The 57,671-nt window shown below is 38.8% G+C and carries 53 protein-coding genes, 1 tRNA gene and 1 other RNA gene (2 of these 55 only partly in view); 27 read left to right on the top strand and 28 right to left on the bottom strand.

Annotated features, from left to right (window positions below):
* Nucleotides 1-1,053, top strand: partial view of a DUF3857 domain-containing protein gene (locus FCR2A7T_RS09030; RefSeq protein WP_023570974.1) — the end only. 1,095 nt of this gene lie to the left of the window's left edge; only the last 1,053 of its 2,148 coding nucleotides appear in the window; its start codon lies off the left edge, out of view; it ends in the stop codon at nucleotides 1,051-1,053.
* 39 nt (nucleotides 1,054-1,092) lie between these two features.
* Here FCR2A7T_RS09030 and FCR2A7T_RS09025 read toward each other — a convergent pair whose 3' ends face one another.
* The gene (locus FCR2A7T_RS09025) at nucleotides 1,093-2,052 is read right to left on the bottom strand and encodes an ion channel (protein ID WP_023570973.1); all 960 of its coding nucleotides are present in this window, start codon (nucleotides 2,050-2,052) and stop codon (nucleotides 1,093-1,095) included.
* Nucleotides 2,053-2,138: 86 nt separating this feature from the next.
* Here FCR2A7T_RS09025 and FCR2A7T_RS09020 point away from each other — a divergent pair, with 86 nt between their 5' ends.
* Nucleotides 2,139-2,618 carry a GyrI-like domain-containing protein gene (locus tag FCR2A7T_RS09020; RefSeq protein ID WP_023570972.1) on the top strand — a complete coding sequence of 160 codons (480 nt, stop codon included), beginning with the start codon at nucleotides 2,139-2,141 and terminating at the stop codon, nucleotides 2,616-2,618.
* Between the two features lie 58 nt (nucleotides 2,619-2,676).
* Here the strand turns inward: FCR2A7T_RS09020 and carB are convergent, their stop codons facing one another.
* Together carB and rpmH are read right to left on the bottom strand one after the other, a co-directional pair.
* On the bottom strand, nucleotides 2,677-5,529 hold the full coding sequence (carB, locus tag FCR2A7T_RS09015; RefSeq protein ID WP_023570971.1) for a carbamoyl-phosphate synthase large subunit: 2,853 nt from the start codon (nucleotides 5,527-5,529) through the stop codon (nucleotides 2,677-2,679).
* A gap of 114 nt (nucleotides 5,530-5,643) precedes the next feature.
* A complete protein-coding gene (gene rpmH, locus FCR2A7T_RS15010; RefSeq protein ID WP_008464848.1) occupies nucleotides 5,644-5,805 on the bottom strand; it encodes a 50S ribosomal protein L34 in 162 nt (53 codons plus the stop codon).
* Between the two features lie 253 nt (nucleotides 5,806-6,058).
* On the opposite strand from rpmH, the gene FCR2A7T_RS09010 reads away from it, so the two are divergent.
* The gene (locus FCR2A7T_RS09010) at nucleotides 6,059-6,574 is read left to right on the top strand and encodes a hypothetical protein (protein ID WP_023570970.1); all 516 of its coding nucleotides are present in this window, start codon (nucleotides 6,059-6,061) and stop codon (nucleotides 6,572-6,574) included.
* A 146-nt stretch (nucleotides 6,575-6,720) separates the two neighbouring features.
* A complete protein-coding gene (locus tag FCR2A7T_RS09005) occupies nucleotides 6,721-7,422 on the top strand; it encodes a TlpA family protein disulfide reductase (RefSeq protein ID WP_023570969.1) in 702 nt (233 codons plus the stop codon).
* Here the strand turns inward: FCR2A7T_RS09005 and FCR2A7T_RS09000 are convergent, their stop codons facing one another.
* The 3 genes from FCR2A7T_RS09000 to FCR2A7T_RS08990 are packed head-to-tail and all read right to left on the bottom strand — an operon-like array spanning nucleotide 7,423 to nucleotide 9,365.
* Nucleotides 7,423-7,797 carry a sulfite exporter TauE/SafE family protein gene (locus FCR2A7T_RS09000; RefSeq protein WP_023570968.1) on the bottom strand — a complete coding sequence of 125 codons (375 nt, stop codon included), beginning with the start codon at nucleotides 7,795-7,797 and terminating at the stop codon, nucleotides 7,423-7,425.
* A gap of 2 nt (nucleotides 7,798-7,799) precedes the next feature.
* Nucleotides 7,800-8,696 carry a lytic transglycosylase domain-containing protein gene (locus tag FCR2A7T_RS08995; protein ID WP_023570967.1) on the bottom strand — a complete coding sequence of 299 codons (897 nt, stop codon included), beginning with the start codon at nucleotides 8,694-8,696 and terminating at the stop codon, nucleotides 7,800-7,802.
* 12 nt (nucleotides 8,697-8,708) lie between these two features.
* A complete protein-coding gene (locus tag FCR2A7T_RS08990; RefSeq protein ID WP_023570966.1) occupies nucleotides 8,709-9,365 on the bottom strand; it encodes an alpha/beta hydrolase in 657 nt (218 codons plus the stop codon).
* Nucleotides 9,366-9,568: 203 nt separating this feature from the next.
* Here FCR2A7T_RS08990 and FCR2A7T_RS08985 point away from each other — a divergent pair, with 203 nt between their 5' ends.
* Together FCR2A7T_RS08985 and FCR2A7T_RS08980 are read left to right on the top strand one after the other, a co-directional pair.
* Entirely contained in the window at nucleotides 9,569-9,853 is a 285-nt protein-coding gene (locus FCR2A7T_RS08985; protein WP_023570965.1) for a GNAT family N-acetyltransferase, read from the top strand.
* A gap of 71 nt (nucleotides 9,854-9,924) precedes the next feature.
* Nucleotides 9,925-10,266, top strand: a complete 342-nt coding sequence (locus FCR2A7T_RS08980) for a hypothetical protein (protein WP_023570964.1) — start codon at nucleotides 9,925-9,927, stop codon at nucleotides 10,264-10,266.
* Nucleotides 10,267-10,435: 169 nt separating this feature from the next.
* On the opposite strand, the gene mtaB is transcribed toward FCR2A7T_RS08980, so the two are convergent.
* Nucleotides 10,436-11,764, bottom strand: a complete 1,329-nt coding sequence (gene mtaB, locus FCR2A7T_RS08975) for a tRNA (N(6)-L-threonylcarbamoyladenosine(37)-C(2))-methylthiotransferase MtaB (protein WP_023570963.1) — start codon at nucleotides 11,762-11,764, stop codon at nucleotides 10,436-10,438.
* Between the two features lie 288 nt (nucleotides 11,765-12,052).
* On the opposite strand from mtaB, the gene FCR2A7T_RS08970 reads away from it, so the two are divergent.
* A complete protein-coding gene (locus FCR2A7T_RS08970) occupies nucleotides 12,053-12,478 on the top strand; it encodes a PepSY-like domain-containing protein (protein WP_023570962.1) in 426 nt (141 codons plus the stop codon).
* 45 nt (nucleotides 12,479-12,523) lie between these two features.
* On the opposite strand, the gene aspA is transcribed toward FCR2A7T_RS08970, so the two are convergent.
* The 3 genes from aspA to FCR2A7T_RS08955 all read right to left on the bottom strand — a co-directional run bounded on the left by aspA (nucleotide 12,524) and on the right by FCR2A7T_RS08955 (nucleotide 15,821).
* Nucleotides 12,524-13,918 carry an aspartate ammonia-lyase gene (gene aspA, locus FCR2A7T_RS08965; RefSeq protein ID WP_023570961.1) on the bottom strand — a complete coding sequence of 465 codons (1,395 nt, stop codon included), beginning with the start codon at nucleotides 13,916-13,918 and terminating at the stop codon, nucleotides 12,524-12,526.
* Nucleotides 13,919-14,003: 85 nt separating this feature from the next.
* Nucleotides 14,004-15,179: a GlmU family protein gene (locus tag FCR2A7T_RS08960; protein WP_023570960.1), complete on the bottom strand. Its 1,176-nt coding sequence runs from the start codon at nucleotides 15,177-15,179 to the stop codon at nucleotides 14,004-14,006.
* Between the two features lie 390 nt (nucleotides 15,180-15,569).
* Nucleotides 15,570-15,821 (bottom strand): type B 50S ribosomal protein L31, encoded by a 252-nt coding sequence (locus tag FCR2A7T_RS08955; protein ID WP_023570958.1) that lies wholly within the window; start codon nucleotides 15,819-15,821, stop codon nucleotides 15,570-15,572.
* 230 nt (nucleotides 15,822-16,051) lie between these two features.
* On the opposite strand from FCR2A7T_RS08955, the gene FCR2A7T_RS08950 reads away from it, so the two are divergent.
* From FCR2A7T_RS08950 to FCR2A7T_RS08930, 5 genes are read left to right on the top strand one after another with little or no spacing between them, the layout of a single operon-like run.
* The gene (locus FCR2A7T_RS08950; RefSeq protein WP_023570957.1) at nucleotides 16,052-16,582 is read left to right on the top strand and encodes a DUF4199 domain-containing protein; all 531 of its coding nucleotides are present in this window, start codon (nucleotides 16,052-16,054) and stop codon (nucleotides 16,580-16,582) included.
* Between the two features lie 6 nt (nucleotides 16,583-16,588).
* Nucleotides 16,589-17,545 carry a glycosyltransferase family 2 protein gene (locus tag FCR2A7T_RS08945; RefSeq protein WP_023570956.1) on the top strand — a complete coding sequence of 319 codons (957 nt, stop codon included), beginning with the start codon at nucleotides 16,589-16,591 and terminating at the stop codon, nucleotides 17,543-17,545.
* A 13-nt stretch (nucleotides 17,546-17,558) separates the two neighbouring features.
* Nucleotides 17,559-19,286, top strand: a complete 1,728-nt coding sequence (locus tag FCR2A7T_RS08940) for a phospho-sugar mutase (protein ID WP_023570955.1) — start codon at nucleotides 17,559-17,561, stop codon at nucleotides 19,284-19,286.
* Complete coding sequence (locus FCR2A7T_RS08935; RefSeq protein WP_023570954.1) at nucleotides 19,287-21,116, top strand: ABC transporter ATP-binding protein; 1,830 nt, start codon at nucleotides 19,287-19,289, stop codon at nucleotides 21,114-21,116.
* Nucleotides 21,117-21,145: 29 nt separating this feature from the next.
* Nucleotides 21,146-21,847, top strand: coding sequence for a DUF2971 domain-containing protein (locus FCR2A7T_RS08930; protein WP_023570953.1), 702 nt, complete (start codon nucleotides 21,146-21,148; stop codon nucleotides 21,845-21,847).
* 35 nt (nucleotides 21,848-21,882) lie between these two features.
* Here FCR2A7T_RS08930 and FCR2A7T_RS08925 read toward each other — a convergent pair whose 3' ends face one another.
* From FCR2A7T_RS08925 to FCR2A7T_RS08915, 3 genes are read right to left on the bottom strand one after another with little or no spacing between them, the layout of a single operon-like run.
* On the bottom strand, nucleotides 21,883-22,611 hold the full coding sequence (locus FCR2A7T_RS08925; protein ID WP_023570952.1) for a hypothetical protein: 729 nt from the start codon (nucleotides 22,609-22,611) through the stop codon (nucleotides 21,883-21,885).
* A 45-nt stretch (nucleotides 22,612-22,656) separates the two neighbouring features.
* Entirely contained in the window at nucleotides 22,657-25,125 is a 2,469-nt protein-coding gene (locus FCR2A7T_RS08920) for a TonB-dependent receptor (protein ID WP_051369543.1), read from the bottom strand.
* A complete protein-coding gene (locus FCR2A7T_RS08915) occupies nucleotides 25,109-26,830 on the bottom strand; it encodes a M23 family metallopeptidase (protein ID WP_035117995.1) in 1,722 nt (573 codons plus the stop codon). The genes FCR2A7T_RS08920 and FCR2A7T_RS08915 overlap by 17 nt, the downstream gene beginning before the upstream one ends.
* Before the next feature lie 201 nt (nucleotides 26,831-27,031).
* Here FCR2A7T_RS08915 and FCR2A7T_RS08910 point away from each other — a divergent pair, with 201 nt between their 5' ends.
* The 4 genes from FCR2A7T_RS08910 (at nucleotide 27,032) to rny (ending at nucleotide 29,394) form a co-directional block, all read left to right on the top strand.
* A complete protein-coding gene (locus tag FCR2A7T_RS08910) occupies nucleotides 27,032-27,322 on the top strand; it encodes a hypothetical protein (RefSeq protein ID WP_023570950.1) in 291 nt (96 codons plus the stop codon).
* Nucleotides 27,323-27,328: 6 nt separating this feature from the next.
* Nucleotides 27,329-27,622, top strand: a complete 294-nt coding sequence (locus FCR2A7T_RS08905) for a cell division protein ZapA (protein ID WP_023570949.1) — start codon at nucleotides 27,329-27,331, stop codon at nucleotides 27,620-27,622.
* A 53-nt stretch (nucleotides 27,623-27,675) separates the two neighbouring features.
* Nucleotides 27,676-27,781, top strand: a non-coding RNA gene (gene ssrS, locus FCR2A7T_RS15005) — 6S RNA.
* Nucleotides 27,782-27,831: 50 nt separating this feature from the next.
* The gene (rny, locus tag FCR2A7T_RS08900) at nucleotides 27,832-29,394 is read left to right on the top strand and encodes a ribonuclease Y (protein ID WP_023570948.1); all 1,563 of its coding nucleotides are present in this window, start codon (nucleotides 27,832-27,834) and stop codon (nucleotides 29,392-29,394) included.
* 167 nt (nucleotides 29,395-29,561) lie between these two features.
* On the opposite strand, the gene FCR2A7T_RS08895 is transcribed toward rny, so the two are convergent.
* Nucleotides 29,562-30,461, bottom strand: a complete 900-nt coding sequence (locus tag FCR2A7T_RS08895; RefSeq protein ID WP_023570947.1) for a site-specific tyrosine recombinase — start codon at nucleotides 30,459-30,461, stop codon at nucleotides 29,562-29,564.
* An 87-nt stretch (nucleotides 30,462-30,548) separates the two neighbouring features.
* Between FCR2A7T_RS08895 and FCR2A7T_RS08890 the strand changes: the two genes are divergently transcribed.
* A complete protein-coding gene (locus FCR2A7T_RS08890; RefSeq protein ID WP_023570946.1) occupies nucleotides 30,549-31,133 on the top strand; it encodes a porin family protein in 585 nt (194 codons plus the stop codon).
* Between the two features lie 47 nt (nucleotides 31,134-31,180).
* Here FCR2A7T_RS08890 and FCR2A7T_RS08885 read toward each other — a convergent pair whose 3' ends face one another.
* A complete protein-coding gene (locus tag FCR2A7T_RS08885; RefSeq protein ID WP_023570945.1) occupies nucleotides 31,181-31,861 on the bottom strand; it encodes an outer membrane beta-barrel protein in 681 nt (226 codons plus the stop codon).
* Nucleotides 31,862-32,005: 144 nt separating this feature from the next.
* Complete coding sequence (locus tag FCR2A7T_RS08880) at nucleotides 32,006-32,686, bottom strand: outer membrane beta-barrel protein (RefSeq protein WP_035118057.1); 681 nt, start codon at nucleotides 32,684-32,686, stop codon at nucleotides 32,006-32,008.
* 347 nt (nucleotides 32,687-33,033) lie between these two features.
* On the opposite strand from FCR2A7T_RS08880, the gene aroQ reads away from it, so the two are divergent.
* Both aroQ and FCR2A7T_RS08870 read left to right on the top strand, forming a co-directional pair.
* Nucleotides 33,034-33,447, top strand: a complete 414-nt coding sequence (gene aroQ, locus FCR2A7T_RS08875) for a type II 3-dehydroquinate dehydratase (RefSeq protein ID WP_023570943.1) — start codon at nucleotides 33,034-33,036, stop codon at nucleotides 33,445-33,447.
* 49 nt (nucleotides 33,448-33,496) lie between these two features.
* Entirely contained in the window at nucleotides 33,497-35,980 is a 2,484-nt protein-coding gene (locus tag FCR2A7T_RS08870) for a DUF5686 and carboxypeptidase regulatory-like domain-containing protein (RefSeq protein WP_023570942.1), read from the top strand.
* Nucleotides 35,981-36,030: 50 nt separating this feature from the next.
* Here FCR2A7T_RS08870 and FCR2A7T_RS08865 read toward each other — a convergent pair whose 3' ends face one another.
* From FCR2A7T_RS08865 to FCR2A7T_RS08845, 5 genes are all read right to left on the bottom strand, one after another.
* A complete protein-coding gene (locus tag FCR2A7T_RS08865) occupies nucleotides 36,031-36,474 on the bottom strand; it encodes a hypothetical protein (RefSeq protein ID WP_023570941.1) in 444 nt (147 codons plus the stop codon).
* A gap of 12 nt (nucleotides 36,475-36,486) precedes the next feature.
* On the bottom strand, nucleotides 36,487-37,251 hold the full coding sequence (locus FCR2A7T_RS08860) for a sulfite exporter TauE/SafE family protein (RefSeq protein WP_023570940.1): 765 nt from the start codon (nucleotides 37,249-37,251) through the stop codon (nucleotides 36,487-36,489).
* 68 nt (nucleotides 37,252-37,319) lie between these two features.
* Nucleotides 37,320-38,630 carry a UDP-N-acetylglucosamine 1-carboxyvinyltransferase gene (gene murA / locus FCR2A7T_RS08855; RefSeq protein ID WP_023570939.1) on the bottom strand — a complete coding sequence of 437 codons (1,311 nt, stop codon included), beginning with the start codon at nucleotides 38,628-38,630 and terminating at the stop codon, nucleotides 37,320-37,322.
* 14 nt (nucleotides 38,631-38,644) lie between these two features.
* Complete coding sequence (locus FCR2A7T_RS08850; RefSeq protein WP_023570938.1) at nucleotides 38,645-39,358, bottom strand: DUF4290 domain-containing protein; 714 nt, start codon at nucleotides 39,356-39,358, stop codon at nucleotides 38,645-38,647.
* A 10-nt stretch (nucleotides 39,359-39,368) separates the two neighbouring features.
* Entirely contained in the window at nucleotides 39,369-39,653 is a 285-nt protein-coding gene (locus FCR2A7T_RS08845) for a DUF493 family protein (RefSeq protein ID WP_023570937.1), read from the bottom strand.
* A 301-nt stretch (nucleotides 39,654-39,954) separates the two neighbouring features.
* Here FCR2A7T_RS08845 and FCR2A7T_RS08840 point away from each other — a divergent pair, with 301 nt between their 5' ends.
* The 5 genes from FCR2A7T_RS08840 (at nucleotide 39,955) to FCR2A7T_RS08820 (ending at nucleotide 44,565) form a co-directional block, all read left to right on the top strand.
* Nucleotides 39,955-40,524, top strand: a complete 570-nt coding sequence (locus FCR2A7T_RS08840; protein WP_394330446.1) for an AAA family ATPase — start codon at nucleotides 39,955-39,957, stop codon at nucleotides 40,522-40,524.
* Between the two features lie 33 nt (nucleotides 40,525-40,557).
* Nucleotides 40,558-42,447 (top strand): RecQ family ATP-dependent DNA helicase, encoded by a 1,890-nt coding sequence (locus FCR2A7T_RS08835; RefSeq protein ID WP_023570935.1) that lies wholly within the window; start codon nucleotides 40,558-40,560, stop codon nucleotides 42,445-42,447.
* A complete protein-coding gene (gene fmt / locus FCR2A7T_RS08830; RefSeq protein ID WP_035117992.1) occupies nucleotides 42,447-43,394 on the top strand; it encodes a methionyl-tRNA formyltransferase in 948 nt (315 codons plus the stop codon). The genes FCR2A7T_RS08835 and fmt overlap by 1 nt, the downstream gene beginning before the upstream one ends.
* Before the next feature lie 185 nt (nucleotides 43,395-43,579).
* The gene (locus FCR2A7T_RS08825) at nucleotides 43,580-43,858 is read left to right on the top strand and encodes an HU family DNA-binding protein (protein ID WP_023570933.1); all 279 of its coding nucleotides are present in this window, start codon (nucleotides 43,580-43,582) and stop codon (nucleotides 43,856-43,858) included.
* Between the two features lie 146 nt (nucleotides 43,859-44,004).
* Nucleotides 44,005-44,565, top strand: a complete 561-nt coding sequence (locus FCR2A7T_RS08820) for a YqgE/AlgH family protein (protein WP_023570932.1) — start codon at nucleotides 44,005-44,007, stop codon at nucleotides 44,563-44,565.
* Here the strand turns inward: FCR2A7T_RS08820 and FCR2A7T_RS08815 are convergent.
* Together FCR2A7T_RS08815 and FCR2A7T_RS08810 are read right to left on the bottom strand one after the other, a co-directional pair.
* Nucleotides 44,562-45,401: an aminotransferase class IV gene (locus FCR2A7T_RS08815; protein WP_023570931.1), complete on the bottom strand. Its 840-nt coding sequence runs from the start codon at nucleotides 45,399-45,401 to the stop codon at nucleotides 44,562-44,564. The genes FCR2A7T_RS08820 and FCR2A7T_RS08815 overlap by 4 nt on opposite strands.
* 50 nt (nucleotides 45,402-45,451) lie before the next feature.
* Nucleotides 45,452-45,844, bottom strand: coding sequence for an START-like domain-containing protein (locus FCR2A7T_RS08810; protein ID WP_035117990.1), 393 nt, complete (start codon nucleotides 45,842-45,844; stop codon nucleotides 45,452-45,454).
* Nucleotides 45,845-46,006: 162 nt separating this feature from the next.
* On the opposite strand from FCR2A7T_RS08810, the gene FCR2A7T_RS08805 reads away from it, so the two are divergent.
* Nucleotides 46,007-46,080: transfer RNA gene (locus FCR2A7T_RS08805), tRNA-Met, on the top strand.
* Nucleotides 46,081-46,192: 112 nt separating this feature from the next.
* Here the strand turns inward: FCR2A7T_RS08805 and FCR2A7T_RS08800 are convergent.
* The 5 genes from FCR2A7T_RS08800 to FCR2A7T_RS08785 form a co-directional block, all read right to left on the bottom strand.
* Entirely contained in the window at nucleotides 46,193-47,500 is a 1,308-nt protein-coding gene (locus FCR2A7T_RS08800) for a DASH family cryptochrome (RefSeq protein ID WP_035117988.1), read from the bottom strand.
* On the bottom strand, nucleotides 47,497-49,035 hold the full coding sequence (locus FCR2A7T_RS08795; RefSeq protein WP_035117986.1) for a cryptochrome/photolyase family protein: 1,539 nt from the start codon (nucleotides 49,033-49,035) through the stop codon (nucleotides 47,497-47,499). Before FCR2A7T_RS08795 ends, FCR2A7T_RS08800 begins: the two co-directional genes overlap by 4 nt.
* Nucleotides 49,025-49,174, bottom strand: a complete 150-nt coding sequence (locus FCR2A7T_RS15000; protein ID WP_081709379.1) for a DUF2256 domain-containing protein — start codon at nucleotides 49,172-49,174, stop codon at nucleotides 49,025-49,027. Before FCR2A7T_RS15000 ends, FCR2A7T_RS08795 begins: the two co-directional genes overlap by 11 nt.
* A complete protein-coding gene (locus FCR2A7T_RS08790) occupies nucleotides 49,140-50,654 on the bottom strand; it encodes a cryptochrome/deoxyribodipyrimidine photo-lyase family protein (RefSeq protein ID WP_035117984.1) in 1,515 nt (504 codons plus the stop codon). Before FCR2A7T_RS08790 ends, FCR2A7T_RS15000 begins: the two co-directional genes overlap by 35 nt.
* A 92-nt stretch (nucleotides 50,655-50,746) precedes the next feature.
* Nucleotides 50,747-51,028, bottom strand: coding sequence for a TIGR03643 family protein (locus tag FCR2A7T_RS08785; RefSeq protein WP_023570926.1), 282 nt, complete (start codon nucleotides 51,026-51,028; stop codon nucleotides 50,747-50,749).
* A gap of 341 nt (nucleotides 51,029-51,369) precedes the next feature.
* Between FCR2A7T_RS08785 and FCR2A7T_RS08780 the strand changes: the two genes are divergently transcribed.
* Nucleotides 51,370-52,443, top strand: coding sequence for an AI-2E family transporter (locus FCR2A7T_RS08780; RefSeq protein ID WP_023570925.1), 1,074 nt, complete (start codon nucleotides 51,370-51,372; stop codon nucleotides 52,441-52,443).
* A 340-nt stretch (nucleotides 52,444-52,783) separates the two neighbouring features.
* Nucleotides 52,784-57,671, top strand: the 5' portion of a protein-coding gene (locus FCR2A7T_RS08775) for a T9SS type A sorting domain-containing protein (protein ID WP_035117982.1). The gene runs 1,967 nt beyond the window's last position; only the first 4,888 of its 6,855 coding nucleotides appear in the window; its start codon is at nucleotides 52,784-52,786; the stop codon falls past the right edge of the window.

Below are 57,671 nucleotides of genomic sequence, written 5' to 3'. Positions count from 1 at the left end.
ATGGCGTTCCTGAAAGACAATAAAATCGAATACGACATTATTGTGGGCACCAACCGTCATAACGGACCGATTAAAGACTTACTGATTCAAAAAAATGCTACGGTTCTTTTAAAAGTAAACACCGAAAACCCAATTTATATTGATTATTTCTCTCCTTTCTCTGATTTGGATAAATTTTCAGCACAATTGGAAAATACGGAAGCCTATGCTTTAAAAGTGACAAAACTGAAAAAAGTAGTAGATGTGGATAACGTAAAACTACCATCGTCTACTCATAAAGACAATACTTCTAAACAGGTTACCAGTGTAAAAATCGCCAACGATTTCAACACCTTACAGTTAAATCGTGAAACGGCTTTAAACGGTCATAACAAAGACGAAGAGCAATCTGAAAAACTGTATTTCTTTGATTATGTTAAAGAGGATTATGCCAAATACGGCACTACCCCATTGCTTGACCGCGTTAAAAACAAAAAGAAAAACGAACAATACACCAAAGAATTTGACGCCCTTATTAACAAACTGAAAGACAGAAGAAAAGAAGAATCAAAAGTTTCAACTGGCAAAGAATACGGTTTTGAAATTGACGATCACTCCCTTGAAATTATAAACACAGGACGTTTCGGAAAAACAACTCCTTTTATTTACAAAGAAGATTTCTCCATTAAAAACAAGCTTATCAAGAGAGCCGGAGAAAATTATATTTTTGAAATCGGTAAACTTATCGGATCACAGTTTGAAGTAAGTAAGAAAGAGAAAACCCGAACCAATAACATTTACTTCTCGTTCCCGCGTTCGTTCGATGATGAAATTATTATGGAAATCCCAGAAGGATACACCGTTACCGGATTGGAAAAACTGAATAAAAACATTGTAAACGAAACCGGTGGTTTTACAAGTACAGCAGTAATTGAAGGCAACAAGTTAATTATCAAAACCTTCAAATATTACACGGATTATTTCCAGCCGAATAAAAACTGGAGCAAAATGGTAGACTTCTTAGATGCCGCTTACCAATTCAATCAGGAAAAAATCCTTTTGAAGAAAAACTAAAAACAAAAAGCCTTTCATAACACTGAAAGGCTTTTTTATTTAATTTAATTCGACTGCTTCAAAAGCATTTAATTTGTCAATAAAAAGACGGGTATGGCTGTCGTCTTCACTTCTGGAAAACATCGGAATGAATTTAGCGCCGTACACGAATTCATCAAAAGTATACGAAGTTCGTTTCACTACGGAAGTACTGAACATATCATCAAAAACCTTTACGTAAACTACCAATTCCCCTTGATTTTTTTCAAAATCTTCTTTGGTTAAATTGTAGAGCGGACTCTCCTCTGTAATCGGGTGCACCAATGTCCAACTAAGCGTTAAGGCATTGATTCGTTGCAACTCCAAATCCAGCGAATAGAATTTATTTACCGGTTTTCCGTTTTCCTCAATAGTCATTCCTAAGGTCAGTCGCGCTTCAGCTTCTGTTAAATTGGTGTTTTTATAAGGCGTCATTCGCAGCATTAAAGCCGTAATTTCTTTGTAGGGCGCAATAATGGCATTTTCTGAAAAACGAATAAACGCTTTTGGTTTACTGAATCTTCCGTAGAACAAACCGGTCGCAATCGCAAAGCTTAACAAGCCAAATAATGCCTCCACCGAAGCTACAAAACTGGCCCAAAATCCGGTCGGACTGATATGACCATAACCAACGGTAGTATACGTTTGTGCACTGAAGAAAAACGCCTGTCCGAATTTATCGATTGGATTATCGGCCGAAATCCCGTTAAGATGTTCCACTCCGATAATGCAATACACACTGGCAAAAACCAAATTGACCAACAGGTAAAAAACAAAAATTGTCACCATGAATTTCCATCGGGGAACAACCAGCATCGTATGATACCAACTGATGCTTTCCACAAAACCGATGCCTTCTTTCTTTACGTTCGCATTCCCGTTTTTACTGATAAAACGACCACCATAATTGGTTGAATTGGTTCCGAAACCCGTATTGGCATCTGCTTTTGCTTTCGCATTTATTTTCTTTAAAAAAGCCATGAATAATAAGTTTCAGTAAAGCTATTAAATTAAAAACAGATGATTCCTATGTTATTTTGGTATTTTTGATTTTGAAAACGAAACAGATGAAACCCAGAATCAAACTTCTTTCAGAGAAAAAACTAATCGGAATGCAAACAATTATGTCGTTAACCGATAACAAAACGATGGAATTGTGGCAAAATTTTATGCCGAAACGAAAAGACATTAAGAGAGCTGTTAACTCCAATCTTTATTCCATTCAACACTATGACGATTTGTATTTTAAAGATTTCAATCCGAATGCCAGTTTTGAAAAATGGGCAGCGATTGAAGTAACCGATTTTAAAATCATTCCTAAAGACATGCAAACTTTTACAATCCCAACTGGTTTATACGCCGTCTTCGAATACAAAGGTTTAAGTTCCGACAACAGTATATTCCATTACATTTTCGCAGAGTGGTTACCGAATTCTGAATACCATTTAGACCATCGACCGCATTTTGAAATTTTAGGCGAAAAATACAAAAACAACGATCCTAACTCGGAGGAAGAAATCTGGATTCCGATTAAACCCAGAACATAACTGTCAACAATAAAAAAATCCCTCAACTGAGGGATTTTCTTTTATAAGCATTTGAGTCTTATTTACTCAAGTACATTTTTCTTCTGGAGTACAATTCGTAGAACTGATCGTCTTTCAGGTCATCGATAAACAAGATACTTTCTCCCGTTGATTTCATCTCAGGCCCTAACGCTTTGTTTACATTTTTAAACTTACTGAAAGAGAATACCGGTTGTTTAATCGCGTAGCCATTCAATTGCGGATTGAAGGTAAAATCGGTTACTTTATTGTGCCCCAACATTACTTTTGTAGCATAATTTACATAAGGTTCACCATAGGCTTTTGCGATGAATGGCACAGTACGCGATGCCCTCGGATTTGCTTCGATAATATAAACTGTATCGTCTTTAATCGCAAACTGTATATTAATCAGACCAACCGTTTTCAAAGCCAAGGCAATTTTATGTGTATGATCTTTAATCTGTTGCATCACAAACTCTCCCAAGTTAAACGGTGGCAACGTTGCATTGCTGTCGCCCGAGTGCACACCACAAGGTTCGATATGCTCCATGATTCCAATGATGTATACGTTTTCGCCATCACAAATTGCATCCGCTTCGGCTTCAATCGCGCCGTCTAAATAATGGTCTAACAATAATTTATTACCCGGAATCGATTTTAATAAATCAATTACGTGCTCTTCTAATTCCTGTTTGTTGATTACGATTTTCATTCCCTGACCACCCAACACATACGAAGGACGAACCAATAGCGGGAAATCTAATGAATCGGCTAATTTTGAAGCTTCATCCGCACTTTCCGCAATACCGAATTTCGGGAACGGAATGTGTAAATCCGTTAACAAATCTGAGAAACGGCCTCGGTCTTCGGCCAAATCCAAAGCATCGAAACTTGTCCCTAAGATTTTCACGCCGTATTTCGAAAGCTTCTCAGCCAATTTAAGCGCCGTTTGACCACCTAACTGAACGATTACACCTTCTGGTTTCTCATGACGGATAATGTCGTAAATATGCTCCCAGAAAACCGGCTCGAAGTACAATTTATCTGCCGTATCGAAATCCGTGGAAACCGTTTCCGGATTACAGTTGATCATGATGGTTTCGTAACCGCATTCTGATGCTGCTAAAACCCCGTGAACACAAGAATAATCAAACTCGATTCCCTGTCCGATTCGGTTTGGTCCCGAACCTAAAACGATTACTTTTTTCTTGTCAGACACCACACTTTCGTTATCAACGAAACGAGTACCGTCAGCTTTTTGAATTTCAGCCTCAAATGTCGAGTAATAGTAAGGTGTTTTTGCTTTGAATTCAGCCGCACAAGTGTCAACCAATTTGTATACACGTTGTACTCCCATTTCATCGCGGAGCGTATGTACCTGACTTTCCAAACAGCCCAGCATGTGTGCAATTTGGCGGTCACCGTACCCTTTTTGTTTCGCTTCCAAAAGCAATTCTTTTGGTAACGTATCTATTTTATATTTTGAAATTTCTTTTTCCAACACATACAATTCCTCGTATTGTCTCAGGAACCACATATCGATTTTGGTGATTTCGTGGATTCTGCTTAACGGAATACCCATTGCAATTGCATCGTAAATTACGAAAACACGATCCCAGCTCGCATGAGTTAATTTATCTATAATCTGATCGTAATTGGTATATCCTTTTCCGTCAGCTCCTAACCCATTACGTTTGATTTCCAACGACTGGGTTGCTTTGTGTAGCGCTTCCTGGAACGAACGTCCGATACCCATTACTTCGCCAACCGATTTCATCTGAAGACCTAATGTTCTGTCGGCGCCTTCAAATTTATCGAAATTCCAACGCGGGATTTTCACGATAACGTAATCCAGAGTTGGCTCGAACAACGCGGAAGTTGATTTTGTAATTTGGTTTTGCAATTCGTCAAGCGTATATCCTAAGGCTAATTTTGTTGCAATTTTTGCAATTGGATATCCTGTTGCTTTTGATGCCAAAGCAGACGAACGCGATACACGTGGGTTGATTTCAATCGCCACGATGTCTTCTTTTTCGTCCGGTGAAACGGCAAACTGCACGTTACAACCTCCGGCAAAGTTTCCGATACTACGCATCATCAGAATTGCCATATCACGCATTCTTTGGAACGTTCTGTCGGAAAGCGTCATGGCTGGTGCCACTGTTATACTGTCACCGGTGTGGATTCCCATCGGATCCATATTTTCAATTGTACAGATAATTACAACATTGTCGTTTTTATCGCGTAACAACTCTAATTCATATTCTTTCCAACCCAAAAGTGCTTTATCAATCAATACTTCGTGGATAGGAGACATTTCTAATCCGTAGGTTAGTTTTTCGTCGAAATCTTCTTTCTTGAAAACGAAAGCTGCTCCGGTTCCTCCAAGCGTAAACGAAGGACGAATTACTAAAGGAAAACCGAATTCCTGCGCGATTTCTTTACCTTTAAGGAAAGAGTTTGCTGTTTTTGCAGGCGCGGTCGGAACCTCAATTCGCTCTAATAATTGTTTGAACTGCTCGCGGTCTTCTGTGATGTTGATAGCATTCACATCGACACCAATCATGCGCACGTTAAAATCTTGCCAGATGCCTTTTTCATCCGCTTCCAAACATAAATTTAATGCGGTTTGTCCTCCCATAGTCGGTAAAACGGCATCAATTTGTGGGTGCGCTTTTAAGATTTCGATGATGGATTTTGTCGTTAGCGGTTTTAAATACACATGATCCGCCATGGAAGGATCGGTCATGATGGTAGCAGGATTGGAGTTAATCAAGATAACTTCAATTCCTTCTTCTCTTAACGAACGTGCAGATTGAGATCCTGCGTAGTCAAACTCACAGGCTTGTCCGATTACAATTGGTCCCGAACCAATAATTAAAACCGATTTGATTGAATTGTCTTTTGGCATTGTGTTGTGTTGTTGTAGTTATTGAGACACAAAAAGTTGCGTCTTTATTCTCGATAAGGTATAAAAAAAGCGTTACTGATAAAAAGTAACGCTCTATTTATGATTGTAAAATCATTATTTTTTGTGTCTAGGCTCAGATGAAACCGTTAACTTATGTCTTCCTTTAGCTCTTCTGCGTGCTAATACTTTTCTTCCGTTAGCAGAAGCCATTCTATCCATGAAACCATGTTTGTTTCTTCTTTTTCTTTTCGATGGTTGAAACGTTCTCTTACTCATTGCTTTTATCTTTAAATCGTGTTTTTAAAATAGTTCCAGCTTTGAAATTAACCTCGCTTCAAAACCGAGTGCAAATATACAAAGACTTTTATTTCTGACAAGTGGTTTGATAAAAATTTTTATCGTTATGCCATATAATTACAGTATAAACAGTTAGAACCCTTTTTTCCTCCGAATTGTTACTGTTTAAAAAAACTTTTTTCGGTGGCTCATTACTATTTATTACATTTGCAAACTTAAATATAAAACCATTATGTTTCACAGAAATATTAAACTGATTTTAGCCGGATTGTTAATCGCTTTAGGGATTTGGCAAATCGTAGACAAAGAAATAGGAAACGGAATTTTTCTGATCCTTTTCTCTTCTATTTTTATTTTACTTTATTTTAAAAATGAATTTATATTGTTGGCTTTCCTGCAATTGAGAAAACAAAACATGGAAGGCGCCGGAAAATGGCTTTCACATATTAAAAATCCGGAAACAGCTTTAATCCGCAAACAACAAGGTTATTTCAATTACCTTCACGGAATCTTGGTTTCGCAAACGAATTTATCGGCAGCCGAGAAATATTTTAAAAAGGCAATTGAATTAGGTTTAAGCATGGATCAGGATTTGGCTTTGGCGAAACTACAATTAGCTGGCATTGCCATGACCCGAAGAAGAAAAATCGAAGCAACTAACCTATTGAATGAGGCTAAAAAATTAGACAAACAAAACATGCTGAAAGATCAGATCAAAATGATGAAAGATCAGCTTAAAAAGATATAACAACCTCATTACCAATAAAATAAAAGCGTCATTATGGCGCTTTTGTTGTTTTTATAGGTTTCCTGTCGATTATTCATGCATCTTACCGACATAGAAATTCCGTAGGCGATAAAAGCCGTAATTTTATCGAACCAAAAACGAAGAAGATGCTTAAATTTTACTTCAAAATTATAGCTGTTTGTCTTCTATCTTATACAGTTACTGCACAAGATAGCGCCCATGCTTTGTTTTCTTACAACATCCACAAAAACATCAAACCGTACATCAAAAGTTCAAATGCCGCATTTGAGAAAGGAAATGTGCAATTGGGAAAAACACTGTTCGATTCTCTGGTGCATAATCATCTTATCGGAACAAAATTTGACAACTTCAGTTTCAAACGCGTTCATAAAAAACGACTCCATCTCAATGCCATAAAAAAACCGGTTTACCTCTTAACCTATTCTTCCTGGTGTGTACCGGCAAAAGGCGAAATTCCAGCGCTGAACAAATTGGCAAAAAAATACGAAAAGGACATTCAGATTGTCGTGGTGTTTTGGGACAGAAGAAAGGACATGAAAAAAATAGCCAAAAAATTCAGCTATCAAATTGAAGTTTGCTATGCCGATGAAACCTACAACAAAGACTGTTATCTGGTTTCAACCTTAAAGCACACACTCGGCATTCCGACAACCTTTCTTATCGACGAAGGCATGAATGTGATTGACATTCGCAGAGGTGGCATTAATCCGGGACCGAAAACAACCTATACTGCTTCATTCGAATTGAATTACGATCGTTTTTATGACGCAATCAGCGTACTCATAATTAATGAAAAAACTGCTAAAGACAGAATCGCCAAACAGTAATTATTTACCCAAAATCATTTTACCGGCCACAAGCAACAAAATCACACCAAATATTTTCTTAAGTATTTTTTGGTCGATACTTATTGCCAATTTACTGCCTAAAAAACCTCCGAGAATAAAAACTGCCGAAATGATAATGGCGTATTTCCAGTTGATATAGCCTTCTTTATAATAATTCAGAACCGCCAGCAAAGTAACCGGAGGAAGTAGCGCTGCCAAACTTGTGCCTTGTGCCTGATGTTGGGAAAAACCCAAAAGAAGCAACAACGGAACAATGATTATACCACCGCCAACTCCTATCAGTCCGCTTAAAATACCAGCCAACAACCCGATGACCATCAGCGCCAAAACAAGAGATACTGTCATTTTTTTCATTATTACTTTTTAATATATCCTTCTAACGGAATTTCTATGGTATACACTTTTCCGGGTTGTACTACTAACTTTTTGTCGCGTAACCACGGATTGTGAATTTTTAAAATTTTATAATTAATGCCCTGCTCGATTGCAAAAGCAGCCAAATCATCAATATTGGCCGTAACCGGAATTTTTTTCGTCGGAATTTGAGGATATAAAATCTCATTTGGCAAGGCATAACCGTATTTCTGTTGGTTTTGCATGATTTCCTTCAACGCCAGAATTCTGAAAACGTAACGCGATGTTTCCTCGTTTACAAGTAAATCGTAGTAATCACTCACTTTTTGCGCTTCCATAAAACGATCCATGCCGTTCATACCGCCATTATAAGAAGCGGCTGCCATGGTCCAGTTTCCGAATTTCGCTTTCGCCTTCAAAAGATACTGACAGGCAATCTCGGTTGATTTTTCTACATGATAACGTTCATCGACTACATCATTCACTTCCATCCCCATCTCTTTTGCGGTTTCCGGCATAAACTGCCATACGCCTTTTGCTCCTGAGGGAGAGGTTACATTTACCAGTCCGCTTTCGATAACTGCGAGATATTTAAAATCATCCGGTACCCCATTTTTTTTCAGAATGGGTTCGATAACCGGAAAAACGCGATTGGCTCTTTTAATCACCAATTCGGTCGTCGCATGAAGATTAACGTTTACTGTCAATTCCCGATCAAAGCGCTCGCGGACATCGGCAATCGTTAACGGTGTTTTCTCTCCCGAAAAATCAATATTTAACGGAATTCTGGTAAATTCATAGGTACTTTTCACCGAATTCACACTTGTTGTAGCGTAAATAAATATTCCGCTTATAACCATAACCGCTGCTACTACAGCCAACCTTTTTATCAATTTCATATTCCCGACTTTTTATTCCGTTATTATTCTTGGCAGATTTTCATTCATCCATTTGTATTTAAACAGAATCATGGCGTGTGTTCCGCCTTTTACCACTATACAGTTTTTAATGTTTTTTATTGGAAAAACATCATCGTTATCCCCATGAATATGAACGACTTTTTCATCAATTTCTTTTCTATTCCAAAGCAAAACATTTTCAATAGCCCAATCCAGATACTTTTTATCGTTAACCGAAAGATACATTTTATACAATTCCAAACGTTCTTTTACCCTTTCCCCCATTCCGTATTTCAACAGAAATTCGACATTGGAAAACATACTCGTCGGAATCAGTTTATACGCTTTGGTATTTTTTGCCAATTTCATTCGCATCGGAAATTCATCGGCACACTTTACGCTGGAAATAATGATTGTTTTCCGAACCTGTTTTATTTTAGCAATTTCCTGCACCAAAATCCCACCAAAGGAAACACCAATCAAAACAGCATCATCGTGCTTTATTTCTTCAGCCATACGTTCCGCATACCCTTCTAACGTTTCATTAGGCTTGGGCAAAAACCATTCCAGAAGATGTACTTCGAACTGCTCTTCTGGCAATTGTATTTTTTCAAAAATCTTCGGACTGGCTGCCAAACCCGGCATAAAATAAACGGGAATTTTATTCATTGAGTGGAAATTGAATTCGGATAAAGGTTACATTGAAATTTCCATAAAAATAGTACTTTTAAGCATTTAAACACGATTAAAAAATTTAAATTTAACTAAAACACAAACACAGCCAACCATTTTAATACCTTAGAAAACAGTTTGATATTGATTCTCAAATGAGTACCTTTGTACCTTATTTACATTCGACAAAAACTCCTCTAATGATTATCAAAAACAATGAATTTTCAAGACAGTTTGAAACAACTGTTGACGGTCAGTTACTCACGGTTGAATATTCATTTCAGGAAAAAAAGATTTTCCTTTCCAAAGTGAATATCCCGGAGCAGTTTGAAGGTTCGGAAACCATGTCTGATTTTTTAAAACAGATTTTATTGGTTGCAGAAGAAAAAAAATGGAAAGTAGTTCCGATTCATCCGAAAGTAGCTGCTTTTTTCAGAAAAAATCCGGTGTACAGAGAATTGCTTCCACCGGGAATTAAAATCTAAACAAAACCAAAAGTCGTTTCAAAAAAGAAGCGGCTTTTTTTATTTCTGAAAAAATACTGTACATTTAGTGCATGACATCAGAGGAATTCTACACCGATATTATTCATTTTTTTGAAAACATCGAAAAATATTACGGCAGCAAAACGGAAATCACGGAAGGTATTTGCACTTCTGCCGGTGATTTCTCGGCCGATTTCAGCACCTGGAATCTTTTTGAATTCGATTTAATCCGATCGGCTTACCGCAAAACCGGCGACCGCTTTATGATGGAAGGCAAAAAAAATTATTATGAAATTGCGGCCGGATCGATTGTTTCATTTTCACAACCGGGAAGAAATAAATTTGAATTTATAGAACAATTGGGTGAAAACGTATACCGCATAACCAAATTGCGATTCCACTATAAATATTAAAATAGCGGTTAAATAAAAGTAGTTTTTACGATATTTATTACAGTTAAAATTAAACTTTAAAAGAGGATTTGTCATTCCGACAAAGGAGGAATCGCACAATTAAGAATAAAATAATGAGATTCCTCCTTCGTCGGAATGACAAAAACAACATTTTTGCAATTCGTAATTTCTAATTCGTAATTTTTAAAAACTCCATTCTCACACTGCCGTCTTCATCAATTCGGGTCAAGTTAATCTCATGCAAAGTATTCACCAATTCCGGATTCCACGGCGTTTTTACTTTTACGTAATTTTCGGTAAATCCGTGAATGTAGCCTTCTTTATTTTCACCTTCAAACAAAACCGTTCTGTTGGTTCCAAGCTGACTTTCATAAAAAGCTCGTCGTTTTTTCACGGATAAACCACGTAGCATCTTACTTCTTTTTGCACGAACATTACCCGGAACAATTCCGTCCATTTCAGCCGCTTCGGTATTATCACGTTCCGAATAGGTAAAAACGTGCAGATAGGAAATATCCAGTTCATTTAAGAAATGATAGGTTTCCAAGAAATGCTCGTCGGTTTCACCCGGAAATCCTACAATGACATCCACACCAATACAGGCATGCGGCATTACTTCTCGGATTTTCGCCACACGTTCCGTATACACTTCGCGCAGGTAACGACGTTTCATTTTCTTTAAAATATCGTTACTTCCTGATTGCAGCGGAATGTGGAAATGAGGCACAAAAGTTCGGCTTTGCGCTACAAATTCAATAGTTTCATTTTTCAACAGATTCGGCTCAATCGACGAAATTCGCAAACGCTCAATCCCTTCTACTTGATCCAGATTCTGCACCAATTCGAAAAAGGTATGCTCGTGTTTTTTGTTTCCGAATTCTCCTTTACCGTAATCCCCGATGTTTACACCGGTTAACACAATTTCCTTGATTCCCTGTTCGGAAATTTCTTTGGCATTTTTCAGAACGTTTTCCATCGTATCACTACGTGAAATTCCGCGTGCCAATGGAATCGTACAATACGTACATTTATAATCGCAGCCATCCTGCACTTTTAAAAACGCGCGGGTTCTGTCGCCAATGGAATAACTTCCCACATAAAAATCGGCTTCTTCGATTTCGCAGGAATGTACTTCTCCCAAATCGTTTTTGGAAAGATCATTAATATAATCGGTAATCTTAAATTTTTCGGTGGCACCCAAGACCAAATCCACGCCATCAACATCAGCCAGTTCTTCGGGTTTTAACTGGGCATAGCACCCTACTGCCGCAATGAAAGCCTTATCATTCAGCTTCATGGCTTTTTTTACAATCTGTTTGAATTGTTTATCGGCATTTTCGGTAACCGAGCAGGTGTTGATTACGTACATATCCGCAACCTCTTCAAAATCCACGCGTTCAAAACCTTCGTCCTGAAAATTACGTGCAATGGTTGATGTTTCTGAAAAGTTCAGTTTGCAACCCAGCGTGTAGAACGCTACTTTTTTTCTGTTTTCCATAAGATAGCTCAATTAATGAAATCGTTGTCAAAAAATTGAGTCGGCAAATTTACACACAAATATCGGTTTCACATGTGTAAAATTTATTTTTTAACGGTTCTAAACGGTATCGTTTTTTAATTCATCGGTATTTGTTTATGCAAAACTCTTAGGTAATGGCGATTTCATAAAATCTGTAATCAGCCTCATCTCAAAAAACCACAACTGTTTGAAAATTAATCGATTGAATTCCGAATCGTTTTTCGTAAATTTAAGTTGGAAAATTATTCATACTTAAAACCATATGTCATGAATACGAAAATCATCTTCACACTCTTGCTCCTACTCACTTTTACAATAACCAACGCACAACGCAAGAAAATAAGTCTTTCAGAACTTCCTGAAAATTCTAAGGCGTTTTTGGCGGAACATTTTCCAAACACAACCGTAAAGCATGTTAGCAGAGATCCGGAATATGGCGAAAAAGGCTATGAAGTGTGGCTGCATGACGGAACCGAAGTAGAATTTTGGAAGAATGGCGAATGGCGGGAAGTTGACGGACACAAAAAACCGATTCCGACAGCGTATATTGACCCGAAAATTCTCGACTATATCAAAACGAACTACCCCAATGAAAAAATCACCCATGTGGATTTGGGGCACAAATACATCGATGTAGATTTAACCAACAAAATTGATCTCGATTTTTACCAGAATGGCAACATCAGGAAATGAGAAAACATAAAACTTAAAAAGCCACTATTATCCAGTGGCTTTTTATTAACTCTTTTTGGGAGCCAGCATGTTTTCCGGATTGAGAATATCATCGATTTGTTCCTTTGACAAAATATTATGTTCCAAAACCAGATTGTATACACTTTTACCGGTTTCCAATGCCTCTTTTGCAATTTTTGTACTGTTTTTATAGCCTATGTACGGATTCAGAGCCGTTACAATTCCGATACTGTGCAATACCATTTCACGGCAATGTTCTTCGTTAGCCGTAATACCATCGATACATTTTTCGCGCAAGGTATCCATTCCGTTAGACAATAGCTGCATGGACTCCATAATCGCATAGGTCAATACCGGCTCCATAACGTTCAATTGCAATTGTCCGGCTTCGGCGGCCATAGTTACTGTCAGATCATTTCCGATAACACGATAACACACCTGATTCATCACTTCAGGAATCACCGGATTCACTTTCCCGGGCATAATAGACGAACCCGGCTGCATGGGCGGCAAATTGATTTCATTCAGACCACAACGCGGACCCGAAGAAAGCAAACGCAAATCGTTACAGATTTTCGAGATTTTAATCGCCATACGTTTTAAAGCAGACGAATAAATCACGTAAGCCCCTGTATCCGGTGTAGCTTCAATTAGATTGGGCGCGGAAACAATCGCCAAACCGGTAACTTTCGCTAAATTTTCAGCACACAATTCGGCATAACCGGGAGCAGCGTTAATTCCTGTTCCGATAGCAGTGGCGCCCATATTGGTTTCCAGCATTAAATTGCAGTTTTGAGTCAGGCGGTCCACTTCCTCTTCTAAAGTCACCGCAAACGCTTCAAATTCCTGACCTAATGTCATCGGAACCGCATCCTGCAATTGGGTTCTCCCCATTTTCAGAATATGCTTAAACTCCTCTCCTTTTTTTCGGAACGCAGCAATTAAAGCTTTAAGATGTTCAATAAGCTGAATGTTTGAATGCACCGCAGCAATTCGAATGGAAGTCGGATAAGCATCATTAGTCGATTGCGACAAGTTCACATGATCGTTGGGGGAACAATATTGGTATTCTCCTTTTTGATGTCCCATTAATTCCAACGCACGGTTGGCCAAAACTTCATTGATATTCATATTCGTGGACGTTCCTGCGCCACCCTGAATCATATCAATAGGGAATTCCATATCGAATTTTCCGGAGATGACTTCTTTAGCGGCTTCCACAATGACATTTTTGAGTTTTTCATCCAAAAGTCTTAATTGGAAATTGGTTTCGGCTGCTGCCCATTTCACATAGGCCAATCCTTTAATAAATTCGGGAAACTGATACAATTTTACACCGGATATGTGAAAATTATCAATGGCTCTTTGCGTCTGAATTCCGTAATACGCATTGGCCGGCACCTGCATATCGCCTAATAAATCATTCTCTGTTCTGTACATAACGTTCTGATTTTGAAGAATAAATTTACAAAAAAACCACGACTGTTTTCGCAATCGTGGTTGTCTAATTTCTTTGAAATGTAAACTATTCTTTTCGCCATTTTTTCGTTTCCTCGAAAACGTGTTCTAAAATAGCCGCATCCTGTTCGGTAAATTCCACATGACGACGCGACATTACAATTTTAGCCGTCTCGAAAGCTTTTTTGGTGATGTAGGTTGTAAAACCTGACGCACCGCCCCAAGAGAAACTTGGCACAAAATTACGAGGGAAGCCGCTTCCGAAAATATTAGCAGAAACCCCAACAACGGTTCCGGTATTGAACATTGTGTTGATACCACACTTGCTGTGGTCGCCCATCATAAGTCCGCAAAACTGCAAGCCGGTTTTGGCAAAACCTTCCGTTTCGTAGCTCCAGAGTTTCACCTCTTCATAATTGTTTTTCAGATTGGAATTGTTGCTGTCGGCTCCAATGTTACACCATTCGCCTAAAACTGAATTTCCTAAAAATCCGTCGTGGCCTTTATTGGAATACCCAAACAACACTGAATTATTCACTTCGCCACCAATTCTGCAGTGAGGACCAACTGTGGTTGCACCGTATACTTTTGTTGCCAGTTTTACCTGCGCTTCTTCACACAAGGCAAACGGTCCGCGAATAACGGAACCCTCCATGATTTCAGCATTTTTTCCGATGTAAATTGGTCCGGTGGATGCGTTTAAGGTTACGAATTCCAATTTCGCCCCTTCTTCGATAAATATATTTTCGGGAGCAATTACGTTGATACTTTTAGGAATCGGTTGCGAAAAACGACCTTCAGTGATTAACTCGAAATCTTCACGCAACGCAGCATCGTTTTTCTGAAAAATGTCCCAGGTATGCTCAATTCGGATACAGTCTTCGTTATACTCGATAATTTCATAGGTATCAAAATCAACTTCTTCCTGATTTTCTTTGCTGTAAAACGCAATGACTTCATCCTTATAAAAAATCGCCTGATTGGCTTCCAAAGAACGCACCATTTCCGAAAGAATTTCGTTGGGCAAAAACGAAGCGTTAATCATTACGTTTTCTTCCATTTCCACCATCGGAAATTTTTCTATCAGGTATTCTTCTGTTAAGGTGGTCGTAGTATAGCCTAAGTATTTCTCCCATTTTTCACGAATGGTTAAAATTCCGACGCGAATATCGGCTACCGGTCGTGTAAACGTAAACGGAAGTAAGGCATTGCGAACGGTTCCGTCAAAAAGTATGTAGTTCATTTTTAAAAGTTGCTGAGTTACTGAGTTGCTAAGTTACAAAGTTTTCTTTTGAGAGTTCAAAAAGCAGTGATTATCTGTAGCACTTTCTATGAAAAAAAAACACAGACACTACAAAGAAAATAATTGTAATTACAAAACTGGAAAGCATTTGAGAAGTCGGCATAACATAAACCACTTCTCCATAACCATTTATGCGAGTGTTTGGAAAAATATAAACAAACAGTCTTATTAAAAACATGAATAAGAAATATGAAATAATGAATATAAAAACAATCCCAAAAATAAATTTGAAAATTTTCATAAGTCTACATAATTACAAACAATCCCGTAAATATAAAATAAAAAAAGCCTCTCAAAACTGAGAGGCTTCCATATATCATAAAACAGCGATTATTTGCTGAATTTAGCGTATTTGTTTTTGAATTTATCAATACGACCAGCTGTATCGATAAGTTTAGATTTACCTGTATAGAAAGGGTGAGACGTTCTGGAAATCTCCATTTTATATACTGGGTATTCAACACCATCAACAGTGATTGTATCTTTAGTTTCAACAGTAGATTTTGTAATGAACACGTCTTCGTTTGACATATCTTTAAATGCTACTAATCTGTAATTTTCCGGGTGAATTCCTTTTTTCATGGTAAATCTTGTTTTATTAATTTGGTTACAAACTGTTCTGATGCTTTTAAAACGGTAAAAGGTATAAACGCCTGTAACTTTTTGTTTATAATCTTTTTAATTCAGGGTGCAAATGTACAACTAATTTTTAAAAATCAAATACTTGTGTAACTTTTTTTCAGTCCGTACAACTAACCAAAGATACAGCAGAATTCTTATATTTGTAAATTAATTAAACCAAAAACAAAACTATGAACGAAGTAATTAAAAAAAACGGCATTAATTATGGGATAATCCTTGGCGTTATTTCAATCCTTATTACAGCTTCAATTTACGCAATTGACCTGAAATTATTCACCAATATGTGGATAGGAATTTCCAGTCTCGTTATCTTTTTAATAGTTGGAATAGTTTTAGTTTCGAAAACAAAAAAACAACTTAACGGGTTTATCACTTTTAAAGAAGCGTTCACGGTTTATTTCATCGCAGGAGCCATTGGTGCTACCATGTCTGTTTTGTTCAACATTTTACTTTTCAATGTAATTGATCCCGAAGCAAAAGGAGTCGTAAATGAACACGCTATCGAATATGCAGTACAGATGATGAAAAAATTTAACACCCCTACTGAAGCCATAACAAAAGCGGTGGAAGATATGCAGAAAAACGATAATTATTCTGTAATGAACTTATTAAAAGGACTTGTATTCAGCTTTGTGTTTTCAGCAATTTTCGGTGCACTCTTAGCCCTAATTTTCAGAAACAAAACCTCGAATTTAGAATAATCATAGATGAATTTATCCATCATAATTCCTTTACTGAACGAACAGGAATCCCTACCCGAATTGCATTCGTGGATTGCAAAGGTCATGAACGAAAATAATTTCTCATACGAAGTTATTTTCATAGATGACGGCAGTACCGACGATTCCTGGCAAACCATCGAACAGCTTTCTGCCAAAGACAGCAACGTAAAGGGAATTCGTTTTTTACGCAACTACGGAAAATCGCAGGCTTTACACGCCGGTTTTGCCAAAGCTCAAGGTGATGTTATCATTACCATGGATGCTGATTTGCAGGACAGCCCCGACGAAATTCCGGAACTTTTCAACATGATTACCAAAGGAAATTACGATTTGGTTTCGGGTTGGAAAAAGAAACGCTATGATTCGGTTATCGGGAAAAATATGCCTTCGAAATTGTTCAATTGGGCGGCACGAAAAACATCGGGCGTACAACTGAACGATTTTAACTGCGGACTGAAAGCCTACAAAAACATCGTCGTGAAAAACGTAGAAGTTTCCGGCGAAATGCACCGTTACATTCCGGTTCTGGCAAAAAATGCCGGATTCGCAAAAATCGGTGAAAAAGTGGTAATCCATCAGGCCCGAAAATACGGTTCGTCGAAATTTGGCATGAGTCGTTTTATAAACGGTTTTCTGGATCTGATTACGATTTGGTTCATCTCCAAATTCGGAAAACGCCCGATGCATCTTTTTGGGGCTTTGGGCGTGGTGATGTTTCTTATCGGACTATTGTCTGCAGGATACATCGGCATCATGAAATTACACAAAATTTACAGCCATGAAGCGGCTATTTTGGTAACCAACAACCCTTGGTTTTATATTGCTCTGACTACTATGATTATAGGCACACAACTCTTTCTTGCCGGTTTTTTGGGTGAAATCATCCTAAGAACCAAAAACAACGAAGAACGATATAAAATTTCAAAAGAGTTAAATCTGTAAATCAGAATTGAAAATGCACATTGAAAAAGCAATTTTAGACAAAGTAAACGTTTGGCTTACCCCAACCTTTGACAACGAAACACACGAAGCTATTCGTGAAATGATGACAACTGCCCCAAAAGAACTCGAAGACAGTTTTTACAAGAATCTGGAATTCGGAACCGGCGGCATGCGTGGCATTATGGGCGTGGGAACCAACCGCATCAACAAATATACCTTGGGCAAAAACACTCAGGGTTTGTCCGATTATTTAAAAAAATCATTCCCGGGCGAACAACTTAAAGTAGCAATTGCCTACGATTGTCGTCATAACAGTAACACGCTTGCCAAAGTGGTAGCCGATGTTTTTTCGGCCAACGGAATCAAGGTTTTTCTTTTTTCCGATATGCGCCCAACACCGGAATTGTCTTTCGCCGTGAAATATTTAGGGTGTCATTCCGGAATCGTTTTAACCGCATCTCACAATCCGCCGGAATACAACGGTTATAAAGTGTACTGGCAAGACGGTGGTCAATTGGTACCGCCTCAGGACAATGAAATCATTCAGATGATTGAAGCCTTGGATTACAGCGAAATCAAATTCGAAGCCAACAACGATTTAATTGAATATATTGACGTACAATTAGACGAAGCATTCATCAATTCAGCCATTGAAAATGCAACGTTTAACACTTCAGCATCAGCCAAAGAAAACCTAAAAATCGTTTTCACTTCGCTACACGGAACTTCCATTAAATTGGTTCCCGATGTTTTGGCGAAAGCTGGTTATTCCGATGTGGAAATCGTAAAAGAACAAGCCGAACCTAACGGAAATTTCCCAACCGTAAAATCACCAAACCCGGAAGAACCGGAAGCCTTGACCATGGCATTGGATTTGGCAGAAAAAACAAATGCTGATATCGTTATCGGAACCGATCCGGATTCTGACCGATTAGGCGTTGCCGTTCGCGATACGGAAGGCAAAATGATTTTACTGAACGGAAATCAATCCATGGTTGTCATGACCCATTTCTTGCTCCAACAATGGAAAAAACAAGGAAAACTGACCGGAACTGAATTTATCGGCTCCACCATTGTTTCCACTCCGATGATGCTGGAACTCGCTTCCGGCTATGATGTGGAATGCAAAGTGGGATTGACCGGTTTCAAATGGATTGCAAAATTCATCAAAGATTTCCCGAATCAGAAATTCATTGGCGGTGGTGAAGAAAGTTTCGGATTCATGGTAGGCGATGCTGTTCGCGATAAAGACGCGGTAGCTTCCACCCTATTGGTTTGCGAAATGGCCGCTCAGGCAAAAGAAAAAGGAAGTTCGTTGTACCAAGAATTGCTTCAGATGTATGTGAATTTCGGTTTCTATAAAGAACACCTGATTTCGATTACCAAAAAAGGAATTGAAGGCGCCAACGAAATCAAACAGATGATGGTTGACTTGCGCGAAAACCCAATGAAAGAAATCAACGGACAACGTGTGGTGTGCATCGAAGATTATCAGAGTTCGAAAGGACGTGACCTGATCAACAATGAAGAATTCGGCATCACAATTCCGAAATCAAACGTATTGATTTATTATTTGGAAGACGGAAGTAAAATCTGTGCCCGCCCAAGCGGTACGGAACCTAAAATCAAATTCTATTTCAGTGTAAACTGTGCGATAGAAAGCATTAACGATGTTTCGGAAGCGGAAAATTATTTGGATAACAAAATTAAAAATATAATTGCTGAGATGCGATTGAACTAAATGAACAGTACCTTTTTTAAAATATTACGTTACGCTTTACCGTATAAAAAGTACGCCTTTCTGAATATTTTCTTCAATGTTCTTTATGCGCTTTTCAGTACGCTGTCGTTCGTAATGCTGATTCCGATGTTGAACGTAATGTTTGACAAAACAAAAAGAGTTTCCATTGAGCCCGTATACACAGGAATCACATCCTTACCGGCATATTCCAAAGAATACCTTGATTATCTGGTAACGACAACCAGCGACACCAAGGGACCGGAATATTCACTGTTGCTAATGGTTGTATTAGTTATCTCAATGTTTTTACTGAAAAACATTTTTAACTATTTGGCCATGTACAATGTTACATTTCTGAGAAACGGAACCTTGAAAGACTTGCGTATTGCATTGTACGAAAAAGTAATTCATTTGCCGCTTTCTTTTTATTCTGAAAAAAGAAGAGGAGACGTAATGATCCGACTGACAAATGATGTTGGAGAAGTCCAATTTTCGTTTTTATCCATATTGGAAATCATTATCAAGGAGCCACTTACCATTGCTTTCACGATTATTTCAATGTTTTACATCAGTACAAAATTGACATTGTTTGTTTTTATTTTCATTCCGCTTTCCGGTTTACTGATTTCATTAATCGGAAAAAGTTTAAAGCGAAAATCAAGCAGGGTTCAAAAAGAAGCCGGGATCTTTCTTTCCATATTGGATGAGACGCTAGCCGGCCTTAAAATCGTAAAAAGTTACAATGCAGAAAAAAGTTTTCAGGGGAAATTCAACACTTCAGCGCAAAATCTGTATCGCTTTTCGAATAGTTTACTCAACCGAAATAACCTTTCAACGCCTATCAGTGAGTTTTTAGGGATTGTTGTTATTGCAATTCTTTTATGGTTTGGCGGTAATATGGTACTTATTGAAAAAACATTGGAAGGTACAGAATTTATTGCCTATATGGGACTGGCCTATGGAATATTAACCCCGGCAAAAGCCATTTCAAAAGCTTCCTACACACTTAAAGGTGCTATGGCTGCAGCAGACAGGGTTTTAGAAATTTTGGAGCAGGAAAACACCATTACCAACAAACCCGATGCAATTGTAAAAACGGAATTTGAAGACAAAATCTCGATTGAAAACATCAATTTCCGTTATGAAAATGAAAACGTTCTGAAAAACTTCTCTTTAGAGGTTCCTAAAGGAAAAACCGTTGCTTTGGTAGGACAATCCGGTAGCGGAAAAAGTACCATTTCAAATTTGCTTACGCGTTTTTACGATGTACAGGAAGGCAGTGTAAAAGTAGACGGCATCGACATCAAAGACATGGAAATGCATTCGCTTCGTGCTTTAATGGGATTGGTTACCCAAGATAGCATACTTTTTAACGATAGCATCAAAAACAACATTCTTTTAGGTAAAGAAAATGCCACTGATGAAGAAATTATAAATGCACTTAAAATTGCCAATGCTTATGAATTCGTAAAGGATTTACCGGAAGGCATTGAAACCAATATAGGAGACGCCGGAAACAAATTATCCGGAGGACAAAAACAGCGTTTGTCGATTGCACGCGCAGTTTTAAAAAATCCACCGATTATGATTCTGGACGAAGCCACTTCTGCTTTAGATACCGAAAGCGAAAGATTGGTACAGCAGGCATTGGAAAACATGATGCAAAATAGAACTTCTATTGTGATTGCCCACCGTTTATCAACCATTCAAAAGGCAGACACAATTGTCGTTATGCAAAAAGGAGAAATTGTAGAACAAGGCACACACGATGAATTATTAGCTAAAAACGGAACCTATTCCAAACTGGTAATGATGCAGAGTTTCGAATAATCCCGTTTGCTTTTAAACACTTTTAAAAGATGTATGTAAACAATCCAAATATCAAAATCCCAGAAAATCCGGATACCGTTATTTGGAAATACATGGATTTATCGAAATTCCTGGACATATTAATATCGGGAAAAATGTTCATGTCGCGTTCGGATAAATTTGAAGATCAGTTTGAAGGCACGTTCAGCGAACCCACATTTGAAGAGATTAAGAAAATTTCCGAAAACAATCCGAAGTTCCTGGATTACTACAAATCCCATCGCGAAAATGTGGTAATCAGCAGTTGGCATACTAATCAGTATGAAAGTTTTGCCATGTGGCAGATTTTCACCAAAAACAACGAAGGTTTGGCCATCCAGTCAACCATAGGAAGACTGAAGGAAGCTTTACAGAAAGAGAAACACACCCAGCAATATATAGGCGAAGTGAATTACATCGATTACAAAAAGGAACTGATTCCGTTTGACGATGCTTTCTTTCCCTTTCTGTTCAAACGAAAAAGCTTTCAGTACGAAAACGAGATCCGGGTGATTTCCGATGTGACCTCACAAAACCTAATCATTAACGACGGATTGAAAATCAACGTGGATATCGACAAAATGATTGAAAAGATTTACATCCATCCCAAAAGCGAAAACTGGTATAAAAAACTGGTTATTGAAGTCGTTTCAAAAATAGGTTTTGATTTCAGGATCGAAAAATCTGATTTAGAAAGTGACATTCTTATATAAAAAAACGAACGTCTTAGCGTTCGTCTTTTTTATGATTATTTTTTTATCGGTTCGTATTCTTCACCCGACCAGTCTTTCGAAAGCAGGTTCACAAAATGATAATGCACCTTATCGTTTTTATCAAAAGCACCATTTTTATTGATGTCTTCAATAGTTCGGAAATACAAACGATTTTGCACTTCCACCACATTCCAATCGAGCAATTCCTGTAAATCATCTGAAAGCTTTGTAAACTTCGTGCCGTTAAAATTACTGATATAAAGGGTCTTGATATCGTTGGCATCCAACTTCCCGTCACGGTTCGTATCCGAATCTACTAAGGAATATACTAAAATCTGTTTTTTGGTTTTATCCGAAATTGTATTCAGGTAAGTAGCTGTTTGAATCTGAACATTTTTATCCGTTAACGGACGCAACGCGGTAGAATCAATATGCTGAAACTTCAGGTTTTCAAAATATCCCGTCACTTCAAAACGGTTGTAATTTGAAATGGCATAACTCATCGAATTGGTTTTGCTCGAACCGTAACTACCTCCGTTTCCATCATAAACACGAACGTCTCCAATGGCATGAATAAGGTATTTTGTCCCTTCCATATGAATCGGTAAATCGGCAATTTTAATTTGCGACGAGTCTTTCTTCACGTTAGTTGCGGAAGTATTTTTTTCCTCTTCGTAAATCACTTTCGGCTTTTCGATTTCCTGTTTGCAGCTTGACAAAAAAGCGAACAATACGAATAGCGTATATTTTGAGAAGTTTTTCATTTCAGAACAATTTGGTCTATCAAATATAAAACAATTAAACAGGAACTACAATCTTACATTCAATTTTACATTAAACGTTCTGGTAGTCATATAATTTGGGATGGCATACTGACTTTTGGTATACACGTCGCGCACCCAAGTATTCGTAATCGCATTCTGATTATTAAACATGTTGAAGATTTCAAGCCCCAGACTCAATTCCTTGAATCGCTTCAACCAACTTTTTGTAGATTGTATCGAAGGATCTTTAAATACATACGAAAATCCAGCATCAGCACGACGGTAATCATTCAGACGCAACTGGTATTGGTAAGGATCGGCATAGGATGGTGAACCTCCCGGTAATCCGGTATTATAAACCAGATTCAGATAAATTTTAACATTGGGAAGTGCAGGCATATAATCCTGAAACAACAAGCCGAATTTCAATCGCTGATCGGTTGGGCGGGCAATATTCCCTCGTCCGTTCTGATTTTCTTCGGTTTTAAGATAGCCGACACTAAACCAGGATTCGGTTCCCGGTACAAATTCCCCATTCAAACGTATGTCGGCTCCATAAACATAAGCCGTCGCATCATTATTGGCACGGTATCGGATGCGCACATTATCAATCGTATAGGTATTGACATCACTCAGGCTCTTATAATAGGCTTCAGAAACCAATTTGAATGGTCGGTTAAAAAGTTTAAAACTGTAATCGTTACTCAATACAAAATGATAGGATTTCTGGGCTTTCACATCCGGATTGACCTTTCCATCCGTATCGCGGAGTTCACGGTAAAAAGGCGGTTGCTGGTACAATCCTCCGGACAAACGGAAAATCATGTCTTTTTCCCAAGACGGCTTTATCACAAATTGTGCTCTCGGACTGAAAACAACCTGACTGCTGCCATTCAAATTATCCCCCTGAACGATCCATTGGTGCGCACGGGCTCCCGCATTGATCCAAAGCTGACTAGAACCTAAATTAGTTCTGTAATTCCATTGCGCATAGCCCGAAAAACGATTTATCTGAACAAAATTAGTGGCCCGAACATATTGATATGGCGCCAAAGGACCGGTATACGGAGTATAAGGTTGCTCCTGAGGAATATCTAAAATGGGTGACGGCAATGAAAAACCGGCAGAATCAATTACTTCCCATTCCACAATACGGTCACGGATGTCTTCACGAGTGTATTTAAAACCCCATTCTACCTGACTTTTCTTCTTTTGAATGTCGTGAAAACCTTTCACTTCAGCATTTACGATTAAGGCATCCAGATTATTACGGGCATGGGTAAGTTGCGAACCTACCCCTCTTGAGTACACCACATCACCAAAAGTATCCGAACCGATATTCGTATCGATTTCACCCAAGCGATATTGCGCCATAATATCAAAATGCTCCTGCTCCTGCGTATGATAAGCTGACCCGATAAATTTCAATTTGAAATTTTCATTGGCCTGATAAGTCGATTTAATTGCTCCGAAAAACGTCAGGTATTCATCTTTTTCCTGACCGTCGTAGGCTACCTGCAACGCTATCGGTTCGTCAATAGTTCCGAAATTGGTCTGACGCGTTAAAGGCTGATAATGATATTTGTTCTGAGAAATATTTCCCAAAAAACTCCACTGCCATTTAGTGGAAGCATCGAAATTAATTTGTGTTTGTATATCGGCAAAAGTAGGCGTATAATTGGTTTGTGTTTCCTGACTCTTAACCAGCAAACTGTTATTACGGTAACGGATTCCGGTAATGTTACTCCATTTCTGATTCTTGGACACCAAATCCACCGTAGCACTTCCGCCCAACAAACTTGCATCGAAAGCGGTTTGAAATTTAGTAGGTCTTCTGTAGGTAATATCCAAAACAGACGATAATTTATCGCCGTATTTTGCCTGAAATCCACCCGCGGAAAAATCAACATTGGAAACCATTTCCGTATTGGTAAAACTCAACCCTTCCTGTTGGCCTGAGCGAATTAAGAATGGTCGATATACTTCAATTTCGTTTACATATACTAAGTTTTCATCATAATTTCCGCCACGGACGGCATATTGGGTACTCAATTCGTTGTTGGAATAAACGCCGGGTAACGTTTTTAAAATATTTTCCACTCCGGCATTGGCTCCTGGAATAAGTCGGATTAGCTGTGGTTCTATGGTTGTAACTCCTTCAATTCGTTTTCTTCCTCCGGCGGAAATAATCACTTCTCCTAATTGTTCTGCTTTTTGACTCAGCACTACATTCAGTTCGTAATCCTCATTGATTTTCAACTCAAGGGTTACCGAAGATTTTTTATAGGAAACATGCGATATTTCAACCGTTACTTTTGTATTTGCGGGAATTTTGATCTGAAAAAAACCGTTTTCATTGGATTTTGCAGTAAGATTACCTGCCTTAATCGTAGCATTTTCAATAGGTTTATTGGATTCGTCCAACAAAATTCCTTTAACTCTTGCTGTTTGTGCAACTACAGAACAACCTGCAATAAAAATATAAAGAATCAGGAGTTTAATTAGTTTTTTCAACTGATGATTGTTTTTTGGTTTTAAAAAAATGAGTTTCAAAGATAGTGGAATTTCCCATTTTATCCGAAACAACCACTTTTAATTCGTTCTTACCTTCTTCATAGACTGCCTCACTGAAAAAATGCGTTAACGATTTCGTCTTATAATCGTAATCGGCCAAAACCCATTTCCCGTTTAGATAGGCATTATATTCTTTGATACCGGACAATTCATCACTGATATGAATGCTTAACGAATCGGCTTGATCAAGATTGGCGCCTTCCGCAAAATTTGGTCGGTAGATTTTTGGTGCAACGGTATCGGTCATCAGCACAAATTTCCCCAAATCTTTGGTTCGGATGGAAAACAGATTTCCTTTCTTATACGTTGTAAAATATTCGGGTTTATTGCCATCCATTCTGGAAATAAACGTTTTGTCCCGATTCAAATTCGGAATACCGGAAACATCGAAAGTCACCGTAAGATTATTGTGTACCGGAACCGTCTGGTCATGAAGAAAAAGCACATTGTCCTTCACTTCGAAATTCATGTAGAAATCTTCATAGAAAGCGTTTTCCGGAATAAAAACCGAAATATTGTCTTTGGTATAATTGTTATCGTTTCGGGATTTTACAAAATAAGGCGTTTTCTTTTCCACTCTTGGAATAGTTGCCGCAGCATCAGAATATTGAACCGGAACGTTAACCGTTCGCTTATTCCCGTGAAAATCGGAAATTTCAATACGATAGTTGTACGTCGTATTCGGTAATACCAAAATTTGTCCGTTTTTTTTGTTACCGCTAACGAGTGAAAACGGGTAATTTCGTTTAAAAAAGAGTTTCTGAACCGACTGTTTTATGGTTTTATACCTGTAATAATCGATAAAATTATTGATGTAGCGGGTCTCATCGAAAGCAAATTTATCAAACTCATATTTAAAAATTCTGCTGCCGTTTAAAAAGGTTTCCGCCTTATAAATGCCGTTCCAGTTAAAATTATTATCCGAAAGATCGTAAGTATTCACGCCGAATCCGACATTTCCTTTAGCCAACACCTTATTGGCCAAATAACTGCCGTCACTTTGCAGGGAAAGATTTATAGGGATCGTTCTTTGGGAACTGTTTACCACCGAGCTGTCGCCGATAGCATAGGCAACCAAATCATTAATTACCGGAGCTTTAGTATCGGGCATTTTTATATCAAAACCGAACAGCATCGGATTAATGGTTTGTTCCGTTTTAGAATCGCGGATTTCAAAATGAAGATGGGGACCGCCAGAACTTCCTGTATTACCGGAAAAAGCAATCACTTCACCTTTCTTTACCGACAATTCACCGGACAAAGGAAAAATCTCTACTTCATACGACTTTTGCGCATATTGTCTTTTACGGACAAAATCAGCAATGGCACCATTGAATTTTTTCAAATGACCGTAAACGGAGGTGTATCCGTTGGAATGGGTAATGTAGATTGCTTTTCCGTAACCGCCTTCTGAAATTTTGATACGGGAAACATAACCGTCTGCAACAGCAAAAACAGATAATCCTTCTTTTTGCTGGGTTTTAAAATCCAAACCGGAATGAAAGTGATTTCCCCGTAATTCTCCGAAAGAACCAGAGGCGAACAAAGGAATGTTAAGGGGAGACTGAAAATAATCCTTAGGATATTCTTGGCTTTGTACAAAGCTAAAGGCAGACAGAAAAATGAGCAGGAATGGCAATTTCATAAAAATTTATTTTGGCTAATATGATGCTAATATACAAAAAACCTTCAATTCCGTAATCACCTTAGATCATTTTATATAACTGACTATATAACAAATTATTATGAAAAGACTTTAAACATTTTTGAAAATTTAAACAAAAGTATTGTTATATTTCAAATGGAATACTAACTTTGTAAAATCGTGTAATGAAACAGGTCTGTAATGAATGGATTAACTGAAATCATTGATTCTCTTGAAATTAAATTTTCTAAACTCTCCCAAAAACTGGAAAGTTTAGAGAAAACAAACCAGGAGCTGCGCAATGAACTATCAAAGTCTTCCGGCATTATAACCCAACAGTCAGAGGAAATCAACACATTGAAAAATCAATACGAAACCCTCAAAATGGCAAATTCATTACTGGGCAGTGACGAAAACAAACGAGAAACAAAACTCAAAATAAATTCATTAATTCGCGAAATCGATTATTGTATAGCACAACTTTCTGATTAATAAAGAATGAGTGAAAAGCTTAAAATAAAAATATCAATTGCAGACCGGGTATATCCGCTAACCGTGGATTATTCGCAGGAAGAAGGCCTAAGAACCGCTTCAAAAAAAATTGATGCAATGATTAAGCAATTCGAAGAAAACTATGCAGTAAGAGATAAACAGGATGTATTGGCCATGTGCGCCTTACAGTTTGCCTCGCAAGTGGAACAAAAACAGATCGACAAATCAACCGATTTTGAAACTGCTTTTGAGCGCTTAAAAGCAATGGATGAAAAATTGAGTACAATTCTCTCAAAATAAATACGTTCTTTACATAAACTAAGATACTGCCTACATTAGTACCTATTTGATAAACTCAACACTAACAAATTCAAATGAGTGAATCTTCGTTTCTAAAGCAAACTGCCTTGAGCAGGTCCTTGAACAGCGAGTTAACTCAAAACTTGTCCTTACGAGTTTATGCAATACCCCTAATGTAGGCTTTTTTTATATAAATTTTCAAATACACTATGAACACATTAATTATAATTATTGGCTGTCTGGCCGGAATTGGAATCGGTTTCGGGATTGCAAAATACCTAGAGAAAGCGAATGTTTCCAACTTGATTAAAAACGCCAAGAAAGAAGCTGCTTCCATCTTAAAAGATGCAAAAGTTGAGGCAGAATCCATTAAGAAAGACAAATTACTTCAGGCAAAAGAAAAATTTCTGGAACTGAAGTCGGAGCATGAAAAAGAAATTTTAGCCAAAGACAAAAAAATTGCGGAAGCAGAAAAAAGAACCCGCGACAAAGAATCTCAGATTTCTAACGAATTGGCTAAAACCAAAAAATTAAACGACGAAGCAGAAGCTAAAATCAACGACTACACCAATCGTTTGGAGCATGTTGAGAAAAAGCAAGCTGAAGTGGAAAGACTTCACAAAAGTCAGGTAGAACAATTGGAAACCATTTCAGGGCTTTCGGCTGATGAAGCGAAAAACCAATTGGTGGAAAGCTTGAAAGCGGAGGCTAAAACCAACGCAATGGCGCACATTCAGGAAACCATTGAAGAGGCTAAACTTACCGCTCAACAAGAAGCGAAGAAAATCATCATCAACACGATTCAGCGTGTGGGAACGGAAGAAGCGGTGGAAAACTGTGTTTCTGTTTTCAACATTGAATCAGACGATGTAAAAGGTAGAATTATCGGTCGTGAAGGTCGTAATATCCGTGCTTTGGAAGCTGCAACCGGTGTGGAAATCATCGTAGACGACACTCCTGAAGCGATTATCCTTTCTTGTTTTGACCCGGTACGTCGTGAAATAGCCCGTTTATCATTACATAAATTGGTTACCGACGGTCGTATTCACCCGGCACGTATCGAGGAAGTGGTCGCTAAAACCGCAAAACAAATTGACGAAGAAATTATCGAAGTTGGTAAACGTACCGTTATCGATTTAGGAATTCACGGCTTACACCCTGAATTGATTAAAATCGTGGGTAGAATGAAATACCGTTCTTCTTACGGACAAAACTTATTGCAACACTCCAGAGAAGTTTCCAAACTTTGTGGAATCATGGCGGCCGAATTGGGCTTGAACGTAAAACTGGCTAAAAGAGCCGGTTTACTACACGATATCGGAAAAGTGCCGGATACGGAAAGTGAATTACCACACGCTATCTTAGGTATGCAGTGGGCCGAAAAATACGGTGAAAAAGAAGAAGTATGCAACGCGATTGGAGCCCACCACGACGAAATCGAAATGAAATCATTGATTTCTCCGATTATTCAGGTTTGTGATGCGATTTCAGGAGCGCGTCCAGGCGCAAGACGTCAGGTGTTGGATTCGTACATCCAACGTTTGAAAGATCTTGAAGAGATTGCTTACGGATTCAACGGCGTTAAAAATGCTTATGCGATTCAGGCAGGACGCGAACTTCGTGTAATTGTGGAAAGCGAAAAAGTAAGTGATGAAATGGCCGGTAACTTGTCTTTCGACATTTCTCAGAAAATCCAAACCGAAATGACATATCCGGGACAGGTAAAAATTACCGTAATCCGTGAAACCAGAGCGGTAAATATTGCGAAATAATAATCAGGCGGTTTAGCATTTACAGAATCGCTAACACCAAACTTATACCAAAAAGACTTGTTGAAAAACAGGTCTTTTTTTTTTAGTTAATCGACTGCAAAACTCTTAACACTACAAACTGATCACTGACCACTAATTACTGAACACTGAAAACTGATTACTGAACACTACTTCCTCGGATGATACGAACTCAATACTTCCGATAAAAATTTGCGATCCAAATGCATATAGACTTCTGTAGTGGTAATCGATTCATGCCCCAACATCATTTGAATGGAACGCAAATCGGCACCGTTTTCCAGTAAATGGGTTGCAAAAGAATGACGGAACGTATGCGGACTAATCGCCTTATTTAAACCGATTTTAAGCGCCAAATCCTTAATAATGGTAAATACCATGGCCCGCGTTAATTGTCGCCCTCTCCTATTAAGAAACAACGTATCTTCATGTCCTCTTTGAACATTTTGATGCGACCGAACCAAGTCTTTATACATTGTAATGTATTTCTTTGTCGATTCGCCAATCGGAACAAAACGCTGTTTGTTTCCTTTACCGGTAATTTTTACGAAACCGTCTTCGAAAAACAAGTCGGATATCTTTAATCCAACCAATTCCGAAACCCGTAATCCACAACTGTAAAGCGTTTCCAGCATCGCCCGGTTGCGTTCACCCTCGTCCTTAGACAAATCGACAGCTGCAATGAGCAAGTCGATTTCCTCAACCGACAACGTATCCGGTAATTTACGACCTGTTTTAGGAACTTCAATCAATTCCAAAGGCGTGGTATTGCGGTAGCCTTCAAATATCAGATAATTAAAGAAACTTTTTAATCCCGAAAGAATTCGCGATTGCGAACGGGCGTTCACCACTCCTGAAATCGAATAAACAAACTGCTGGACAATTTCTTCCGAAATTTGAACCGGAGTTACCGCTATGCCTTTTTCAGAAAGAAAACCCATTAGTTTTTCTACATCAAAAATATAATTCTGAATCGTATTTTCAGACAAGCCTCTTTCCAGACGGAGATAATTTTTATACTCTTTTATGTAGTTCTTCCAGGATTGCATGGCTGTTAAATAAATTTTAAAATTACTATGCACGAATACTAATCGGCAGGATTTTCGGTTTAAATATAGAAACTAAAATTTATATTTATGAAGACAGTAAAATTTTTATTGGCAGCACTAGTTTTATCGGCAGTTTCAGAAACCGCCACAGCCCAGCAAAGCAGCATCGGAATTAAAGGAGGCTTAAATTACAGCACTGTGACCAAAGGCGATTTTGAAGAAGGTCCGGATGCCAGAACCAGTTTTCATCTTGGTTTGGTGGGCGAAATCCCACTGATTCCAAAAGTATTCGCCATACAGCCAGAAGCGGTATATTCCCGTCAGGGTTTTGAGTACAACAATCTGTTAGGCGACCGGATGCAGTACAAACTGGATTACATAAACTTTCCGGTATTGGCCAAACTGTATTTAATTAAAGGACTGAGCATTGAAGCCGGACCGCAATTTGGGTTTAAAGTCAGTGAAAAAGTTGATTACAAAGGCGAAAACAATGCACCACCACAAGAGAACAACTACAACAGTTTCGATACGGCCTTAGCAGGAGGTGTTACCTTTAATTTCCCGGGCGGATTGTTCCTGACCGGAAGATACACGCAGAGTTTAAATGAAGTCATCAAAGACAGTGATGCAAAAAATAAAGTATTTCAGGCCGGATTAGGATTTAAGTTTTAACAAAAAAGCCCCGCATTGCGGGGCTTTTCTTTGTAAATTCTGATGTATTAGAATTTGTAAGTCAACCCGAAAGTTGGAGTATCAAAGAAGTTATTGAAAACATTGAAGTTTCCGTTAACCGAAGATGATTTAGTTTCTCCACCACCTGGGAATTCAGATTTACCAGAATTGAATCCTAATACGTTAGCTAAACCGAAGTTGATAGCCATTTTCTCAGTTACGAAGTAGTTCATACCTAAATCGATTCCTAAACCGAAGTTAGAATCTTTTCTAGTTTCAGTTCCGTTAGTTTCCCATTTTTGAGAACCGAATCCTAAACCTGCTTCAGCGTAAGTTTTGAATCTTTGTCCTAAATCTAAGAAATAGTAACGAGCGAAAACACCAGCTCCGAAAGAATTAGTTTTTCCTTCATTTGTAACGTTTGGAGTAACAGTCATATCAGTTACTTCAGTTTTACCAGAAGCTAAATTTAATTCAACACCAACAGCAATTTTGTCAGTTAAGAAATAACCAGCTTTAGGATTGAAGTTAAAAGAACTAGATTTAGTTTCCTCAGTATCAGTTCCTCCGAATGAATCAGTACTTTTTCCAGTTGAAAAACCTAAGTTACCTTCAACCATAATGTTACCTTTAGAGAAACCAAAACCTTTAGCTTCCTTAACTTCTTCTTGAGCATTAGCAAAACCGAACGCGAATACGGCCGCTAGAGATAAAATAATTTTTTTCATATTTACTATTTTAAAATTAGTACTATAAATTTATCCATAATACAAAAGCGAATTCAAAGACCTAAACCAATAGATATCAACAATTTAATTAACAAAAAAAAAGCCCCGCAATGCGGGGCTTTTCATATGATAACTTAATTCTAATTAGAATTTGTAAGTTAAACCGAAAGTTGGAGTATCAAAGAAGTTATTGAAAACATTGAAGTTTCCGTTAACTGAAGATGATTTAGTTTCTCCACCACCTGGGAATTCAGATTTACCAGAATTGAATCCTAATACGTTAGCTAAACCGAAGTTGATAGCCATTTTCTCAGTTACGAAGTAGTTCATACCTAAATCAATTCCTAAACCGAAGTTAGAATCTTTTCTAGTTTCAGTTCCGTTAGTTTCCCATTTTTGAGAACCGAATCCTAAACCTGCTTCAGCGTAAGTTTTGAATCTTTGTCCTAAATCTAAGAAATAGTAACGAGCGAAAACACCAGCTCCGAAAGAGTTAGTTTTTCCTTCATTTGTAACGTTTGGAGTAACAGTCATATCAGTTACTTCAGTTTTACCAGAAGCTAAATTTAATTCAACACCAACAGCAATTTTGTCAGTTAAGAAATAACCAGCTTTAGGATTGAAGTTGAAAGAACTAGTTTTAGTCTCTTCCATATCAGTTCCACCGAATGAATCAGTACTTTTTCCAGTTGAAAAACCTAAGTTACCTTCAACCATAATGTTACCTTTAGAGAAACCGAAACCTTTAGCTTCTTTCACTTCTTCTTGAGCGTTAGCAAATCCGAATGCGAATACTGCTGCTACAGATAAAATAATTTTTTTCATGTTTAGTTTAAATTTTAAAAATTTACTCAGCAAATGTATAAAAATTCCATTCCAAAAAAATTTCAACACAAAAAAGTTATCCAAGACCCCCCATTTTCTCAGCAAACAAAAACTTATTTAATTGATTTATAAAAGATTATAAAAAATAAAAAAAACATAAAATTTCGTTAAACCGCTACAAAAAGCCTATTTTTAAATACTATTTTTCTTACATTTAGTCGTTTTTTTTTCGTAAATATGTCAGCAATCACAAAAGAACTTTCAAAACAGAGCTTACAAACAATCATTTTTATCGGCCGAAAAACCTAGTAAAGTTCTTTTTTACTACATTTACAAAAAGAAATTGTATGAAAATTATCATAATTAACGGACCCAATTTAAATCTTCTGGGCAAACGTGAACCTGAAGTATACGGCGACGAAACCTTTGAGGACTTCTATTTTTTGATGAAAAACAAATACAATACGGTAGACCTACACTATTTTCAAAGCAATATCGAAGGGGAAATCATCAATAAAATTCAGGAAATCGGTTTCAGTTACGACGGCATCATACTTAATGCAGCTGCTTACACCCATACTTCCGTTGCAATTGCAGACGCGGTAAAAGCCATTACTACTCCGGTAATAGAAGTACACATCTCCAATACTTTTTCAAGGGAAAGCTTCAGACACCAATCTTACATCTCTCCAAACGCAAAAGGAATCATTATAGGTTTCGGACTCAAAAGTTACGAGCTCGCCATAAAAGCATTTTTATAATCCATACAACCATCGATACCTTTTTATCGTCATTATCAAAAACCATTTCATGAAGAAATTACTTTTAGTAACCGTTTTATTAATATCCGCCACGCTATTTGCACAAATCAGAGGAAAAGTAACCGATAAAACCGGTCAACCTATTCCCTACACCACCGTAATTATCGAAAACACCTATAACGGTACCTCTGCCAACGATAACGGCTTATACGAATTAATCGTAAAAGACAAAGGTCAATACACCCTTATTTTCCAGTCGTTGGGTTACAAAACAAAGAAAATCACTGCCGACGTTCAGCAGTTTCCCCACACGGTAAATGTTTCATTAGAGGACGAAAACTACACTCTAGCGGAAATGGTCATCAAACCGAATAAAGAAGATCCGGCGTATGCCATTATAAGAAACGCCATAAAAAACCGAAAAATAAACTCTTACAAAACGGATAAATTCGAAGCCGATTTTTACTCCCGAGGCATCTTCCGCGCAAAAAACATCCCGAAAAAATTCATGGGGGTTGAAATTGGTGACTTTGACGGCGCACTCGATTCAACCGGAACCGGAATATTGTATTTATCGGAAACCGTTTCAAAAATCGCTTTTGAAAAACCCAACAAAATAAAAGAAGAAATCGTTGCCTCCAAAGTCAGCGGAAACGACAACGGTTTCAGTTTCAACACCGCTCAGGGTACCAATTATGATTTCTATGCCAATTATGTCGACTTAGGCATCAACATGGTTTCTCCAATTGCCGACAACGCTCTTTCCTACTACAAATACAAACTGGAAGGTGTTTCGTATGACGATCACAATCAGTTAATCAATAAAATTAGGGTAACGCCGAGACGAGACAAAGAGCCGGTTTTTGAAGGCTACATCTATATAGTAGAAGATTCCTGGGCCATTTATGCAGTTGACCTGAACAGTAAAGGTTACCGAATGCAACAGCCTATTTTGGAAGACATCAGCTATACGCAGAGTTTTAATTACAATCCAAGCACCAAAATATGGGCAAAAAACCAACAAACAATCGATTTTAAAGCTTCCATTTTCGGAATGGGCTTTACCGGTAAGTTCACGCACGTTTTCAGCAATTATGTCTTTAAAGACAAATTCGAGAAAAAGACCTTTACGAATGAAATTGCTAAAATCGTAAAGGATGCCAATAAAAAAGACACCTTATATTGGAACGAAAGTCGGCCTGTACCGTTAACCGAGGAAGAAATTGGCGATTACAAACGAAAAGACAGTATTCAGACCATTCGTAAATCGCAAGTATACCTGGATTCGCTGGACGCCAAAGGAAATAAATTCAAAATCCAGAAACTGATTACGGGCTATACCTATAAAGACACTTATCATAAATGGTCCTTCACTTATAAAGGAGTATTAGATTTAACTTCGTTAGGTTTCAATACGGTTCAGGGGTGGAATCTAGACTCGGGTTTTTCATTTATCAAACGCAATGAAGAAAACGGAAAATTTACCTCGATAAATTCGACTTTCAATTATGGTTTTGCCGAAGACCGTTTACGAATTAATGCTACAGCCTACCACCGTTTTAACACAACGAACTACAACGCCATTTCGATATCCGGAGGAAGCAGCATCAATCAGTTCAATGCTTCCAACCCGATTACCAATCTGGTGAATTCGGTGAGCACCTTATTCTTCAAAGACAATTACGCGAAATACTATAATAAGGAGTATGCTAAAATCGGCTACAGCCAAAACATTCTGAACGGAATTTTCATCAACGGAAGTTTGGAGTATTCGGCAAGAAAACCGCTTTTCAACAACACGGATTATGTTCTGATTAAAAACGACAAGGACTATACATCGAACAATCCGCAATTACCATACAACAATTCGGTTCCGGCTTTTGAAAAACACAATTTGATGAAGGCCAACATCGGAACGCGAATCCGTTTCGGGAACAAATACATTACCCGTCCGGACGGAAAAATCAACCTGCCGAACAACGATTATCCGACACTGTCATTTGCCTATGAAAAAGGATTTGCCGGCAGCAAAGACAATTACAATTACGATTTGATTTCGGGAATGGTGGATTACGACAAAACACTAGGCAACAAAGGGGATTTTGCCATTAGATTAAAAGCCGGAAAGTTTTTTAACGCCGACAATATTTCATTCGTAGATTACAAGCATTTTAACGGAAACCAAACGCATATTGGTACAACCGACAAATACCTGAATGTTTTCAATATGCTGCCGTATTACTCCAACAGTACGAACGATGCTTATATCGAAACCCATATGGAACACAACGATAAAGGTTTTATCATGAACAAAATTCCGCTTTTAAACAAATTGCAATGGAATTTGGTTTTAGGATTCCACCAATTGAATGTTTCGAATCTGAAACCGTATCAGGAATTCACCGCCGGATTTGACAATGTTGGTTTCGGGAAATTCCGATTGTTCCGAATCGACTATGTCCGTTCGTACCAAAACGGGTTCCAGACCGACGGAATTGTTTTCGGGATGAAGTTTTTGAATATCATCAATTAAACTATAATCATATATAAAAAAGCGTTGAAAAATTATTCAACGCTTTTTTATTACTTCATATTCGCATCCAATCGCTTAAAAACGGCTTCATCTATCGGAAGAAACTGAAAATCGTCTTCCTTAAACTGTATGCTTTTAGGAATGTAATATGGAATTTTTAAATAGGTATAAACACTACCGCTTCCTAATTTTAAAGTATCCCCTCTTTTTAAAAGTAAAAAAGGTTTTACTGCCTGAGAACCTCCATAGGATATATATGTAAAACGACCTTTAAGCGTATCACCAATTACAACACCTCTGACTTCACCAGAATCTATGATATCATCTGCATATTGTACTTTATAAGTACCGTAAAACTGGTTGTTTTCTACCGAGAGCATCAGTAAAGAGGTCCTTGTACGATCTGTTGCAGAAAAAAACTTTCGTTGTTTTGACGGATCAGACTTACAACCTGTCAGCAAAAACAAAACCGCTATTATGAATAAATATTTCATCTTCGTTCTTCTTTAAGCAAAAACATCGTATGCAAAACGAATTAACGTCCCGATAACCACAACCAGGAAGAAACCGCGAATGAACCCGTTTCCCTTACTGATTGCCAATTTAGCACCTAAAAAACCACCCAGCGCATTGCAAACCGCCATTGGAAGCGCCATTGCCCAAAGAATTTTTCCTTTCAGTACAAACAGGCAAATCGAACCGAAATTTGTGGCCAAGTTGACCATTTTTGCGTTTGCCGATGCGTGAAGAAAATCAAAACCCAATATCGAAACGAAAGCCACTACGAAGAAACTTCCCGTTCCCGGACCGATAAAACCATCATAAAACCCAACGGTTATACTGATGATAATAGCGTAAAGCAATTGTCGCTTGAAACTCAGTATTTTCTCCTGATGTTGTCCGAAGTTTTTCTTCATAAACGTATAGATTGCCAATAAAGTCAGCACCACCAACAACAAAGGTTTCATAAAATCGTTGCTTACTTGTGTCAATAAAGTAGAACCCCCAAATGCCGAAGCAAAAGCCACAACCGACATGATTGCCAGCAACTTCCAATTCATTTTTACTTTCTTAAGGTATTGAAATGCGGCAAAACTCGTTCCGCTGAAGGCCGGTATCTTTAACGATCCGATGATGCTGGCCACAGGAACATTCGGCATTAAAATCAAAGCAACTGGCGTTTGGATTAAACCGCCGCCACCCACGATAGCATCTACAAATCCGGCAGCAAAAGAAGCCAGACAAAGAAAAAATAAAATATCGATTTCCATAGTAAAATAGAAAAGAGCCAAATTCGGGTGAATTCGGCTCTTTATGTATTTATCGGTAAAACATACAGTTACGCACGAATAATGTTGGCACCTAAAGCTCTTAAACGTTCGTCAATTCTTTCGTAACCTCTGTCGATTTGCTCAATATTCTGAATCGTACTGGTTCCTTTAGCTGTTAAAGCTGCAATTAACAACGAGATTCCGGCTCTGATATCCGGCGAACTCATCGTTGTTGCTTTTAACTGCGATTGGAAATCGTGTCCCATAACTACCGCGCGGTGGGGATCACACAACAGGATTTTTGCGCCCATATCGATTAATTTATCCACGAAGAACAAACGGCTTTCGAACATTTTTTGATGAATCAGCACATCCCCTTTTGCCTGTGTTGCCACAACCAAAACGATACTTAGCAAATCCGGTGTAAATCCTGGCCACGGTGCATCGGCGATAGTTAAAATAGAACCGTCAATATCCGTTTTTACTTCATAACCGTTTTCATGCGACGGGATGTAAATATCGTCGCCTTTTCGCTCTAAAGTGATGCCCAGCTTTCTAAATACACTTGGAATAACTCCTAAATTATCCCAGCTTACGTTTTTAATGGTAATTTCACTTTTGGTCATGGCTGCCAATCCGATCCATGATCCGATTTCGATCATGTCCGGTAAAATTCTGTGTTCGCATCCGCCAAGACTTTCAACACCTTCAATCGTTAGTAAATTAGACCCAACACCGGTGATTTTTGCACCCATCGAGTTTAACATTTTGCAAAGTTGTTGCAGATATGGTTCGCAGGCCGCATTATAAATAGTAGTCGTTCCTTCAGCCAAAACTGCTGCCATCACGATATTTGCGGTTCCTGTTACCGATGCTTCGTCTAAAAGCATATAAGTTCCTTTTAATCTTCCGTCGATTTCCACACCGTAAAAATGATCAGCTCTTTCGTATCGGAATTTTGCCCCAAGATTGATAAATCCTTCAAAATGCGTATCCAAACGACGACGCCCAATTTTATCACCGCCCGGTTTAGGAATGTATCCTTTTCCGAAACGTGCCAACAATGGCCCCACAATCATAATGGAACCACGAAGTGAGCCTCCTTCTTTCTTAAACGCTTCGGTTTCAAGATATTTGATATTGACTTCATCCGCCTGAAACGTATAATCTCCGGCTCCGTTTTTCTGGATTTTCACACCCAAATTCCCTAATAATGTAATCAGTTTATTAACGTCGATAATATCAGGAATGTTGGTTACTCGTACTTTTTCTGAAGTTAACAAAACTGGGCATAATACTTGTAACGCTTCGTTTTTTGCACCTTGCGGAGTAACATCTCCTTTTAATCTGATTCCTCCTTCTATTTTAAATGTTCCCATCGCGTTATCAAAAATTATTTTCGGTTGTTGTTATTTTTATTATTGTTATTATTTCTGGAATTATTAAAAGTCTTTCCGCTGTTGGATCCTTTTATCTTCGGATTGTTGAACTGCGTTTTGTTCGACATCTTTTTGTTCACGCGCATCAGATCCGTAGTGTTGGAAAGCTCTTCATCTGTAGTTTGCAGGTTGATTTTTCCTCCCGACAATTCATACAAATGTTCGAAAATCACTTCGTCTTTCACAGTATCTTTGTTCCAGCTCAGGTAACATTTTTTCATGTGATTCGCGATCACCTTAATCAGTGTGTTTTTCAAATCACTTTCCTCCCATTTGTTGGCTACGTCAATCATGTATTTGATGTTATTGCCATAGAAACGGTATTTCGGGAAGTTCTGCGGATAATTCAAACGCTCCGGTTTTTGATGCAAAACTTCTTTGTTTGGTATCGGATAAGGGGAATCTACATCCAGTTTAAAGTCGGACATGATAAAAATCTGATCCCAAAGCTTGTGCTGAAAATCGGGCACATCGCGCAAATGCGGATTCAAACTTCCCATTACCGAAATAATATAGCGCGCCGCTTTGTTGCGTTCTTCACGGTCTTCTATAACCGTAGCCTGATCGATCAGTTTTTGTAAATGACGACCGTATTCCGGAATAATCAAATGCGAACGCTCGGCATTGTATTCTAAATGATGTACCGCTTCTTCTGGTGTAAATTGCATTTTCGTTTTTTTATAAAGAAATAATTCCCTCAACCGTAGTCAGTTCAAGGTATTTGTCAATTACGCTTTGTGCGCTTTTCATCGTTACATTGACAGAAACGCTGGTATATTTTCCTGTTTTGGACTGATTCGTTACAATTACCGCTCCCATTCCGTCGAAAGAAGTTTCGATAATCTGGACCTTGTCCACATCCGTAGGCACAATAAATTTAAATAAATATTCTGAAGGCCAAATGGTTGAGTTAATTAACTCTTCTTTCAGCCTGTGGTAAAAATCTTCTGTCTTCTTGTCCATCTTTCAATCAAAAATAAAAGCAAATATACACTTAAAATTAGGAATTAGGAATTAGGATTTTAGAATTTAGAATTTGAAACTAGGAATTTGACTTTTCCCATCACAAAAAATCAATAGATTCCGTCTAATAACCCTGATGGCAGTGGAAATACTCCCGTTTTTTTTTCGGGAGATTACTTCACATCTTTATTATTTTCATCGGAGTTCAGTGAACTTTGTTTGCAACGTACAGCAGGAATTGCCTTTCCTGAAAAAGCCCAAACCATTCGTTCCGAAAAAAATTTTTAAAATACCGATTCATTTGAGTAAATTTGCCCCTTATTTTAAAAAAGTGGCTAAAGAAATTGTATTAATTATCGGCGGACCGGGCTCTGGAAAAACCACTGTTATAGAGGGTTTAACCGAAAAAGGATACGTGTGCTATCCCGAGGTTTCGCGCGAAGTTATTCACGAAGCCCGAAAGCAAGGTATCGAGCAATTGTTCCTTGAAAAACCACTTTTATTCAGCGAATTATTACTGGAAGGCCGAAAAAAACAATTCCACAGTGCTGTAAATGAAGAAAACGAAATCGTTTTTATCGACCGCGGTATTCCGGATGTTTTAGCCTACATGCATTACATTGGCGATGCGTATCCTGCTTTTTTTGACGAAGCGTGTCGCGAACATAAATATTCCCGAATCTTCATTCTTCCGCCTTGGGAGGAGATTTACACGAGTGATGATGCCCGTTACGAAACCTACGAACAGGCGATTTTAATTCACCAACACCTTATCGAAACTTACGAAAATTATGGTTATTCCTTAACGGAAGTTCCGAAAGACACGTTGGAGAACCGTATTAATTTTATTTTAGAAAATCTTTCGAAATAAGCTATATTCGTAACCGATATTTAGGTTTACAATTTGGAAGCGCAACAAATCCTTAAAACATACTGGAATCACGATTCGTTCCGGAGTCCGCAACTGGAAATTATTCAGTCGGTTCTGGAAGGGAAAGACACCTTTGCCCTGATGCCTACCGGCGGCGGAAAATCGATTTGTTTTCAGGTGCCCGCCATGATGCAACCCGGAATTTGCCTGGTAATTTCTCCGCTGATTGCCCTGATGAAAGATCAGATTCAGAATCTCGAAAAACGAAATATCAAAGCGCTGGCTTTAACGGGCGGAATTTCTTCTGATGACACCATAAATTTACTGGACAACTGTCAGTTCGGCAATTACAAATTCCTGTACCTTTCTCCGGAACGCCTGCAATCGGATTGGATTGTAGAACGTATAAAAGGATTACCAATCAACCTGATTGCCATTGACGAGGCGCATTGTGTTTCGCAATGGGGGCATGATTTTCGTCCGGCGTATCTTAAAATTTCAAAACTCAAAGAACATTTTCCTAAAGTTCCGTTTTTGGCGTTAACCGCTTCGGCGACTCAAAGAGTTCAAGAAGACATTTGTACGCAATTGGGATTGGAACATCCGCAACTTTTTAAAAAATCGTTTGCCAGAGAAAACATTGCTTATATGGTTTTTGAAGCCGAAGACAAACTGTTTCGCATTCAGCAAATATTGACTAAAAATCCGGAACCTTCCATTATATATGTCCGCAATAGAAAAGCCTGTCATGATGTTTCCGCACAAGTGGCTGCAATGGGTTTCAAAAGTACGTTTTATCATGGCGGACTGACCCAGAAAGAAAAGTCTAAAAACATGCAGTCGTGGCTGGATGAAGACGTTCAGGTGATGGTGGCTACGAATGCCTTCGGAATGGGAATTGACAAACCTAATGTGCGCACGGTGATTCATATTCAATTGCCGGAAAATCTGGAAAATTATTATCAGGAAGCCGGTCGTGCGGGGCGAAATGGCGCAAAAGCCTTTTCGGTTCTATTGGTGGCGCCTTCTGATATTCAAACTACAGAAAGTCAGTTTTTAGCAGTGTTGCCTGACAAAGCCTTTTTAAAAGAAGTATACATTAAACTCAATAATTATTTCCAGATTGGTTACGGTGAAGGCATAAACGAGAGTTTTTACTTTAACATGAATCACTTCTGTCATCATTATAAATTCCAGGTGCTAAAAACCTTTAACGCGTTGCAGTTTTTGGACAATCAGGGGATTATTTCATTGTCTAAAGAATTTTCAGAGAAAATCAGTCTGCAATTTTTATTGGACAGTCGAGAAATGTTGCGCTACCTGAGTTTAAATCCCTCAGACGAACCCGTTTTAACCGCCATTTTGCGGAATTACACCGGTATTTACGAAATTGAAACTGCGATAAACACAACACTTATCGCCCGAAAAGCGAATACTTCGGAAGAAAATGTAATTGATGTCTTGAAACGAATGCATCAGAAAGAGGTTTGTGTTTTGCATATTCAGTCTAACGACAGTCGGCTTACGTTTAACGAAGTACGCGAAGACGAACTAACAATTAACCGCGTGGCGAAATTTCTGCAACAGCAAAACGAGATCAAAACCAAGCAATTTGAGTCGGTTATCCATTTTATTTCCGATAAAAAGCTGTGTAAAAGTCGTTTGTTATTAGACTATTTTGGAGAAACGGACACGAAAGATTGCGGTATTTGCTCGGTTTGCATTACGAAGAAAAAAACAGATCGAAGTCCGATTGAAATTGCTCAGAGCATTCTCGCTTTACTTAAAAATTCGGCCTTAACCTCAAGAGAAATTGAAAATGCGCTGGATTTAAACTCGGAGGAAACTATCTTTGCACTACAGCTTTTGTTGGAAAACGACAAAGTAAAAATCAATAATCAAAACCAATACATTAGTTTATAATGGAAAAGTTACGCATCGTTTTTATGGGAACTCCCGAGTTTGCCGTAGGAATCCTTGACACTATATACAAGAACAATTACGAAATTGTTGGCGTGATTACCGCTGCGGACAAACCGGCGGGACGCGGACAAAAGATTAAATATTCGGCCGTAAAGGAATATGCTTTGGAACACAACCTTCGCTTACTGCAACCGACCAATCTGAAAGACGAAACTTTCCTGGAAGAATTGCGCAGTTTGAATGCCAACCTTCAGATTGTGGTGGCTTTTCGAATGTTGCCGGAAGTCGTTTGGAAAATGCCGAAGTTCGGAACCTTTAATTTACACGCTTCCTTATTACCGGAATACCGTGGCGCGGCTCCGATTAATTGGGCGATTATTAATGGCGAAACCAAAACCGGCGTGACGACTTTCTTTATTGATGACAAAATCGATACCGGAGCGATGATTTTGAGTGACGAAACCTTAATCGGTGAAAATGAAACTGCGGGTGAGTTGCACGACCGATTGATGGTTTTGGGAAGCGGAACCGTTTTGAAAACATTAGCACAGATTGAACAAGGCAATGTAACCACAACCATTCAGCCTACGAACGACGATATTAAAACCGCCTATAAACTTAACAAAGACAATTGTAAAATCGATTTCAGCAAAAGCGGAAGCGAAATTCATAATCTGGTACGAGGATTGAGTCCGTATCCAGCCGCCTGGTGCTTCATTAAAGACAAGGATCAGGAATGGAATGTGAAGCTTTACGAAACTTCCTTTGAAAAAGAAGTCCACGAATTGGAAACCGGAAGAGTCCTTTCGACTAAAAAAGAATTGAAAATTGCGGTAAAAGACGGCTACCTTATTTTACACAGTTTACAGTTTCCGGGAAAGAAAAGAATGCTTACTCACGAACTTTTAAACGGAATTACATTTACCGAAAATGCAGTAGCGCTGTAACCCCTATAAACACTATGACTCCCGAAATTTCGAAAAATACAAGTAAGTTTATTAACAATACAGACAAGTTATCAACATTTTAAGCGAAAAACTTGTAAAAAACTGAAAAACACTTGTATAATCGGGAAATTCATATAAATTTGTAGGACAATAATTAATTAATCAATCTATTAATAACTATTATTATGAACAAATCAGAATTAATCGATGCAATCGCTGCTGACGCAGGTATTACTAAAGCAGCTGCTAAATTAGCTTTAGAGTCTTTCTTAAACAATGTAGAAGGAACTTTGAAAAAAGGTGGAAGAGTATCATTAGTAGGATTCGGATCTTGGTCAGTATCTCAAAGAGCTGCAAGAGAAGGAAGAAACCCTCAAACTGGAAAAACTATCAAAATTGCTGCTAAAAACGTAGTGAAATTCAAAGCTGGAGCTGAATTAGAAGGTTCTGTAAACAAAAAATAGTTTATCCCGCTTACAATACAGCCCCGCAGTAGCGGGGCTTTTTTTTACTTTTCAACGATTTTATTTTGGGTAAATATATTTTTTTTGTTAAATTTAATTCTAATCTTTTAGGAGATTGTTAAAATATAATTTAAAACCCATACAAGATGATATCAGTTAAACCTAAAAAAGGAAATTTGCTCGTTGCAGAACCTTCAATCATTGGAGATCTTTCTTTTAACAGATCTGTAGTTTTGTTAGCCGATCATAATAACGAAGGATCAGTGGGTTTTATTTTAAACAAACCCCTTCGCTACACCATTCACGATTTGATTCCGGAAATCAATGCCAATTTCAAAATCTATAATGGCGGTCCGGTAGAACAGGACAACCTGTACTTTATTCACAACATTCCGGAGCTGATTCCGGACAGCATTGAGATTTCAAGCGGTATTTATTGGGGAGGCGATTTTGAATACACTAAAAACCTGATTAATCAGGGAAAAATCAAAAGAAACAACATCCGCTTCTTTTTAGGCTATACTGGATGGGAATCCCATCAATTGGAAGACGAGCTGGAAGAAAACTCTTGGATTGTTTCCAAAAACAGCTATCAGAATAAAATCATCGGAAAATCGGCCACACACTTCTGGAAAGAAAAAATCATGGAACAAGGCGGTGATTATCTGATTTGGTCGAACGCACCGGAAAATCCTATTTTAAACTAACCCAAGCGTATCTGAACATTTAATTTCTTAAGCAATTCGGCAGCCAATTCTGATTTGTATTCCTTTTTACGGTATTTTGTGATAGGTTGAATCCCTTTAATTACATTGGTTAAAAACAATTCGTCTGCTTTTTGCAAATCAAATGGAGAAATGGATTCTTCCAAAACTTCCAAGCCTTCTATCTTTCTTGCAATCGCTAAAATTTGTTTACGCATCACACCGTTAAGGCAACCGTCTGAAATCGGTGGTGTAATCAATCGATTTCCGGAAAGCAGGAAAAGATTGCTTTGAAGCGCTTCTACCACATTCTTTTCATCATTCATGAGAAGACAATTTTCGTAACCGTTTTCGTGAGCAAAAATACTTCCGGTAATCTGAACCAATTTATTATTGCTTTTGATGGTGGAAAGAAGTTGTTTGGTCACCATAAAATCTTTGAACAATTCAACCTCGTAAGCGGCAGTATCAAAGGAATACAATACGCTTTCAAGAGGTTCGGCAGTAATGATAAAATCTACGGCATTGGTCTTCGGTAAATAAAATCCGCCCGATTGTCGGAAAACAGAGAAACGAACCCTGAACGAAGCATTTTTTTTCAGTTGATTTACTAAAAGTAAAATTTGCGCTTCAAGATATTCCATTGTGAAATTCATAGGGATTTCCATTCGTACGATACGCATGGAAGCCATCAACCTAAAGTAATGATCTTCAAGAAACAACACTTTATTATCCAGCACTTTTATCGTTTCAAAAACAGCATCTCCATAAAGGAACCCCCTGTTTTGATGCACTGCAATCCCTGAATCCTCTACTAATGAACCGTTATAATTAATCATAAAAAAACCCCGATTTTATCGGGGCAAATATACTCTTTATAAATTTAAAATTAAACAGATCCAATAACATGTTTTAAATCGGATACCTGATTCTCCCACAACATTTTTGCTTCAGACAAATCATCCTCTTCCGCAAAATCAACCACCATTAAAGAAACGTCTTTTGTAATTTCGTCTTCCAAAATGCGAAGTTCGAAATAATAATCTCCATCGCGGTTATCTTCATCAATCCAGCGAAACTTCACTTTTTCTCCCGTTTTCTTGGAAGCAAGTCGTGCTTTTTCTTCTGAATCATTCCAAACAAATGTAAAAAATTCTCCGCGTGAGTTTACATTATCTGCAAACCATTCCTGCAATCCTGAAGGTGTAGATATATATTGATATAGTAGTTGAGGCGATGACATAATGGGGAACTCTAATTCGTATCTTACTTTACCTTCCATATTTATTATAAATTTGCCGAAATATATAGTATTTACTGAAATAAAAAAAGAAAATAGAAAAAAAATGAAAAAAAATATTTTTTCAAAAATATGTTTGGAAGCTATTAATTTAGTTCTATATTTGCACCCGCATTCAACAAGGATGTACAACCGAATAAAAATGGCGAGGTAGCTCAGTCGGTTAGAGCGCAGGATTCATAACCCTGAGGTCACGGGTTCAACTCCCGTCTTCGCTACAAATTTAAACCCTAACTAATCAAATAGTTAGGGTTTTTTGTTGTTAAAAAACACCATATTCTCAAATTGATTTTTACCGACTTTACAATCATAAAGGCTTTTTTTCTGAAATCATGAATCCGCTTGCCATTGATTCAACCATAAATTCCGGAACACCTTGTTTTTATCATAATCCGTTGCCTGTTTTTCTATATTGAAATAACGATTCCCTCTCGGATCATTTCCCACGCCAGCCAAATAAGCCCAATTGCCCCAATTGCTGCAAACATCATAATCGATGAGTTGTTGTTCAAAATAAGCCGCACCATACCGCCAATCAAAATTCAGGTCGTTACACAAATAACTCGCTACGTTCTGGCGGCCCCGATTACTCATAAAACCGGTCAACTTTAATTCCAGCATGTTGGCATCTACAAAATCATTTCCAGTCTGACCGTTTATCCAGCGTTCCAACAGTTTCCAATCAGTTTTTTCTGTTGCCAATTCTTTATTTCGAATACCGGATTTCTGAAATAGCTTACTTTGATGTTTCTTCATCATAAAACGGAAATAATCACGCCATAAAAGTTCAAAGACCAGCCAATATGTGGATTCGTTAGCACCAAATTGCGTTTCATATTTTTTAAGCTCCTGATAAATAAACCGCGGCGAAATACATCCCAACGCTAGCCAAGCAGAAAACTTAGACGAATAATCGGCACCAATCATACCATTTCGGGTTTCTTTATAACGGGAAATCGCTTTGGTCTCAAAAAAATAGTGCTTCAGTCGTTTTATGGCTTCCGACTCGCCGCCTTTAAACTGAAGGACTGCTCTGGAATCAATGGCTGCACTTTTTAAACCTAACGCTGACAACGTTGGCAAATTGAGCAAGGGAATTTCGGGAGAATAAATACGTGTCGGCTTATCAAAAGTATTCCGTATCGGCGCTTCTTTCTCGGTTTTTCGTCTGAAATCGGTAAAAACATCCGGAATATCTTTAATCGAAAAGGGCAAATCTTCCGCATGATATAACGTACTGGTACTAAAAGTTTCTAATTCACAATGGAGTTTCCAGAGTTCGGCTTGCACTAACGATTCGGTTTGTTTTTCTTCGAAAGCTACTTCGCGTTTGGCATAAACCCGATGGGCTTTGTATTTCGTGACGATTTTAGGAAGCTCCTTTTCTGGTTTTCCATTCACAACGTGCAATCCGGAACCTAATTCCCGTAAATTCCTGTCCAAATCAATGAGTGATTCTAATAAAAATTGGGCTCTGAAGCATCCGGTTTTCTTAAATCCGAAGGGAGTTGTTTTAAAATGGGCCTCATCGATACAATACACCGGAATAACCCTATCATTTTGAGAAATGGCTTTCATCAGGGTTTCGTTATCGGTAATGCGCAAATCTGTTTTAAACCAAACTACTGCTGTTTTCATAACGTATTGATGTGTTTTAAATAGTAATCGGCCTGTTCCAACAACGCTGTTTTATCTTCCGGCTTCATTTTACGCCATACGTTGTACATCATGCCGATTCTTGGATTGTTCGCTAACTTATCTTCGTGTTTATCGTAAAAATTCCAATACAAACTATTGAACGGACAGGCTTTCTCCCCCACTTTTTTAGCTTTCTGATAATAACAACCGCCGCAATAATGACTCATCTTATCGATATACGAAGCCGAACTCACATACGGTTTTGTGCCCACAATGCCACCATCGGCAAACTGACTCATGCCGCGGGTATTGGTAATTTCGACCCAATCCAGCGCGTCAATGTAAATCCCGAGATACCAAGCGTCGACTTCATCCGGATGAACGCCTGCCAAAAGCGCAAAATTCCCGGTAACCATCAGGCGCTGAATATGATGCGCGTAAGCAAAATTCAAAGATTGTCCGATAGTGTCTTTCAGGCAGTTCATTTTGGTTTTTCCGGTCCAGAACCAATCCGGCAATTTTTCGTGATGGTCGAAATAATTGAACGAAGCATATTCAGGCATTTTCAGCCAGTAAATCCCGCGCATGTATTCGCGCCAACCGATAATCTGACGTACAAATCCTTCCAATTGATGGTAAGCAATACGCTCCGGATTTTTTTCCCATTCAGCAATAGCGCTACTGATGACTTCCGATGGTGAAATCATTTTGGTATTGAGCGAAAAAGACAATCGCGAATGATACAGCGACCATTCATTTGGCGCCATCGCATCCTGATACGAACCAAAAAAAGGCAGACATTCCGCAACAAAAAAATCAAGCAGTTGTAAAGATTGAGCGCGGTTTATGGGCCAAATAAATTGCTTCGCATCAATCGTTCCGATGGTTTTGAGGTCGTTTTCTAAAAGCTCATCCATAAGTGCAGAAACATCGGTATTGAAAACCAAAGGCGTTGTGGGTTTGTGATTTTTAGGCAATTTCTTCCGGTTCTCGCTGTCGTAATTCCATTGCCCGGTAATCGGATGATCGCCTTCCATGAGAATCTGATGCTTCTTTCGCAGGGCGCTATAATAACTTTCCATCAAAAACGTCTTCTTGCCCTGAAAAAAAACACCTAATTCGGTTCGGGTAGTAAAAAAATGTTCGGAATCGTAAACGCTGACCGGAATCGAAAGTCCGGAAGTAAAATTACGTAGCATTACATCCACCCGATATTCATCCGGCAATTGGTATTCGAATTTTGTATAATCGCTAATTTTCAGCATCTTTTCCAAATTCGCTTCAAAAGAGTGCAAATTATTCGAATCATTTATTTTCAGATAAATCACCTGATGACCGATAGATTGCAACATTTCGGCAAAAGCCCGCATGGCAGCAAAAAAACCAACGATTTTCTGGATATGATGCAGGGCGTAATCGGTCTCGGTCCGCACTTCCATCATCACATACGTTACCGAGTCATCCACCTTGGCAAACCAACTGTGGTTGCTGTTTAACTGATCGCCAAGTAGTAATCGTAAGATTTTATTTTTCATGATTTTTATTCCTTCTGCATTTATCACTGCAATATTTTACTTCCTCCCATACTTTTTCCCATTTCTTTCGCCAGGAAAAGGGTCGATGACACACCAAGCAAACTTTACTGGGCAGGTTTTGTTTTTTTACTTTTTGCATGATTCTTTTTACTTGATTTTGATGCATTTACATGCTTTTTCAGAATTCTTTTGCCTTCTTCTCGGACCGCATCGGTTTTTCTGAAACTCCAGATAATATCACTTGCGTATTTTCGGGTGGCTTCAATATCGACAATCGGAAACGGATAATCCTTCCCTATTTCACAGTGGTACAATTGCTGGTCCATCAAACTTAATTTCCAGGGTTCATGAAGTAAATGTGGCGGAACATCAGCCAATTCCGGAAGCCATTGTTTAATGAAAATCCCTTCCGAATCGTGTTCTTCCGAATTCTTAACCGGATTGTAAATTCGAACCGTATTGATTCCGGTGACACCCGCCTGCATTTGCAGTTGAGGATAATGAATTCCGGGTTCGTAGTCTAAAAACTGTCGGGCTAGAAAATGCAACTCCCGCCAATCCTGCCAAAGATTGAATACAAAAAAAGAAACGACCATAGCCCGCATCCTGAAATTGATGTAACCGGTTTCCGCCAGACAACGCATACAGGCATCGACAATGGGTACCCCAGTTTTTCCTTCCTGCCATGCTTTTATGTACGCTTCATTTTTGGGTTTTACCAACACATCAAAAGCGCGGTTACTGTTTTGGAATTCCATGCTGCATTCGGATTCAAATTTCTGTATGAAATGACAATGCCAATGCAATCTCGAAATGAAATTGGACAGTGCTCTTTTGTTGACAGCGGCTTCATAATGCAGCATCGTGTACTGATAGACCATACGCATGCTGATGTTTCCGTAGGCGAGATAAGGCGACAATCGGCTGCAGCCTTTTCGACTCAGACTGGGTTTGGAAATGTGTTTGCTGTAATTGACGTAGCGTTCTTTGATGAAACTATCGAGATAGCGCCATGCCCAATATTCGCCGCCTTGTTGAAAATTCTTGTTTCTTGTAGTGATTTCCTCCGGTAAGTTTTGTCCTTTTAAACCTTCATAAAACGAGGCTTCCAAATTCAGAAAAGTTCCTGTATTAGAATCGAATAACTTCGGAAGAGCCGACATCGTTTGCTTCCACTTTTCCTCCCACAGTTCCCGGGATTTTAACTTCCGAATAACGCCGTTGGTTTGAAATTCGTGCCAGGTGATTCCTTTCTGAGCAAACAATAGTTGAATATTTTTGTCCCGATTAAAAGTCAGAGCATTCCCCGTTTCCTGATGAGAAAACACCGAATTTATTTTGTAGTTTTTTGCTAATGCTTCAAAAACAAAAGCAGCTTCCTGATGGAGAACATACAGTTGAATCGAAGCCGTATGGAGTTGGTTTTGCAACGCCTGCAACGATTCGTAAACAAAACGCCAGTGCCGCACATCGGCATCCGGATAGCTCATTACCGACGGTTCAAAACAATACAGCAACAAAATGGGGAGGTTGTTTTGCTGCGCTGTGAATAAGGGTTCGTGATCGGTGAGTCGCAAATCCCTTTTAAACCAGACGATATTGATTTCTTTTTTCTGCAATTTGAAAGAATTGAGTTACTATATAAAATCTGGTCCTGATTAAACTTTTATTGGTTCAAGAATTTAATAATCCCTGAAGGCAAACCGTCTTTTTATCTTCGTTTTGAAATCTTATTATTGGAAATGACACGTTGCAAACTGCATTTAAAACGGTTAATACCGTCGATGCGTTTCGCCGAATGTTTGGTTGTGCAACTTTCAACCCGTTTACGCCACAATACATAACTGCTGAATTTGAGTTCTTTTTTCATCAGCGCTTTTACCTCAGCTTCCGATAAACCGAATTGAAAGGTAATCGCGTCGAAAGGCGTTCGGTCTTCCCAAGCCATTTCTATGATGCGATCGATATCCGTTTCAGACAGTACTTTTTGCATTTTAGATATTTTTTTTGTTTAATCTTTTTATTTATTTGTTGAACAAATTTACTTCTTTTTTGCTAATATTTCCATTCTGTTGCAGTATAAATGACTGAATAAAATTATTTCAAGAAACAATTAAAGAGACTTGATTCATCAAATACTGAAGAAATTAAACACGATAAAATTCAGTATTTGCATACGGAAGCATCAATACATACAACACAAGAGGTTCGCTATTTTAAAATAAATTCTTATTTTTTTATTAGTCAGTCTTACCATAAATTCTTAGCTTTATGATGAATAACTTTTAATCAAAGTAGCATTAATTTCGATTTTCAAAAGAAAAACACCGCTTTATGACTATTAACAACACTTCCGTTTTTCAGAAAATACTGTTTCTTTTTTTAATAGTTGCGGGCTTATACTTTGCAAAACCTTTTTTGATGCCGTTGTTAATAGGTGGAATTTTGGCAACGCTTTTTTTACCGTTATGCAATTGGATGGAAAGAAAGAAATTATCGAAAGGATTAGCGGTTTTTTTATGTCTTTTGTTACTAATTGCCATTATAACCGGCTTTGTGTCACTTTTATTTTGGAAAGTATCCGAAGTAATCACGGATATTGCCCTAATCAAACAAAAACTTTTTGAAGCAGGGTATCATATTCAGAAATACATCTTTGATCATCTTAACATCACTATTGAAGAACAGTTTAAAATTCTTAAAAACGAACAGCCATCGTATACCAATATTATGCAAATTATCGTGGCTTCGTTAACCAATTTCATCACAACCTTTGTACTGATATTGGTTTATTTTGTGTTTCTGTTGTATTACAGGACGCACATTAAAAATTTCATTCTGAAACTTACTGTTCCCTCTCAACAAAATGAAGTGGAAAAAATAATCTACAATGCGGCCAACATATCCCAACAGTATTTAGTGGGACTTTCCAAAATGATTATGTGTTTATGGATAATGTATGGTGTGGGATTCAGTGTTATTGGGGTAAAAAACGCCATTTTCTTTGCAATCCTTTGCGGTTTATTGGAAATTATTCCTTTTGTAGGAAACATAACCGGAACAACTCTTACGGTATTGGTAAGCGCTTTACACGGAGCCAGTTTCCCGCTATTGGGCGGAATTGTGTTAACTTATGGAACAATCCAGTTCATTCAGGGATTCATCTTAGAACCTGTAATTGTAGGCCCGCAGGTAAAAATAAATTCCTTGTTTACTATCATTGTTTTGGTTCTCGGAGAACTGCTTTGGGGTATCCCGGGGATTATTCTAGCAATTCCAATTACTGCTATATTTAAAATTCTATGCGATCATATCGAAACCCTCAAACCTTATGGCTTCTTAATCGGTGAAACAGAAATTCCCAAACAAGGATTTATCGAAAAAATGAAAATCCTGCTCAAAATATAATTTCGAAAAAAAGCTTTTTGATAAAAAAAATCAAAACAAATCCGATTTTGATTTTCATAATAGAAATGCTACTTACAGTAATTAATCAAAAAATATATTAAAGTAGTTCATCGAATGTTAAAATCAATTCATCGAAAACTCTTGTACACTTTAAAAAACTACATTTTAAATAGTTAGCTTTAAATGTTATTCCAAAAACAAAGCCTTTATTAAGGTAAAAATGTATCTGCATAAATTAAAATAATCCAAGTATTTTATCTGCATATTTAATACATTTTATCACACTGTTAAGGTCCTCAACAACAAACAAACCATTTGTGCAACATAAAACTTGAGGATTATGAATAAAAGTTACTTTTTTGGAATACTGTTCTTATTCTGTACCTTCTATGGATTTAGCCAAACTTGTTCCGGATTTACATTATCTTCCGATGTTTCATCCGTGTGTTCAGGTGACCCAGCAATCATTACCCTAAGTGATAGCGAATCCGGATACAATTACGAAATCAGAATTGGAACCACTGTCATAAACACCATTCCCGGTGATGATGATTCCATCAGTTTTACTGTCAATCCCACCACAACGACAACTTACAATGTCATAGCGATTGGATGTCCAGCACCTTTTGATACTATTACAATTAACGTTATACCGCCACCTAGCCTTGCTCTAACATCGGCTAACGCAACCCAAACCCGTTGTCAGAATGTAGCAATTGCCAACATCACTTACAATGTAACTGATGCCACAGGAGCTTTCGTTTCCGGATTGCCCGCAGGAGTTACAGGAAGTTACCTCGGCGGAGTATTCACCATTAGTGGAACTCCAACCGTGGCAGGAACTTTCAACTATACCGTAACCACGTCCGGTGGATGCGCTCCCGCAGATACCGCTTCGGGAACCCTTACCGTGACGCCGTTGCCAAATATTGCTCTAACATCGGCCAACGCTAACCAAACCCGTTGTCAGAATGTAGCAATTGCCAACATCACTTACAATGTAACTGATGCCACAGGAGCTTTCGTTTCCGGATTGCCCGCAGGAGTTACAGGAAGTTACCTCGGCGGAGTATTCACCATTAGTGGAACTCCAACCGTGGCAGGAACTTTCAACTATACCGTAACTACTTCCGGTGGATGCGCTCCCGCAGATAACGCTTCGGGAACCCTTACCGTGACGCCGTTGCCAAATATTGCTCTAACATCGGCCAACGCTACCCAAACCCGTTGTCAGAATGTAGCAATTGCCAATATCACTTACAATGTAACTGATGCCACAGGAGCTTTCGTTTCCGGATTGCCCGCAGGAGTTACAGGAAGTTACCTCGGCGGAGTGTTCACCATTAGTGGAACTCCAACCGTGGCAGGAACTTTCAACTATACCGTAACCACATCCGGTGGATGCGCTCCCGCAGATACCGCTTCGGGAACTCTTACTGTGACGCCGTTGCCAACGGCCACTATTAATTATAGTGGAACTCCATTTTGCAAATCCTTAGGAACAGCACAAAGCGTAACATTAACCGGTACAAATGCCTATACAGGTGGCAGCTATTCCTCGATTCCAGTCGGATTAACTATTAATGCCGGAACGGGTGCGATCACTCCAAGCACCAGTACAGCAGGAACTTATACCGTAACCTATACCATACCGGCCAGCGGTGGATGTGCTACGATACCGGTAACAACAAATGTTACTATCACAGCAATTCCAACAGCAACAATAAGTTATGCGGGAACACCGTTCTGTAAATCGCTTGTTACAGCTCAGAATGTAACCCTAAACGGTACCGGTGCCTATACCGGAGGAATCTATAGTTCAGTACCAGCAGGCTTAACCATTAATACTTCAACGGGTGCTATTACACCAAGTACGAGTACTGCAGGAACTTACACGGTTACTTATACAATACCCGCAAGTGCCGGATGTGCTGCAGTACCGGTAACAACAAGTGTAACCATTACTGCTGTACCAACAGCTATTATTAGTTATTCAGCAACTTCTTACTGTAAATCCGACGGAAATCAAAATATTAATCTAACCGGTACTGGTGCCTATACCGGCGGAACCTATAGTACATCTCCAGCTGGATTAACAATTAATGCCTCCGGTCGTATAACTCCAAGCACCAGTACAGCCGGAACCTATACAGTAACCTATACAATACCCGCAAGTGGTGGATGTGCCGCGGTACCGGTAACCACGAGTGTGACCATCACAGCAATTCCAACTGCAACCATAAGTTATGCGGGAACACCCTTCTGTAAATCGCTTGTTACAGCTCAGAATGTAACCCTAAACGGAACAGGAGCTTATACCGGAGGAACCTATACTGCTCCGGCGGGCCTAACAATTAACGCTTCTACCGGCGATATTACACCAAGTACAAGTACAGTCGGAACTTACACGGTTACTTACACCATACCAGCAAGTGGCGGATGTGCCGCTGTACCCGTGACAACCTCAGTCACCATTACTGCTGTACCGACAGCAATCATTAGTTATGCTGGAACACCGTTCTGTCGATCTGTCGCAACAGCGCAGAATGTAACCCGTTCGGGAACGGGAGCATTTACTGGTGGAACCTACAGTGCTTCTCCAGCCGGATTAACTATCAATGCCGGTACCGGTGCAATCACTCCAAACACTAGTACAGCGGGAACTTACACAGTAACCTATACAATACCGCCAAGTGGCGGATGCGCCGCGGTACCGGTAACCACGAGTGTGACCATCACAGCAATTCCAACTGCAACCATAAGTTATGCGGGAACACCCTTCTGTAAATCTCTTGTTACAGCTCAGAATGTAACTCTAAACGGTACCGGTACCTATACCGGAGGAACCTATACTGCAGCCCCGGCGGGCCTAACAATTAACGCTTCTACCGGCGATATTACACCAAGTACAAGTACAGCCGGAACTTACACGGTTACTTACACCATACCAGCAAGTGGCGGATGTGCCGCTGTACCCGTGACAACCTCAGTCACCATTACTGCTGTACCGACAGCAATCATAAGTTATGCGGGAACACCGTTCTGTCGATCTGTTGCTACGGCTCAGAATGTAACCCGTTCGGGAACGGGAGCATTTACTGGTGGAATCTACAGTGCTTCTCCAGCCGGATTAACTATCAATGCCGGTACCGGTGCAATAACTCCAAACACTAGTACAGCGGGAACATACACAGTAACCTATACGATACCGCCAAGTGGCGGATGCGCCGCTGTACCGGTAACCACGAGTGTAACCATTACTGCAATTCCAACTGCATCCATAAGTTATGCGGGGGCACCCTTCTGTAAATCTCTTCTTACCGCTCAGAATGTAACCCTAAACGGTACCGGTGCCTATACCGGAGGAATCTATAGTTCAGTACCAGCAGGCTTAACCATTAATACTTCAACGGGTGCTATTACACCAAGTACAAGTACAGCCGGAACTTACACGGTTACTTACACCATACCAGTAAGTGGCGGATGTGCCGCAGTACCCGTGACAACCTCAGTCACCATTACTGCTGTTCCAACAGCAACCATAAGTTATACAGGATCCCCATATTGTACCTCTGTAATTACAGCGCAAAATGTTACTTTAAGTGGTACAGGATCTTATTCCGGAGGAACTTTTTCTGCTTCACCAGCCGGCTTATCAATTAATCCAAGTACTGGAGCAATAACGCCAAACGGTAGTGCGACGGGCACATATACTGTTACTTACGCTACGCCGGTTAGTGGTGGCTGTTCAGCGGTAACAACAAACACAACAATTGTGATTGACATTGACCCAGTAGGAGGAACTTTATCGTTATCCAATTCAAGTACAATCACTTCTGTAACCGAATGCTTTACGGCTTCTGGAACATTATATTTATCAGGGCATGTTGGAACAATCGCAAAATGGCAATACTCAATAACCGCAGGAACTTCTTGGGTTGACATTGCTAACACAGGTACTACTTACGCTTATTCCGGTATAACCCAAAATACTATTTTCAGAGCAGTAATTCAAAATTCCGGTGGTTGTGCTGCTTATTCAAACGGGTGTGTTATTTTTATTATTCCTAATATCAAACCATCTCCCGTAACCGCTACCCCTTCAACAATATGTGCCGGAGACAGCTCCATACTATCATCAACCAGTGGTTATGCCACAAATGTGAGCCTTGCCTCGGGAGGAAGTTTTAACAATTCTAATCCGCCAGGATGGACGGTTGACAGCTGCACCAATAACTGTTTGAATGCAGGAGGCAGTAATACAAATCCCGGACCTTGGCAACTTTCAGCAACTAACGGCGGAACTTATTCCGGCACAACTTATACCTCCATTGGAAAATTTGCCATAGTGAACGGAAATTTCAATTCACAATTATACACACCTTCCTTCAATACCTTTGGATTGACAACCGCAAGTTTAACCTTCACACAAGCCTATAATTTAGGCGCCGGAGCAACGGCAACAGTTGAAATTTCAGCCAATGGTGGTCCTTGGATAACCTTGGCAACATACACAGGATCATCAGGAGTTCCAAGTTATACTAATTTTACACCAACAACTATTAATTTAAATGCATACATCAATCAGCCAAATTTAAAAATTCGTTTCAATTATTCCGGAACAACAGGAAGCTCATGGGCTGTCGATAATATTCAAATCCCGGATGTTCCATCCAACCTAAGTACACAATGGGTAGATGCTACAACAGGAGTTGTTATCAGCAACAATGCCACCATAACCGTGACGCCTTTAGTAACAACCACTTATGCCGTAATCTCTTCATTAAATGGTTGTAACAGTTTTGGAACCGACGGAACCGCTTATGTAACCGTTACCGTATTCCCAAGACCAACAGCAAGGATTAGTCAGGACCAAGTGGTTTGCATGGGAGACACGGCCACATTTAGCGTTGCTTTGACCGGAAGAGGGCCTTGGAGCATGACTTACTCGGACGGAACAACACCTACAACAGTAAACAATATTTTAACAAATCCGTACATAATTAATGTCCCAAATATAACTACAAATAAAACCTATACCATAACTGCATTAAGAGATGTAGTTTGTACTGCCATTGGATCTGACATCGCAGGTTCTGCAACCGTAACCGTTTTAAATGGCACTCAAGGTTTGTGGACAGGATTGGTAAGTACCGACTGGTTCGATTGTAAAAACTGGGCTGGCGGACTTCCATCAGCCACTGTTGATGCACAAATTCCCACCGGAG

This window comes from Flavobacterium cauense R2A-7 (assembly GCF_000498475.1).
GTDB classification, from domain to species: Bacteria; Bacteroidota; Bacteroidia; order Flavobacteriales; family Flavobacteriaceae; genus Flavobacterium; species Flavobacterium cauense.
This window is presented reverse-complemented; position numbering and strand designations above follow the sequence as displayed.

Bases quoted from the DNA above. Each gene is read 5' to 3' on its own strand.
- aroQ (WP_023570943.1), top strand. From the start codon at position 33,034: ATGAAAATTATCATAATTAACGGACCCAATTTAAATCTTCTGGGCAAA.
- FCR2A7T_RS09020 (WP_023570972.1), top strand. From the start codon at position 2,139: ATGAAACCCAGAATCAAACTTCTTTCAGAGAAAAAACTAATCGGAATG.
- FCR2A7T_RS08785 (WP_023570926.1), bottom strand. From the start codon at position 51,028: ATGCAAAAAGTACTGTCTGAAACGGATATCGATCGCATCATAGAAATG.
- FCR2A7T_RS08890 (WP_023570946.1), top strand. From the start codon at position 30,549: ATGAAGACAGTAAAATTTTTATTGGCAGCACTAGTTTTATCGGCAGTT.
- FCR2A7T_RS08905 (WP_023570949.1), top strand. From the start codon at position 27,329: ATGAGTGAAAAGCTTAAAATAAAAATATCAATTGCAGACCGGGTATAT.
- FCR2A7T_RS09025 (WP_023570973.1), bottom strand. From the start codon at position 2,052: ATGGCTTTTTTAAAGAAAATAAATGCGAAAGCAAAAGCAGATGCCAAT.
- FCR2A7T_RS08960 (WP_023570960.1), bottom strand. From the start codon at position 15,179: ATGAACTACATACTTTTTGACGGAACCGTTCGCAATGCCTTACTTCCG.
- FCR2A7T_RS08990 (WP_023570966.1), bottom strand. From the start codon at position 9,365: ATGAATAAAATTCCCGTTTATTTTATGCCGGGTTTGGCAGCCAGTCCG.
- FCR2A7T_RS08950 (WP_023570957.1), top strand. From the start codon at position 16,052: ATGAACGAAGTAATTAAAAAAAACGGCATTAATTATGGGATAATCCTT.
- FCR2A7T_RS08925 (WP_023570952.1), bottom strand. From the start codon at position 22,611: ATGAAAAACTTCTCAAAATATACGCTATTCGTATTGTTCGCTTTTTTG.
- FCR2A7T_RS08955 (WP_023570958.1), bottom strand. From the start codon at position 15,821: ATGAAAAAAGGAATTCACCCGGAAAATTACAGATTAGTAGCATTTAAA.
- FCR2A7T_RS08795 (WP_035117986.1), bottom strand. From the start codon at position 49,035: ATGAAAAATAAAATCTTACGATTACTACTTGGCGATCAGTTAAACAGC.
- FCR2A7T_RS08825 (WP_023570933.1), top strand. From the start codon at position 43,580: ATGAACAAATCAGAATTAATCGATGCAATCGCTGCTGACGCAGGTATT.
- FCR2A7T_RS08985 (WP_023570965.1), top strand. From the start codon at position 9,569: ATGATTATCAAAAACAATGAATTTTCAAGACAGTTTGAAACAACTGTT.
- FCR2A7T_RS09005 (WP_023570969.1), top strand. From the start codon at position 6,721: ATGCTTAAATTTTACTTCAAAATTATAGCTGTTTGTCTTCTATCTTAT.
- carB (WP_023570971.1), bottom strand. From the start codon at position 5,529: ATGCCAAAAGACAATTCAATCAAATCGGTTTTAATTATTGGTTCGGGA.
- FCR2A7T_RS08780 (WP_023570925.1), top strand. From the start codon at position 51,370: ATGACTATTAACAACACTTCCGTTTTTCAGAAAATACTGTTTCTTTTT.
- FCR2A7T_RS08880 (WP_035118057.1), bottom strand. From the start codon at position 32,686: ATGAAAAAAATTATTTTATCTGTAGCAGCAGTATTCGCATTCGGATTT.
- FCR2A7T_RS08910 (WP_023570950.1), top strand. From the start codon at position 27,032: ATGAATGGATTAACTGAAATCATTGATTCTCTTGAAATTAAATTTTCT.
- FCR2A7T_RS08860 (WP_023570940.1), bottom strand. From the start codon at position 37,251: ATGGAAATCGATATTTTATTTTTTCTTTGTCTGGCTTCTTTTGCTGCC.
- FCR2A7T_RS08945 (WP_023570956.1), top strand. From the start codon at position 16,589: ATGAATTTATCCATCATAATTCCTTTACTGAACGAACAGGAATCCCTA.
- FCR2A7T_RS09010 (WP_023570970.1), top strand. From the start codon at position 6,059: ATGTTTCACAGAAATATTAAACTGATTTTAGCCGGATTGTTAATCGCT.
- FCR2A7T_RS08845 (WP_023570937.1), bottom strand. From the start codon at position 39,653: ATGGACAAGAAGACAGAAGATTTTTACCACAGGCTGAAAGAAGAGTTA.
- FCR2A7T_RS08865 (WP_023570941.1), bottom strand. From the start codon at position 36,474: ATGAAATATTTATTCATAATAGCGGTTTTGTTTTTGCTGACAGGTTGT.
- rpmH (WP_008464848.1), bottom strand. From the start codon at position 5,805: ATGAGTAAGAGAACGTTTCAACCATCGAAAAGAAAAAGAAGAAACAAA.
- FCR2A7T_RS08895 (WP_023570947.1), bottom strand. From the start codon at position 30,461: ATGCAATCCTGGAAGAACTACATAAAAGAGTATAAAAATTATCTCCGT.
- aspA (WP_023570961.1), bottom strand. From the start codon at position 13,918: ATGTACAGAACAGAGAATGATTTATTAGGCGATATGCAGGTGCCGGCC.
- FCR2A7T_RS08870 (WP_023570942.1), top strand. From the start codon at position 33,497: ATGAAGAAATTACTTTTAGTAACCGTTTTATTAATATCCGCCACGCTA.
- FCR2A7T_RS08800 (WP_035117988.1), bottom strand. From the start codon at position 47,500: ATGAAAACAGCAGTAGTTTGGTTTAAAACAGATTTGCGCATTACCGAT.
- FCR2A7T_RS08935 (WP_023570954.1), top strand. From the start codon at position 19,287: ATGAACAGTACCTTTTTTAAAATATTACGTTACGCTTTACCGTATAAA.
- rny (WP_023570948.1), top strand. From the start codon at position 27,832: ATGAACACATTAATTATAATTATTGGCTGTCTGGCCGGAATTGGAATC.
- FCR2A7T_RS08995 (WP_023570967.1), bottom strand. From the start codon at position 8,696: ATGAAATTGATAAAAAGGTTGGCTGTAGTAGCAGCGGTTATGGTTATA.
- FCR2A7T_RS08810 (WP_035117990.1), bottom strand. From the start codon at position 45,844: ATGGAAGGTAAAGTAAGATACGAATTAGAGTTCCCCATTATGTCATCG.
- fmt (WP_035117992.1), top strand. From the start codon at position 42,447: ATGGAAAAGTTACGCATCGTTTTTATGGGAACTCCCGAGTTTGCCGTA.
- FCR2A7T_RS08885 (WP_023570945.1), bottom strand. From the start codon at position 31,861: ATGAAAAAAATTATTTTATCTCTAGCGGCCGTATTCGCGTTCGGTTTT.
- FCR2A7T_RS15000 (WP_081709379.1), bottom strand. From the start codon at position 49,174: ATGCAAAAAGTAAAAAAACAAAACCTGCCCAGTAAAGTTTGCTTGGTG.
- FCR2A7T_RS09000 (WP_023570968.1), bottom strand. From the start codon at position 7,797: ATGAAAAAAATGACAGTATCTCTTGTTTTGGCGCTGATGGTCATCGGG.
- FCR2A7T_RS08850 (WP_023570938.1), bottom strand. From the start codon at position 39,358: ATGCAATTTACACCAGAAGAAGCGGTACATCATTTAGAATACAATGCC.
- FCR2A7T_RS08980 (WP_023570964.1), top strand. From the start codon at position 9,925: ATGACATCAGAGGAATTCTACACCGATATTATTCATTTTTTTGAAAAC.
- FCR2A7T_RS08940 (WP_023570955.1), top strand. From the start codon at position 17,559: ATGCACATTGAAAAAGCAATTTTAGACAAAGTAAACGTTTGGCTTACC.
- FCR2A7T_RS08930 (WP_023570953.1), top strand. From the start codon at position 21,146: ATGTATGTAAACAATCCAAATATCAAAATCCCAGAAAATCCGGATACC.
- murA (WP_023570939.1), bottom strand. From the start codon at position 38,630: ATGGGAACATTTAAAATAGAAGGAGGAATCAGATTAAAAGGAGATGTT.
- FCR2A7T_RS08820 (WP_023570932.1), top strand. From the start codon at position 44,005: ATGATATCAGTTAAACCTAAAAAAGGAAATTTGCTCGTTGCAGAACCT.
- FCR2A7T_RS08815 (WP_023570931.1), bottom strand. From the start codon at position 45,401: ATGATTAATTATAACGGTTCATTAGTAGAGGATTCAGGGATTGCAGTG.
- FCR2A7T_RS08915 (WP_035117995.1), bottom strand. From the start codon at position 26,830: ATGAAATTGCCATTCCTGCTCATTTTTCTGTCTGCCTTTAGCTTTGTA.
- FCR2A7T_RS08970 (WP_023570962.1), top strand. From the start codon at position 12,053: ATGAATACGAAAATCATCTTCACACTCTTGCTCCTACTCACTTTTACA.
- mtaB (WP_023570963.1), bottom strand. From the start codon at position 11,764: ATGGAAAACAGAAAAAAAGTAGCGTTCTACACGCTGGGTTGCAAACTG.